At 61.2% G+C, this 57,671-nt stretch carries 53 protein-coding genes and 1 other RNA gene (2 of these 54 only partly in view); 27 read left to right on the forward strand and 27 right to left on the reverse strand.

Annotated features, from left to right (window positions below):
- Positions 1-481 carry the 3' portion of an alpha/beta hydrolase gene (locus PQR67_RS07225; RefSeq protein WP_408456341.1) on the forward strand. 446 nt of this gene lie to the left of the window's left edge, so 481 of the gene's 927 nt are visible here — the last part of the coding sequence; the start codon falls outside the window, past its left edge; it ends in the stop codon at positions 479-481.
- Positions 482-558: 77 nt separating this feature from the next.
- On the opposite strand, the gene PQR67_RS07230 is transcribed toward PQR67_RS07225, so the two are convergent.
- Complete coding sequence (locus PQR67_RS07230) at positions 559-1,359, reverse strand: enoyl-CoA hydratase (RefSeq protein WP_408456344.1); 801 nt, start codon at positions 1,357-1,359, stop codon at positions 559-561.
- Positions 1,360-1,435: 76 nt separating this feature from the next.
- Positions 1,436-2,359, reverse strand: coding sequence for a histone deacetylase family protein (locus PQR67_RS07235; RefSeq protein ID WP_408456347.1), 924 nt, complete (start codon positions 2,357-2,359; stop codon positions 1,436-1,438).
- A 281-nt stretch (positions 2,360-2,640) separates the two neighbouring features.
- On the opposite strand from PQR67_RS07235, the gene mltB reads away from it, so the two are divergent.
- On the forward strand, positions 2,641-3,786 hold the full coding sequence (gene mltB / locus PQR67_RS07240; RefSeq protein ID WP_408456350.1) for a lytic murein transglycosylase B: 1,146 nt from the start codon (positions 2,641-2,643) through the stop codon (positions 3,784-3,786).
- A gap of 159 nt (positions 3,787-3,945) precedes the next feature.
- On the opposite strand, the gene cysM is transcribed toward mltB, so the two are convergent.
- The 15 genes from cysM to serC form a co-directional block, all read right to left on the reverse strand.
- Positions 3,946-4,848 (reverse strand): cysteine synthase CysM, encoded by a 903-nt coding sequence (gene cysM, locus PQR67_RS07245; protein ID WP_408456353.1) that lies wholly within the window; start codon positions 4,846-4,848, stop codon positions 3,946-3,948.
- Between the two features lie 287 nt (positions 4,849-5,135).
- Positions 5,136-5,534: a ComEA family DNA-binding protein gene (locus PQR67_RS07250; RefSeq protein ID WP_408456356.1), complete on the reverse strand. Its 399-nt coding sequence runs from the start codon at positions 5,532-5,534 to the stop codon at positions 5,136-5,138.
- Between the two features lie 77 nt (positions 5,535-5,611).
- Positions 5,612-6,604: an ADP-glyceromanno-heptose 6-epimerase gene (gene rfaD / locus PQR67_RS07255; protein ID WP_408456358.1), complete on the reverse strand. Its 993-nt coding sequence runs from the start codon at positions 6,602-6,604 to the stop codon at positions 5,612-5,614.
- Positions 6,605-6,742: 138 nt separating this feature from the next.
- Entirely contained in the window at positions 6,743-7,747 is a 1,005-nt protein-coding gene (gene rfaE1 / locus PQR67_RS07260; RefSeq protein ID WP_408456361.1) for a D-glycero-beta-D-manno-heptose-7-phosphate kinase, read from the reverse strand.
- Positions 7,701-9,116 carry a UDP-glucose dehydrogenase family protein gene (locus PQR67_RS07265; protein WP_408456364.1) on the reverse strand — a complete coding sequence of 472 codons (1,416 nt, stop codon included), beginning with the start codon at positions 9,114-9,116 and terminating at the stop codon, positions 7,701-7,703. The genes rfaE1 and PQR67_RS07265 overlap by 47 nt, the downstream gene beginning before the upstream one ends.
- A 126-nt stretch (positions 9,117-9,242) precedes the next feature.
- Positions 9,243-10,418: a lipopolysaccharide assembly protein LapB gene (gene lapB / locus PQR67_RS07270; RefSeq protein WP_408456367.1), complete on the reverse strand. Its 1,176-nt coding sequence runs from the start codon at positions 10,416-10,418 to the stop codon at positions 9,243-9,245.
- Between the two features lie 69 nt (positions 10,419-10,487).
- The gene (locus PQR67_RS07275) at positions 10,488-10,781 is read right to left on the reverse strand and encodes a LapA family protein (RefSeq protein ID WP_074282569.1); all 294 of its coding nucleotides are present in this window, start codon (positions 10,779-10,781) and stop codon (positions 10,488-10,490) included.
- A gap of 256 nt (positions 10,782-11,037) precedes the next feature.
- Positions 11,038-11,364 (reverse strand): integration host factor subunit beta, encoded by a 327-nt coding sequence (locus PQR67_RS07280; RefSeq protein ID WP_028200079.1) that lies wholly within the window; start codon positions 11,362-11,364, stop codon positions 11,038-11,040.
- Between the two features lie 140 nt (positions 11,365-11,504).
- Positions 11,505-13,238 carry a 30S ribosomal protein S1 gene (gene rpsA / locus PQR67_RS07285; protein WP_408456370.1) on the reverse strand — a complete coding sequence of 578 codons (1,734 nt, stop codon included), beginning with the start codon at positions 13,236-13,238 and terminating at the stop codon, positions 11,505-11,507.
- A gap of 159 nt (positions 13,239-13,397) precedes the next feature.
- Positions 13,398-14,084: a (d)CMP kinase gene (gene cmk, locus PQR67_RS07290; protein WP_408456373.1), complete on the reverse strand. Its 687-nt coding sequence runs from the start codon at positions 14,082-14,084 to the stop codon at positions 13,398-13,400.
- A gap of 35 nt (positions 14,085-14,119) precedes the next feature.
- Positions 14,120-15,424 (reverse strand): 3-phosphoshikimate 1-carboxyvinyltransferase, encoded by a 1,305-nt coding sequence (gene aroA / locus PQR67_RS07295; protein ID WP_408456376.1) that lies wholly within the window; start codon positions 15,422-15,424, stop codon positions 14,120-14,122.
- 18 nt (positions 15,425-15,442) lie between these two features.
- Complete coding sequence (locus PQR67_RS07300; RefSeq protein ID WP_408456379.1) at positions 15,443-16,387, reverse strand: prephenate dehydrogenase; 945 nt, start codon at positions 16,385-16,387, stop codon at positions 15,443-15,445.
- 51 nt (positions 16,388-16,438) lie between these two features.
- The gene (gene hisC, locus PQR67_RS07305) at positions 16,439-17,551 is read right to left on the reverse strand and encodes a histidinol-phosphate transaminase (RefSeq protein WP_408456382.1); all 1,113 of its coding nucleotides are present in this window, start codon (positions 17,549-17,551) and stop codon (positions 16,439-16,441) included.
- Positions 17,552-17,632: 81 nt separating this feature from the next.
- Entirely contained in the window at positions 17,633-18,715 is a 1,083-nt protein-coding gene (gene pheA, locus PQR67_RS07310) for a prephenate dehydratase (RefSeq protein ID WP_408456385.1), read from the reverse strand.
- Positions 18,716-18,793: 78 nt separating this feature from the next.
- Complete coding sequence (serC, locus tag PQR67_RS07315; protein WP_408456559.1) at positions 18,794-19,840, reverse strand: 3-phosphoserine/phosphohydroxythreonine transaminase; 1,047 nt, start codon at positions 19,838-19,840, stop codon at positions 18,794-18,796.
- On the opposite strand from serC, the gene PQR67_RS07320 reads away from it, so the two are divergent.
- Complete coding sequence (locus PQR67_RS07320) at positions 19,730-20,023, forward strand: hypothetical protein (RefSeq protein ID WP_408456567.1); 294 nt, start codon at positions 19,730-19,732, stop codon at positions 20,021-20,023. The two genes, serC and PQR67_RS07320, sit on opposite strands and share 111 nt — an antisense overlap.
- Positions 20,024-20,200: 177 nt before the next feature.
- Here PQR67_RS07320 and PQR67_RS07325 read toward each other — a convergent pair whose 3' ends face one another.
- Entirely contained in the window at positions 20,201-20,803 is a 603-nt protein-coding gene (locus PQR67_RS07325) for a DUF2059 domain-containing protein (protein WP_408456387.1), read from the reverse strand.
- Positions 20,804-20,926: 123 nt separating this feature from the next.
- Positions 20,927-23,563 (reverse strand): DNA gyrase subunit A, encoded by a 2,637-nt coding sequence (gene gyrA, locus PQR67_RS07330; RefSeq protein WP_459251977.1) that lies wholly within the window; start codon positions 23,561-23,563, stop codon positions 20,927-20,929.
- A gap of 498 nt (positions 23,564-24,061) precedes the next feature.
- On the opposite strand from gyrA, the gene ompA reads away from it, so the two are divergent.
- The 8 genes from ompA to PQR67_RS07370 all read left to right on the forward strand — a co-directional run bounded on the left by ompA (position 24,062) and on the right by PQR67_RS07370 (position 32,552).
- On the forward strand, positions 24,062-24,709 hold the full coding sequence (gene ompA / locus PQR67_RS07335) for an outer membrane protein OmpA (protein WP_063496925.1): 648 nt from the start codon (positions 24,062-24,064) through the stop codon (positions 24,707-24,709).
- A 222-nt stretch (positions 24,710-24,931) separates the two neighbouring features.
- Positions 24,932-25,630, forward strand: coding sequence for a bifunctional 2-polyprenyl-6-hydroxyphenol methylase/3-demethylubiquinol 3-O-methyltransferase UbiG (ubiG, locus tag PQR67_RS07340; RefSeq protein WP_408456393.1), 699 nt, complete (start codon positions 24,932-24,934; stop codon positions 25,628-25,630).
- A 33-nt stretch (positions 25,631-25,663) separates the two neighbouring features.
- On the forward strand, positions 25,664-26,377 hold the full coding sequence (locus tag PQR67_RS07345) for an HAD family hydrolase (protein WP_408456396.1): 714 nt from the start codon (positions 25,664-25,666) through the stop codon (positions 26,375-26,377).
- Between the two features lie 156 nt (positions 26,378-26,533).
- Positions 26,534-26,903, forward strand: a transfer-messenger RNA (tmRNA) gene (gene ssrA / locus PQR67_RS07350).
- Positions 26,904-27,110: 207 nt separating this feature from the next.
- On the forward strand, positions 27,111-28,355 hold the full coding sequence (locus tag PQR67_RS07355; RefSeq protein ID WP_408456398.1) for a tyrosine-type recombinase/integrase: 1,245 nt from the start codon (positions 27,111-27,113) through the stop codon (positions 28,353-28,355).
- 137 nt (positions 28,356-28,492) lie between these two features.
- The gene (locus PQR67_RS07360; protein ID WP_408456401.1) at positions 28,493-29,776 is read left to right on the forward strand and encodes a hypothetical protein; all 1,284 of its coding nucleotides are present in this window, start codon (positions 28,493-28,495) and stop codon (positions 29,774-29,776) included.
- Between the two features lie 339 nt (positions 29,777-30,115).
- Positions 30,116-31,549, forward strand: coding sequence for an SEFIR domain-containing protein (locus PQR67_RS07365; RefSeq protein ID WP_408456404.1), 1,434 nt, complete (start codon positions 30,116-30,118; stop codon positions 31,547-31,549).
- 259 nt (positions 31,550-31,808) lie between these two features.
- A complete protein-coding gene (locus PQR67_RS07370) occupies positions 31,809-32,552 on the forward strand; it encodes a hypothetical protein (protein WP_408456407.1) in 744 nt (247 codons plus the stop codon).
- Between the two features lie 1,346 nt (positions 32,553-33,898).
- Here PQR67_RS07370 and PQR67_RS07375 read toward each other — a convergent pair.
- Positions 33,899-34,171 carry a hypothetical protein gene (locus PQR67_RS07375; RefSeq protein ID WP_408456409.1) on the reverse strand — a complete coding sequence of 91 codons (273 nt, stop codon included), beginning with the start codon at positions 34,169-34,171 and terminating at the stop codon, positions 33,899-33,901.
- 171 nt (positions 34,172-34,342) lie between these two features.
- On the opposite strand from PQR67_RS07375, the gene PQR67_RS07380 reads away from it, so the two are divergent.
- From PQR67_RS07380 to PQR67_RS07420, 9 genes are all read left to right on the forward strand, one after another.
- Positions 34,343-34,552 (forward strand): helix-turn-helix transcriptional regulator, encoded by a 210-nt coding sequence (locus PQR67_RS07380; RefSeq protein WP_200660241.1) that lies wholly within the window; start codon positions 34,343-34,345, stop codon positions 34,550-34,552.
- 417 nt (positions 34,553-34,969) lie between these two features.
- Positions 34,970-35,149, forward strand: a complete 180-nt coding sequence (locus tag PQR67_RS07385) for a hypothetical protein (RefSeq protein ID WP_408456412.1) — start codon at positions 34,970-34,972, stop codon at positions 35,147-35,149.
- A gap of 9 nt (positions 35,150-35,158) precedes the next feature.
- Complete coding sequence (locus PQR67_RS07390; RefSeq protein WP_408456414.1) at positions 35,159-37,870, forward strand: DUF927 domain-containing protein; 2,712 nt, start codon at positions 35,159-35,161, stop codon at positions 37,868-37,870.
- A 109-nt stretch (positions 37,871-37,979) separates the two neighbouring features.
- Positions 37,980-38,426, forward strand: a complete 447-nt coding sequence (locus tag PQR67_RS07395) for a hypothetical protein (RefSeq protein WP_408456417.1) — start codon at positions 37,980-37,982, stop codon at positions 38,424-38,426.
- 312 nt (positions 38,427-38,738) lie between these two features.
- Positions 38,739-38,942 carry a hypothetical protein gene (locus PQR67_RS07400; RefSeq protein ID WP_408456419.1) on the forward strand — a complete coding sequence of 68 codons (204 nt, stop codon included), beginning with the start codon at positions 38,739-38,741 and terminating at the stop codon, positions 38,940-38,942.
- Between the two features lie 31 nt (positions 38,943-38,973).
- Entirely contained in the window at positions 38,974-39,165 is a 192-nt protein-coding gene (locus tag PQR67_RS07405; protein ID WP_200660234.1) for a hypothetical protein, read from the forward strand.
- Between the two features lie 74 nt (positions 39,166-39,239).
- Positions 39,240-39,989, forward strand: coding sequence for a hypothetical protein (locus tag PQR67_RS07410; protein WP_408456422.1), 750 nt, complete (start codon positions 39,240-39,242; stop codon positions 39,987-39,989).
- A gap of 121 nt (positions 39,990-40,110) precedes the next feature.
- Positions 40,111-40,347, forward strand: a complete 237-nt coding sequence (locus PQR67_RS07415; protein ID WP_408456425.1) for an Ogr/Delta-like zinc finger protein — start codon at positions 40,111-40,113, stop codon at positions 40,345-40,347.
- Between the two features lie 370 nt (positions 40,348-40,717).
- A complete protein-coding gene (locus PQR67_RS07420; protein ID WP_408456562.1) occupies positions 40,718-41,086 on the forward strand; it encodes a COG4315 family predicted lipoprotein in 369 nt (122 codons plus the stop codon).
- Positions 41,087-41,237: 151 nt separating this feature from the next.
- On the opposite strand, the gene PQR67_RS07425 is transcribed toward PQR67_RS07420, so the two are convergent.
- Together PQR67_RS07425 and PQR67_RS07430 are read right to left on the reverse strand one after the other, a co-directional pair.
- Entirely contained in the window at positions 41,238-41,504 is a 267-nt protein-coding gene (locus PQR67_RS07425; protein WP_408456427.1) for a hypothetical protein, read from the reverse strand.
- Between the two features lie 109 nt (positions 41,505-41,613).
- Positions 41,614-42,693 carry a substrate-binding domain-containing protein gene (locus tag PQR67_RS07430; protein ID WP_408456430.1) on the reverse strand — a complete coding sequence of 360 codons (1,080 nt, stop codon included), beginning with the start codon at positions 42,691-42,693 and terminating at the stop codon, positions 41,614-41,616.
- 134 nt (positions 42,694-42,827) lie between these two features.
- Here PQR67_RS07430 and PQR67_RS07435 point away from each other — a divergent pair, with 134 nt between their 5' ends.
- Genes PQR67_RS07435 through PQR67_RS07450 form a run of 4 tightly spaced genes read left to right on the forward strand, consistent with a single transcriptional unit; the run spans position 42,828 to position 48,128 of the window.
- Positions 42,828-43,313, forward strand: coding sequence for an NAD(P)H-dependent oxidoreductase subunit E (locus PQR67_RS07435; protein ID WP_408456433.1), 486 nt, complete (start codon positions 42,828-42,830; stop codon positions 43,311-43,313).
- The gene (locus PQR67_RS07440; RefSeq protein WP_408456436.1) at positions 43,310-44,881 is read left to right on the forward strand and encodes a formate dehydrogenase beta subunit; all 1,572 of its coding nucleotides are present in this window, start codon (positions 43,310-43,312) and stop codon (positions 44,879-44,881) included. The genes PQR67_RS07435 and PQR67_RS07440 overlap by 4 nt, the downstream gene beginning before the upstream one ends.
- A 14-nt stretch (positions 44,882-44,895) precedes the next feature.
- The gene (fdhF, locus tag PQR67_RS07445) at positions 44,896-47,868 is read left to right on the forward strand and encodes a formate dehydrogenase subunit alpha (protein WP_408456439.1); all 2,973 of its coding nucleotides are present in this window, start codon (positions 44,896-44,898) and stop codon (positions 47,866-47,868) included.
- An 8-nt stretch (positions 47,869-47,876) separates the two neighbouring features.
- A complete protein-coding gene (locus PQR67_RS07450) occupies positions 47,877-48,128 on the forward strand; it encodes a formate dehydrogenase subunit delta (RefSeq protein ID WP_408456442.1) in 252 nt (83 codons plus the stop codon).
- 126 nt (positions 48,129-48,254) lie between these two features.
- On the opposite strand, the gene PQR67_RS07455 is transcribed toward PQR67_RS07450, so the two are convergent.
- From PQR67_RS07455 to PQR67_RS07465, 3 genes are all read right to left on the reverse strand, one after another.
- Positions 48,255-49,979, reverse strand: a complete 1,725-nt coding sequence (locus tag PQR67_RS07455) for an FAD-dependent monooxygenase (RefSeq protein ID WP_408456445.1) — start codon at positions 49,977-49,979, stop codon at positions 48,255-48,257.
- A gap of 68 nt (positions 49,980-50,047) precedes the next feature.
- Complete coding sequence (locus tag PQR67_RS07460) at positions 50,048-51,319, reverse strand: cation diffusion facilitator family transporter (RefSeq protein WP_408456447.1); 1,272 nt, start codon at positions 51,317-51,319, stop codon at positions 50,048-50,050.
- Positions 51,316-51,663: an ArsR/SmtB family transcription factor gene (locus PQR67_RS07465; RefSeq protein ID WP_408456450.1), complete on the reverse strand. Its 348-nt coding sequence runs from the start codon at positions 51,661-51,663 to the stop codon at positions 51,316-51,318. The genes PQR67_RS07460 and PQR67_RS07465 overlap by 4 nt, the downstream gene beginning before the upstream one ends.
- 139 nt (positions 51,664-51,802) lie before the next feature.
- Here PQR67_RS07465 and PQR67_RS07470 point away from each other — a divergent pair, with 139 nt between their 5' ends.
- Entirely contained in the window at positions 51,803-53,650 is a 1,848-nt protein-coding gene (locus PQR67_RS07470) for a tetratricopeptide repeat protein (RefSeq protein WP_408456453.1), read from the forward strand.
- 114 nt (positions 53,651-53,764) lie between these two features.
- On the opposite strand, the gene PQR67_RS07475 is transcribed toward PQR67_RS07470, so the two are convergent.
- The gene (locus tag PQR67_RS07475) at positions 53,765-55,066 is read right to left on the reverse strand and encodes an MFS transporter (protein ID WP_408456456.1); all 1,302 of its coding nucleotides are present in this window, start codon (positions 55,064-55,066) and stop codon (positions 53,765-53,767) included.
- 303 nt (positions 55,067-55,369) lie between these two features.
- Here PQR67_RS07475 and PQR67_RS07480 point away from each other — a divergent pair, with 303 nt between their 5' ends.
- On the forward strand, positions 55,370-55,894 hold the full coding sequence (locus PQR67_RS07480; protein WP_408456459.1) for a GNAT family N-acetyltransferase: 525 nt from the start codon (positions 55,370-55,372) through the stop codon (positions 55,892-55,894).
- Between the two features lie 278 nt (positions 55,895-56,172).
- On the forward strand, positions 56,173-57,366 hold the full coding sequence (locus tag PQR67_RS07485; RefSeq protein ID WP_408456461.1) for a hypothetical protein: 1,194 nt from the start codon (positions 56,173-56,175) through the stop codon (positions 57,364-57,366).
- A gap of 77 nt (positions 57,367-57,443) precedes the next feature.
- Here PQR67_RS07485 and PQR67_RS07490 read toward each other — a convergent pair whose 3' ends face one another.
- Positions 57,444-57,671: the end of a DUF2968 domain-containing protein gene (locus PQR67_RS07490; RefSeq protein ID WP_408456464.1), read on the reverse strand. 489 nt of this gene lie beyond the right edge of the window; only the last 228 of its 717 coding nucleotides appear in the window; the start codon falls outside the window, past its right edge; its stop codon occupies positions 57,444-57,446.

Below are 57,671 nucleotides of genomic sequence, written 5' to 3' on the forward strand. Positions count from 1 at the left end.
CGGGCGTCGGCTGAACGGCCTGATCCTGTCGAGCCCCGCGCTCGCGCCGGGCCGCGACGTGCCGCGCTGGATGCTGAAGGTGAGCCAGGTGATCAGCCGCATCTGGCCGACTTTCCCGGCGATGAAAATCGACGCGGCTTTGCTGTCGCGGCTTCAGCCCGTGGTGAACGCCAATCGCAACGATCCGCTGGTTCATCACGGCGCGATTCCCGCCCGTACCGGCGCGGAGTTGTTGCTGGCGATGACGCGCATCGAACGCGGCCGTGCTGGACTACGCGTGCCGCTGCTGGTGTATCACGGTACCGCCGACAAGCTCACCGAACCCGAAGGCAGCCGCGATTTTGGCGCGCATGCGGGTTCGCCCGACAAAACGCTCACGATGTTCGAAGACAGCTATCACGAAACGATGAACGATCTCGACCGGGATCGGGTAATCGGCGCGCTGATCGACTGGATCGAGAAAAGGCTACCCAAAACCTGAGCGCCGCACGGTGTGCAGAAGTTCGGGCTTAAGCACGCACGCGTGCTAAACGCGGCACGCGGCCAGGAACGGCCCGGCTAGCGCTTCCAGTCCGGCGGGCGCTTCTCGATAAAGGCCTGCACGCCTTCGAGCGCGGTGTCGTCCATCATGTTGCAGGCCATGGTCTGGCCGGCTAGCTGATACGCCGCTTCAATGCCCATTTCGAGCTGGCGATAGAACAGACCTTTGCCGGCGCTCACCGCTTCGACAGGTTTCGCGCAGATGCTCTTCGCGAGCCGCGCGACCTCGGCGTCGAGCGCATCGGCCGGCACCACGCGATTCACAAGGCCCTGCTGCCTCGCCTGCAAGGCGTCGATGAAATCGCCGGTGAGCAGCATTTCGAGCGCCGCCTTACGGGACAGATTGCGTGACAGCGGCACTGAAGGCGTCGCGCAAAACAGACCCAGATTGACACCCGAGACAGCAAAGCGCCCGGTATCGGCGGCGACGGCCAGATCGCACATGGCGACCAGTTGACACCCGGCCGCCGTAGCGATGCCATGGACGCGAGCAATCACCGGTTGCGGCATCCGCTGGATGGTCAACATCAGTTTCGTGCAACGCGCGAACAAGGCCTGGTAATAATCCAGCGACGGCGCCGCGCGCATTTCCTTCAGATCGTGCCCGGCACAAAAGGCGCGGCCGGCGCCGGCGATCACGACCACCCGCGCATTGGACTGCGCCAGCGCCGTCAGCGTCGAGTACAACGCGTCAAGCAGGGCTTCGGACAGCGCGTTGAAGGCATCCGGCCGGTTCATCGTCAAGCGGACGACGCCCGGCACGCCGTACGCGTCGTGTTCGATGTCGACCAGCGAAGCACTGCGCGCATCGGCATTCATGGCTCGCTCCTCGTTGAATTCATACGGTTCGCGACATTCGGGCAACGCCTGCGGCGCGGCGGCGGCGGATCAGATATCAGATTCCGGCTAGCGCGCGTACGTGCGCGACCACGCTGCGCCCGAGCGCGGACAGGTTGTACCCGCCTTCAAGACAGCTGACGATCCGTCCACCCGCGTAGCGCTTTGCGATCTCGCGCACCTGGTCGGTGATCCACGCGTAGTCGTCTTCGACGAGACCCATGTTGCCGAGATCGTCCTCGCGATGCGCGTCGAAGCCGGCCGAGATAAAGATCATCTCCGGTTTGAATTCATGCAGGCGCGGCAGCCACATCATGTCGACCGCCTCGCGCACCGCCATGCCTTTCGAGCGTGCCGGCATCGGCACGTTGCACATGTTGGGCGCCTGATTGTCGGCGCCGGTGAACGGATAGAAAGGATGCTGGAAGATGCTGCACATCAGCACACGCGAATCGCCCGAAAAGGCTGCTTCGGTGCCATTGCCGTGATGGACGTCGAAGTCGACGATCGCCACGCGCTGCATACCGTGCACGTCGAGCGCATGACGCGCGGCGATCGCCACGTTATTGAAAAAGCAGAAACCCATCGCGCGTGCCGGCTCCGCATGGTGGCCAGGCGGGCGCACGCTGCAGAACGCGTTGTCGTAGCGGCCTTCGATCACGGCGTCGGTCGCGGCCACCGCGGCACCGGCCGCGCGCAACGCGGCCTGCAAGGTGTGCGGGTTCATCGACGTGTCGGGATCGATTTCCGCGAGACCCTCGGTGGGCGAACGGCTGCGGATGTAGTCGACGTGGGCTTGCGTATGCACACGCAACAGCGCGGCTTCTTCGGCGAGCGGCGGCGATTCGCGCTCGATCAGCGAGTCGATGCGGCTCGCGATCAATTGATCTTCGATTGCCTGCAGGCGCGCCGGGCATTCTGGATGCCATTGCCCCATATCGTGCAGCAAACAATCGGCGTGGGAATAAAAGCCTGTTGCCATGATTCTCGTTTGCGGCGCGGCGCTTTCAAAGCGCGCGCGGCGTGTCTCCGTCCAGGGCGCGCGCACCTGGCGCACCAACATTTACGAAGTTACCACACGATGCGACTGTGACGCGCTGGGCACAGTTTTGCGGAGGGCGTCGGGTATACTGCCCCGATCCGTTTTCCCCTGTCTCTTTCGCACTGCGCCTCCAGCTCACTATGACCGTCAAGCTTGCTCTGTCTGCACGAAACCGGCTACGCACGAAGACCGCGGCCGCCGCACTGTCCGTCGCATCGTGCATGTTCATGGCAACCAGTCCGGCGATGGCGCAAAGCGCCACGAAGAAGCCGCAACTGCTGGCGCAAGGCCAACCGCAACCAGCGGTGCCGCAAGGGCAAACCTTCGAAGAAGAAATCATTCCGCAGCGCTACGCGAACAATCCAAATGTGGACGCGTTCATCAGCGACATGACGGCGCGCTATGACTTCGACGAGGCCGCCTTGCACGCTCTTTTCGCGCGCGTGAGCTATTCGGCCACGGCGGTCAAACTTGTCACGCCGTCGCCCTCGCCGTCGATCAAGAACTGGCGCGTGTATCAGTCGCGCTTTCTCGACCCGGTGCGCATCAACGCCGGCGTGCGCTTCTGGCGCGCCAACCAGGCCACGCTGCAGCGCGCTTACGAAGAGTTCGGCGTGCCGCCGGAAGTGATCGTCGGCATCATCGGCGTGGAGACGATCTACGGCCGCTTCATGGGCAACTTCCGCGTGCTCGACGCGTTGACCACGCTCACCTTCGACTATCCAAACACCGCGAATCGCGCGGATCGCCAGGCGACCTTCCGCAAGAATCTCGAAGACTACCTGGTGTGGACACGCGATTCGCAAATCGATCCGACCACCGTGCTCGGCTCCTACACCGGCGCGATCGGGATTCCGCAATTCCTGCCGAGCAGCATCGTGGAATACGCGGTGAGCTACGACGGCAACAAACAGATCGATCTGCGCACGAGTCAGGCGGATGCGATCGGCAGTGTGGCGAATTATCTGCGCCAGAACGGCTGGGAAAACGGCCGGCCGGTTGTGTGGAAGATCGGCACGGATGCCGGCAGCCTCGGCGTGGCGCAAGCGGCCGCCGACGGCAAGCCGGAGCCGCATTGGCCGCTGGACCAATTGCTGCGTGCCGGACTGCTGCTGAACGAACCGGGCGTCGATATCGCGGCGGAAGCCGGCACGCCGGTGACGGTGGTCGATCTGCCGTCGCCGGGGCGTGGCACCGAGTACATGCTGGGCTTGAAGAACTTCTACGTGCTGACGCGCTATAACCGCAGTTTCTTCTACGCACTCGCGGTTTATCAACTGGGCCAGCGGGTCAAGGCGCAGATGGAAGCAAGCGACGCCGCGAACGCCAGCAGCAACGCCGCGGCGCCGGGCGCAGCTTCGCAATGAGCTGAACGGCGATTGTCGAACACCGGGTTGTCAGACACGCCCCTCGTAACAACCGCTAGCAAGCGACACAAAAAAGCGCCGGTTAAACCGGCGCTTTTTCTTTTGGCTAACTCGGTTTGAGCGCCACACCGCGCGAAGTACCGATGCGCCGAAGCGCAATCAGGCCGGGAACACACCCGTCGACAGATACCGGTCTCCCCGATCGCAGACGATAAACACGATCGTCGCGTTCTCGACCTGGCGCGCGATGCGCAACGCCACCTCACAAGCCCCACCCGACGAGATGCCGGCGAAGACCCCTTCAACCGATGCCATGCGCCGCGCCATCGCTTCAGCAGCGGCCTGGCTCACGTTCTCGACACGGTCCACGCGGCTGCGATCGAAAATCTTCGGCAAATAGGCTTCCGGCCATTTGCGGATGCCCGGAATGCGCGAACCCTCTTCCGGCTGCGCGCCGATAATCTCGATCGCCGGATTCTGTTCCTTCAGATAGGTGGACACGCCCATGATCGTGCCGGTCGTACCCATCGACGAGACGAAGTGCGTGATGCGTCCTTCGGTGTCGCGCCAGATTTCCGGACCCGTGCCTTCGATGTGCGCGGCCGGATTATCCGGATTTGCGAACTGATCGAGGATGATGCCCTTGCCTTCGCGCTGCATCTGTTCAGCCAGATCGCGCGCGTATTCCATGCCGCCCGTCACGGGCGTGAGCACGATCTGCGCACCATAGGCGGCCATGCTCTGACGACGCTCCACCGACAGGTCTTCCGGCATGATCAGCACCATCTTGTAGCCGCGGATCGCCGCCGCCATGGCCAACGCGATGCCCGTGTTGCCGCTGGTCGATTCGATCAGCGTGTCGCCCGGCTTGATGCGCCCGCGTGCTTCCGCCTTCTTGATCATCGACAGCGCCGGGCGGTCCTTCACCGAACCCGCGGGATTGTTGCCTTCGAGCTTTGCAAGGACCACGTTATTGCGGCTGCGAATCTCGTCGTCAGCAAGCCGGACGAGTTGCACGAGCGGCGTATTACCGATAGTGTCTTCAATCGTTTTGTAAGCCATTTGGGTTCTGGTGCTGTCCATGCGCGGGGTCTTCAATCTATTGATTCTAAACCACCGTACGCGCGGCTGCCGCGCGGCCCTTCTGCGCGTATGGATGCAAGCGCTGAGCGCCAGGCGTGTCAAACACAAAAAGCCCGCGGCTGAGAACCGCGGGAGCCAGTCATCTGCATGACAGCTGAAGGAGTGTTTTGACCCACTCCGACCATGAAGGGGAACGACGGTAACTGACGAGACGCGGGACCGGGCGCGCTGAGGTGACCCGCCTCGCGCGCCCGGCCCGCGTCAGGTTATTTCTTCACCGCCACAGCGGCGTTCTTTGAAGTTGCGGCCGCGCCAGTCGAATTAGCCGGGTTGGCACCATTGCCCGCAGCGGCCGCGCCTTTGCTCTGTGCAGACGCCGCAGCCTGCGGGTTAGCACCCGCGCCAGCCGGACCGACAGCGAGACCCTCCGCCTGCAGGCGCTCGACGGTATGCCCGCCCATGCCTTTGACGCGCTTGCCGAGATCGGCCGGGTCCTTGAACGGACCATGCGCTGAACGCTCTTCGAGAATGGCTTTCGCTTTGGCAGGACCGATGCCCTTGACGCCGCGCAGCGCATCCTCGTTAGCCGTGTTGACGTCGACCGCCGCATACGCGTGGCCGAAAGCGGCGAGCATGGCCGCGGTAACCAGAATTTTTCGAAACATATGGAATCTCCCTCGTACAACCGGTTGGCGACCATCACCAACCGGGAGATTCCAGTTTAAAGAGGTATCCGAAAGATTTACACCTGGCCGAATAGCCAACGTACGTATCGGTCGACACCTTCCTGCACGCTCAGGAACGGCGCATCGTAGCCGGTAGCACGCAGTTTCGTCAGGTCGGCTTGCGTGAAGCACTGGTATTTGCCACGCAACGCATCGGGGAACGGAATGTATTCGATCAGCCCGCGCTGCACCTGCTCGGCAAGCGACAACGGCGGCTCGTTGTTCAATGCACGCAGCGTGTTGACCACTGTGCTCGCAATGTCGTTGAACGGCTGGGCACGCCCGCTGCCCAGGTTGAAGATGCCCGACTTGTCCGGATTGTCGAAGAAAAACAGGTTCACCTTGACCACGTCTTCGACGGAGACGAAATCGCGCGTCTGTTCGCCCGCGGCATAACCGTTGTATTCGCCGAACAGCTTGACCTTGCCTTCCGCGCGGAACTGGTTGAAGTTGTGAAACGCCACCGACGCCATGCGCGCCTTATGCGTCTCACGCGGCCCATACACGTTGAAATAACGGAAGCCGGCAATCTGACTCTTCGCGGTGGGCAACACGCGGCGAATCACCTGGTCAAACAGAAACTTCGAATAACCGTACACGTTCAGCGGCTGCTCGACTTCACGCTCCTCGACAAAGCGGCTCGAGCCGCCATACGTTGCCGCCGACGAGGCATACAGAAACTGGATGTTCTGCGCGAGACAGACGTCGAGCACTTCACGGCTATAGCGGAAGTTGTTGTCCATCATGTAGCGGCCGTCGGTTTCCATCGTGTCCGAGCAGGCGCCTTCATGGAAAATCGCGCGCACCTTGCCGAAGTCGCCCCGCTTGAAGCGCTCGACAAATTCGGTCTTGTCGAGATAATCGTCGATCTCGCAGTCGACCAGATTCTTGAACTTGTCCGCGCGCGTGAGGTTATCAACCGCGATGATGCGTTGTTCGCCGCGCTCATTGAGCGCCTTCACGAGATTGCTGCCGATCAGGCCGGCCGCGCCGGTGACGATGAGGGTCATGATGATCCTGCGGTAATGAGCTTTGCATAGGACCGGAGTCGGCGCCGACTCCAATCGACACGTTCAGTTGACGCCCTGCGGGTTCTTCCTTGCGGCGCTGAAACCGAAGCGCGCAACGCCAGAAACCCGCCGGCCGCGTCAATGAAAGAGTTCGTCGTAGTTGACCGTGGCAGTGCCGAGTTTGCCGACCACGATACCGGCCGCGCGATTCGCAAGTCCGACCGCCTCGACCAGTGTCAGACCCGCGCCGAGCATGGCGGCGAGCGTGGCGATCACGGTGTCGCCCGCGCCCGACACATCATACACTTCGCGCGCAACGGCCGAAGCGTACAGGATGCCGTCGTCGGAGAAGAGCGTCATGCCCTCTTCCGAACGCGTCAGCAGCAACGCCTTGAACTCGAGATCGGCGCGCAGTCTGGTCACGCGTGCGATCAGATCTTCTTCGGACTTCCACTGCCCGACCACCTCGCGCAACTCGGCGCGATTCGGCGTGATCAGCGTGGCGCCGCGATAGCGCTCCCAGTCGTCGCCCTTCGGGTCGACCAGCACCGGCTTGCCCGCCGCATGCGCCTTCGCGATCATCTGCGTGACGTGCGTGAGACCGCCCTTCGCGTAATCGGACATCAGGATCACGTCGTGCGACGGCAACAGGTCGTCAAAACGCGCGAGACTCGCGAGCAGCACTTCGTGCGCCGGCGAATTTTCGAAGTCGACGCGCAGCAACTGCTGCTGACGCGACAGCACCCGCAGCTTGATGGTGGTAAGCAAATCCGGATCGCGTTCCAGGTGCGGCTCCACCCCGCTTTCCCCGAGTAGTTGCACGATGCGCTCGCCGGGTTCGTCCTGGCCGACCACGCATAGCAGCCCCGCCTGCGCACCGAGCGCAACCGCATTGCGCGCCACGTTCGCCGCGCCGCCGAGCCGATCTTCCTGGCGCTGCACATGCACGACCGGCACCGGCGCTTCCGGCGAAATACGGTTCACGTCGCCGAACCAGTAGCGATCGAGCATCACGTCACCGACCACCAGGACACGCGCCGCGCCGAGGCGTTCGCGCGGCACTACGGTCAGTGCCGCGGGTACGGACTGAGCAGCCTCATGCATTGCTGGGGACACCGGCCGGAAGTTCAGAGGGCTGGGCATAAGGTCGTCCAATCGAGTGATAGTCGATGCCGAGCTCGGTCATTGCGTCCGGCTCGTACAGATTGCGGCCGTCGAAAATCAGTGGCAGCTTCAGCACTGATTTCAGATGCACGAAATCCGGGCTCTTGAATTCCTTCCATTCGGTGACGACCACCAGCGCGTCGGCGCCGGTGAGCGTTTCCTCCTGGGTGCCGGTGAACGTGAGACGCGCGAGTTGATCCGGTGCATCGTGCAAATCGAGCGCAAACACGCGGCGCGCTTCGGCCACCGCCACCGGATCGTACGCGCGAACCTGAGCGCCACGCGCCAGCAATTCAGCGATCACACGGCGGCTCGGCGCCTCGCGCATGTCGTCGGTATTCGGCTTGAACGCGAGGCCCCACACCGCGAACGTACGGCCGCTCAGGTCTTCACCGAGCTTGCTCGTAATCTTGCGCACCAGCACGTCCTTCTGCTTATAGTTCACTTCCTCGACCGCTTCGAGGATGCGCAGATTGTGGCCGGTTTCCGCCGCGGTGCGGATCAGCGCCTGCACGTCCTTCGGGAAACACGAGCCACCGTAGCCAGCGCCGGCATACAGAAAGTGGTAGCCGATGCGCGGGTCCGAGCCGATGCCGCGACGCACTGCTTCGATATCCGCGCCGACCCGGTCCGCCAGATTCGACATCTCGTTCATGAACGAGATGCGCGTGGCGAGCATCGCATTGGCTGCGTACTTCGTGAATTCAGCCGAGCGCACGTCCATGTATAGCGTGCGGTCGTGATTGCGGTTGAACGGCGCGTACAAACGCTTCATCAGTTCGCGCGCGCGCAAGCCGGCTTCGTCTTCGTCGCTGCCGAGCACAATGCGATCGGGGCGCATGAAATCGTCGACGGCCGCGCCTTCCTTCAGAAATTCGGGGTTCGACACCACCGAGAAGCGGTGCTGCTCGCTATTGGCGAGCCCGCGCCGGGCCAATTCCTCTTCGACCACCGCGCGTACGCGTTGCGCTGTGCCGACTGGCACCGTCGATTTGTCGACAATCACCTTGAAGCCGTTCATCGTGCGGCCAATATTGCGCGCCGCCTCGAGCACATATTGCAGGTCGGCCGAACCGTCTTCGTCAGGCGGCGTGCCGACAGCGATGAACTGCACCTCGCCGTGCGCTACGCTCGCTTCGATATCCGTCGAAAACGTGATGCGGCGCGCACGGCGCGTGCGGGCGATGATCTCCAGCAAACCCGGTTCGTGGATCGGCACGCCGCCGTTGTTGAGGATCTCGATCTTGCGCGGATCGACGTCGAGACAGAAGACGTCATGGCCGATTTCAGCGAGGCACGCGCCGGTGACGAGGCCAACATAGCCCGTGCCAATAATAGTGATTTTCATACGCTTTCCGGTAGAGGGTTCCGGTGAGGGTTTCTCGTAGTGAACAAGGCCGTCATGATCTCGCCCGGCCTAACCCGCCCGACGGTCCGCCGTCGTTGCGGCGCGGCTATACGATTGCATTCGCGATCAGTTCGACGCCGTGATCGGTTCAACGCGACGCGGCGCATAGGTTTCCCAACCGCTGCAACCCGGGCACTGCCAGTAGAACAGCCGCGCCCTGAAACCACAATTCTGGCACGTATACCGTGGCAGATTTTTGGTGCGCTGGCGAATCAGCGTGCGCATCAATCCGAGTTCGCTGCGCCGTGGCTCTTCAGCGGCGGCCTCCTGAGCCTCCAGAAGACGCGTCATGCCCGCCAGATTCGGTGATTTCTGCATCTGCGAGCGCGCCAGCGCATGCGCGGCGTCGGCTCCACGTACCGCGGCAATGTGCTGATAGGCCACGTCGAGCAGATCGCTCGACGGATAGCGGTCGACCCACGTGGTGAGCAGATCGGCGCCATCCTGCGGACGGCCGAGCGCCTCATAGGCCTTCATCAGCTTCTCCGCGACGAGTGGCAGATAGGCGGAATTCTGTTCCTCGACACGCCGCCATTGCCCAATGGCTGCTTCTTGCGAACCGGCCGACGCATCGACATCACCGAACAGGATCGTGGCGCGTACGTTGGTCGGGTTTGCCTTCAGCGCAAAACCCAGCTGACGGCGTGCCTCGTCCGCATTTTTCTGCTGCAGCGCTTCCTGGGCGAGCTCGCAATGGAACTGGCCGATTTCCTTGTCGAGCGACTCGGCGCCCATGGTTTCCAGATGACGCGCGGTATCAATCGACTTAACCCAGTCTTTCTCGATCTGGTAGATGGTTAGCAGCGCGCGCTGCGCACCCAGCGCGTAATTGCCGGTCTCGAGCGAACGGAAAGTCTCCTCGGCGCGATCGAGCAACCCGGCCTTCAGAAAGTCCTGCCCCAGTTCGTACAGCGCGTGATCGCGCTCGGTGACGGGCAGATCGGTACGGCTCAGCAGGTTCTGATGCACGCGAATCGCGCGGTCCGTCTCACCGCGGCGGCGAAACAAGTTCCCGAGCGCAAAGTGCAACTCGATCGTTTCCGGGTCGAGCTTGACGACTTCGATAAAGGCGTCGATCGCCTGGTCAGGCTGCTCATTGAGCAGGAAATTCAACCCGCGGAAGTACGAACGCGGCAAGTTGGCGCTTTCGGACAGCAGCGTCTTGAGGTCGTAGCGTGCGGCCATCCAGCCGAACGCAAAAGCGACGGGTATGACAAGCAGCCACCAGAAGTCTAGATCCATGCGATTAATGCAAATATGCGGGACGGCGGAAACGGAAAGCCGCGCTTCAGAGGCGCGGCAGAAAACAACTTAGATCAGCGGCGGCATGGGCGGTTGTTCGACCACGACCGGGGCTTCGCGCGCCACACGCAACTCGCGCTTGAGCCGGCCATTCTCCATGCGCAGGCGCACCATGGCCGGCATCGACGACACCAATCCGGCCAGCAGCCCGACCACGAAGAACGCGAGGCCGATCAGAATCAAAGGCGCCGACCACGCGTAGCCAGCGAGGAAATTCAACGTAGCAGGTTGTGTATTGGAGAGCGCGAGCACCAGCAGGAGCACGAACACCAGCACACGGATCAGCCAGACGATAAATTTCATGAATATGTCTCTTGACGGCAGTTGCGGGGTGACGCCGGCTTGATGACGCGTCGCGCCACGGTGTTGCCCGCGCCGAAGTGACCCGTATTGTAATTGAAGCCCTCGCGGCTGGGCAGGAACTGGCTGATAGAGGAGTGACGCAGGGGAAACCGCGGACGAAAAAAAAGCGCCCGAAGGCGCTTTTTCTGGTCTTTTGCCGTCTGGCTTTGGCCGCTGACGCTACCAATGCCATGCTGCGAACCGCACAGCGAAGCATTTACAGGTCGTCGTCATCCGGCTCATCGGCCTTCAACGGCTCGCCCGAACGTCGGTCTACCCGCTCGCGCAATTCCTTGCCCGGCTTGAAGTGCGGTACATACTTCTCAGGTACCAGCACCTTCTCGCCTGACTTCGGATTACGCCCGACGCGGGACGGACGACGATTAAGGCCAAAGCTGCCGAAGCCGCGAATTTCAATCCGATGACCGTTGGCAAGCGCCTCCGACATCGCATCAAGCATCGTCTTCACCGCAAAATCCGCATCTTTAAGTACAAGCTGCGGAAATCGCGTAGCCAGTTGGGCGACCAATTCCGATTTGGTCATACTGCAGCAGACCTCTCAAGAAAACGCCGGGCCGCCTCCATGTTGTCGCCCCGAAGGAAGTCCCCTTGGGGGATGCCCCGAACGAAGTCCCCTCGGATGCCCCTGGCGCGCGAAGCGCCAGGTTTGGAGGCGTTCCTCAATTACTGGTTCTGACCGTCGAGCTTGGCCTTCAGCAGCGCGCCGAGGTTCGTCGTGCCGGTAGCAGCCGAGCTCGAGTCCGACGAAGCCAGGCCGCGGATCGCTTCCTGTTGCTCAGCCGAATCCTTGGCCTTGATCGACAGGTTGATACCACGCGACTTGCGATCGATGTTGATGATCATCGCGTTGACCTTGTCGCCGTCCTTCAGCACGTTGCGAGCATCTTCCACGCGGTCTTGCGACAGTTCCGAAGCACGCAGGTAGCCTTCGACTTCCGCCGACAGCGTAACCACAGCACCCTTCGCATCTACCGTTTTGACCACGCCGTCGACGATCGAACCCTTGTCGTTCATCGCAACGAAGTTGCTGAACGGGTCGCCTTCGAGCTGCTTGATACCCAGCGAAATGCGTTCCTTCTCGACGTCGATGCCGAGAACGATCGCTTCCACTTCGTCGCCCTTCTTGTACTTGCGAACCGCTTCTTCGCCCGTTTCCGACCACGACAGGTCCGACAGGTGAACCAGACCGTCGATGCCGCCCGGCAGACCGATGAAGACGCCGAAGTCGGTGATCGACTTGATTGCGCCTTGCAGCTTGTCGCCCTTCTTGAAGTTGCGGCTGAAGTCGTCCCACGGGTTCGGCTTGCATTGCTTCATGCCGAGGCTGATACGGCGGCGGTCTTCGTCGATTTCGAGAACCATGACTTCGACTTCGTCACCCAGCTGAACAACCTTCGACGGTGCAACGTTCTTGTTCGTCCAGTCCATTTCCGACACGTGAACCAGGCCTTCGATGCCCGATTCGACTTCGACGAATGCGCCGTAGTCGGTGATGTTGGTGACCTTACCGAACAGGCGCGTGCCCGACGGGTAACGGCGGGAAATGCCTTCCCACGGATCGTCGCCCAGTTGCTTGATACCCAGCGAAACGCGGTTCTTCTCTTGATCGAACTTGAGGATCTTCGCGGTAACTTCCTGGCCAACAGACAGAACTTCGCTCGGGTGACGCACACGACGCCATGCGATGTCGGTGATGTGCAGCAGGCCGTCGATACCGCCGAGGTCCACGAACGCGCCGTAATCGGTGATGTTCTTCACCACGCCTTCCACGATCGCGCCTTCCTTCAGCGTTTCGAGCAGCTTTGCGCGCTCTTCGCCCTGGGTTGCTTCGATCACGGCACGGCGCGACAGCACGACGTTGTTACGCTTGCGGTCGAGCTTGATGACGCGGAATTCCAGCGTCTTGCCTTCGTACGGGGTCGTGTCCTTGACCGGACGCGTGTCAACCAGCGAACCCGGCAGGAACGCGCGGATGCCGTTGACCATGACGGTCATGCCGCCCTTGACCTTACCCGTGATCGTGCCGGTCACGAGTTCGTTGTTGTCGAGAGCCTTTTCCAGCGACAGCCACGAAGCCAGGCGCTTCGCCTTGTCGCGCGACAGGATCGTGTCGCCATAGCCGTTTTCCAGCGCGTCGATCGCGACGGAAACGAAGTCGCCCGCCTGCACTTCTACCTCGCCCGCGTCGTTCAGGAACTCTTCGAGCGGGATGTAGGCTTCGGACTTGAGACCAGCGTTGACGACCACGAAGTTGTGGTCAACACGCACGACTTCGGCGGAGATCACTTCGCCGGCGCGCATGTCTTGCTTGGTCAGCGACTCTTCGAACAGAGCCGCAAAAGATTCGGTATTCGGGTTGGAAGTTTGCAGGTCGGACATAAAAATCAAAATTTGCATGGTTCTCGCGGTGCCCGGCTGACCGGATGGTCAGCAATGACGGCTGTGTGCGAATGCCACGCGGGGTTAAGGGGTTAAAACACGCTCCACGACATACGCGGAGCACCTACTGACAACGCTTACTTCTACTGCGCCCACTGCCCAGACACCAATCAGACATCAGGCATGCGGGACCCATGCTTCATACCACTGCACCACCTGTTCGACCGCCTGGTCGATGGACAGCGCCGAGGTATCAAGCAGCTTTGCATCCGCTGCGGGCTTGAGCGGCGCGGCCGCGCGTTGACTGTCACGCTCGTCGCGCTCACGCAAATCCCGGAGCAAGTCATCTATATTAGCAGAAAATCCTTTTTGGATCAATTGCTTATGCCGGCGCGCCGCGCGAGCCTCGACGCTGGCGGTCATGAACACCTTCAAGACGGCGTCCTGGAAGATCACCGTACCCATATCGCGGCCGTCGGCAACCAACCCCGGTTCCTTGCGAAAAGCCCGCTGACGGGCCACCAGCGCGGTTCTCACGGGTGCGTGCACGGCGATCGCCGAGGCGCGGCTGCCAACTTCCTCGGCGCGAATGTCGGCGGATACGTCGGCGCCATCGAGCTGCGCCAGCCCCTCGCGGAACGTGATATGCAGATCGTCGATCAGTTTTACAAGCGCGTCGGCGTCATCCGGCATGATGTTGTAACGCATGCTGGCGAGCGCGGCGAGCCGGTACAGCGCGCCGCTATCCAGCAAGTGGAAGCCGAGATTCGCGGCAACCAGCGCGGCCACGGTGCCTTTGCCCGAGGCGCTGGGGCCGTCGATCGTAATGACGGGCGTTTGGTGAAAGGGACGGATCGGTTTCATCGAAAAAGTCGCACGTCAGTCGATTCAGGAGCGAATCAGGGTTGAGCGAGCGCGGTGAAGCGCTCGAAATAATCGGGGAACGTCTTGCCGACACACTTTGGGTCGTTGATCCGGATCGGCACGCCGCCCAGGCTCACGAGCGAGAAGCACATCGCCATGCGGTGGTCGTCGTAAGTGTCGATCGAGGCGTTCGGAATCAGTTTTTCGGGCGGCGTGACGACGAGGAAATCCTCGCCTTCCTGCACCTTCGCGCCGACCTTACGCAACTCGGTGGCCATGGCGGCGATCCGGTCGGTTTCCTTCACGCGCCAGCTCGCGATATTGCGCAGCGTGGTCGTGCCGTCCGCGAAAAGTGCGGCGACGGCGATTGTCATCGCGGCGTCGGGAATCAGGTTGAAGTCCATGTCGATCGGGTCGAGCTTGCCGTGGTCGTTGCCGACACCGCGCACTTCGATCCAGTCGTCACCCATCTGCAGGTTCGCGCCCATCTTGATCAGCGCATCGGCAAAGCCGACGTCGCCCTGGATGCTGGACCGGCCCACGCCTTCCACCCGCAACGGGCCGCCGCCGAGCGCGCCGGCCGCGAGAAAATACGACGCCGACGACGCGTCGCCTTCCACCATGATGGTGCCGGGCGATTGATAACGCTGCCCCGCCGGCACGACGAAGCGATGCCATTCATGGCGCTCGACCTTGATGCCGAAGCGCTCCATCAGTTTCATCGTGATCTCGATATACGGCTTCGAGATCAGCTCGCCGTCCACCTGCACGATGCTCACGCCGCTTTCCGTGCGCAACAGCGGCAACGTCATCAAGAGCGAGGTCAGGAACTGGCTCGACACGTCGCCACGTACGCGGATCGGCGCGTCAGCCGTGATTTGCGCCGGACGAATCCGCAGCGGCGGATAGCCTTCGTTCTCTTCGTAGTCGACCCTCGCGCCGATCTGCCGCAAACCGTCGACCAGATCGCCGATCGGCCGCTCGTGCATACGGGGCACGCCGTGAATACGATAATCGCCGCCATTCACGGCGAGCGCGGCGGTCAGCGGGCGCACCGCCGTGCCGGCGTTGCCGAGAAACAGATCAGCCGTGCGGGCCGTGAACGCGCCGCGCGTACCGGTCACGACGCAGGTGTCGCCGTCGCGCTTCAGGCGCACACCGAGCTTTTCGAGCGCGTCGAGCATGACGCGGGTGTCGTCGGAGTCGAGCAGATTCGTGATTGTCGTCTCGCCTTCAGCGAGCGCCGCGAGTAGCAGCACACGATTCGAAATGCTTTTCGAGCCGGGCAAACGAACCGTGCCGGACGCACGAGAAAATGGTCCGAGATCGAGGAATTCCATGATTGAGTCCAATTCCGGTTATTTCGAAGCGTCGCCGGGTGCCGTCCCGGCAGTGCGCTGTTCCTGCCATTCGCTGCGCGCGACGCGCGAGCGCGCGAACACGGCTTCGAGCGCGGCGCCGTCGGCCGCTTCAATTGCCGCGCGCAAGCGTGCGAGCACCGCCGTGTACGCATCGAGTTCGTCGAGCAACGCGGCGCGATTCGCCACGCACACATCGCGCCACATTTCCGGACTCGACGCAGCGATGCGCGTGAAGTCGCGGAAACCGCCAGCGGCGAATGAAAATTTCAGCGCGGCATCGGGCGAGTTGAGAATCTGCTCGACCAGCGCGAACGACAACACGTGCGGCAAATGGCTCACCGATGCGAGTACGCGATCATGCTGCTCGGGCGTCATATCCCGCACGCAGGCACCGGTCGCGCGCCACATCGCGGCAACACGTTCGACTGCTGCCGGCGCATTCTCCGGTAGCGGGCACAACACAACATTGCGATTCACGTACAGATCGGGCAACGCCGCATCCGGGCCGCTCGCTTCGCGGCCCGCAATCGGATGCCCCGGCACGAACTGGCCGATGCGCGCGCCGAGCGCCGCGCGTGCGGATGCCACGACGTCGGACTTGGTGCTGCCGGCATCGGTGACGATCGTGCCTGCATCGAGAAACGGCGCAATGCGCTCAAGCAGCGATTGTGTCTGCGCAACTGGCGCGGCGAGCAGCACGATATCCGCGCCGGCGAGTGCGGCGCGCAACGCGACGTCATCGGTCAAGGCCGCGGATTGGTCGATCACACCCAATTCCAGCGCCCGTGCCGTGGATGCCGACGAACGCCCGACGCCGATCACCGTGCCCGACGCCTCATCCCGCTCATCCCGTTCACGCAGTGCGCGCGCGAGCGATCCGCCGATCAGGCCGACACCGAAAATCACCAGCTTGTTAAAAGAAAACGCGGCCACGTCGATCACAGAAAAAGCGCGCCATCCGTAAAGTGCGGCGCGCGGGTCAAGGTCAACCGCTTACGCGGCGGTAAGCGTCTTTTCGAGCGCCGCGAGGAACGCCTCGTTTTCTTGCGGCAGGCCGATCGTGATGCGCAACCATTGCGGCAAACCGTAGTTGCCGACCGGACGAACGATCACGCCCTGCTTCAGCAACGCGAGGTTGACGCGGTTACCGGCTGCGTCGTCGTTGCCGACGCGCACCAGCACGAAATTGCCGTCCGACGGCACATATTCGAGGCCGAGTTTGTCGAACGCCTCGGTCAGGCGGCGGTAGCCTTGCGCATTCAAGGCCGCGCTCTTTTCCAGAAACGCCTTGTCGTTCAGCGCCGCGATCGCCGCGGCTTGCGCCAGCGTGTTCACATTGAACGGCTGACGCAGGCGGTTCAGCAGATCGGTCAGCTCAGGCTGAGCAATCGCGAAGCCGACCCGCAAACCCGCCAGGCCGAACGCCTTCGAGAACGTGCGCGACACCAGCAGATTCGGATACCGGCGCACCCATGCGATCGAGTCATAGCGCTTTTCTTCGGGCAGGTACTCGGTGTACGCCTCGTCGAGCACGACGACCACGTGACGCGGCACCTTGCCGAGAAACGCTTCGAGCTTCGCGCCTTCGATGAACGTGCCGGTCGGGTTGTTCGGGTTGGCGACGAAAATCAGGCGGGTGTCGTCGGTGATCGCGGCGAGCATTGCGTCGAGATCGTGACCGTATTTCACTGCCGGCACGACGATCGCACGCGCACCCACGCCTTGCGTGGCGAGCGCATACACCGCGAACGAGTATTGCGCGTAGACGATCGACTGCCCGTTCTCGACGAACGCGTGCGCGGCGATTTCGAGAATGTCGTTGCTGCCGTTGCCGAGCGTGACCCAGTCGGCCGGTACGCCGTAGCGCTCGCTCAGCGCACTCTTCAGCTCGAACGCATTCGCGTCCGGATAGCGGCCGAGTTCGCTGGCCGCTTGCGCCATGGCGCGTTGCGCCGACTCCGGCATGCCCAGCGGATTTTCGTTCGACGCAAGTTTCACGATGGTCGCTTCGTCGAGTCCGAACTCGCGGGCCACTTCCGAAATCGGCTTGCCGGCGATGTAAGGCGCAATTGCGCGCACATAGGAAGGACCGAAGGACGTTGTCATGAAAATCTCCGAACGACTAATTAGTAGTAGATGAATACGCGACAGGCGCACTCGAACGGCATGAGCGCGCCTCGACAAACATTAGCGGGCGCGCGGATATGAGCCGAGTATCTTCAGGAACGCAGCTTTCTGGCCGAGTTCGGTCAGCGCGGCAGCGACCGCCGGCTCGTCACGATGGCCTTCGACGTCGATATAGAAGTAATACTCCCACGTGCCGACGCGCGCCGGGCGCGACTCGAAACGGGTCATGGATACGCTATGGCGCGCCAAAGGCTCCAACAACTTGAACACGGCGCCCGGTTCGTTCGCCACCGAAACGATCAGCGACGTCTGGTCGTGCCCGCTGATGCCGGTGCGCTCCTTGCCGATCATCACGAAACGCGTGCGGTTGTGCGGATCGTCCTGGATCAGCGCGTATGCGACCTGCAGACCGTAATGCGTCGCGGCGCGGTCGCCGGCGATGGCCGCAACGGTTGGGTCTTCCGCCGCCATGCGCGCGGCTTCGGCATTACTCGACACCGCCTGGCGCTCGAGATGCGGCGCGTTGGTCGCGAGCCAGCGCTGGCACTGGGCGAGCGCCTGCGCGTGCGCACACACCCGCGTCACGCCAGTCAGGCCGCCATTCAGCGTCAGGAGATTGTGGTGAATCGGCAAGGCCAGTTCGCCGCCGATCGTGAGCTGGGTTTGCAGCAGCAAATCGAGCGTGCGCGACACCGCGCCTTCAGTCGAATTCTCGACCGGCACAACGCCGAATTCGGCTGCGCCGGCTTCGACCGAGCGAAATACTTCGTCGATCGACGGGCACGGCAAACCTTCGATCGACTGACCGAAGTATTCGTGCATCGCCTGTTCGCTATACGTGCCGACCGGGCCGAGATATGCGGCCTTGATGGTCTTTTCGAGCGCGCGGCTCGCGGCCATGATCTCGCGCCAGATCGCGCTGATATGCTCACTGGCCAGCGGCCCGTTGCTCATATCCTGCAAACGCGAGATCACCTGCTGCTCGCGCTCGGGGCGGAACACCGGCGCGTTGAAATGCTTCTTCACCTCGCCCACTTCGAGCGCCACCGCGGCGCGCTGATTGAGGAGCGCGATCAACTGCGCGTCGAGCGCGTCGATGCGTTCGCGAAGGGGCTTGAGTCGGGTATTGAGTTCGTCGTCCATGCGTGAAAACGGCCCTGCCGGTAGCTGCTGCACAAATGCGTGCTGGAAAGGATACGCGTGTCTGAATATCAAACAGATTCAGGCGCTGCGCTGTTCGAATTCCTTCATGTATTCGACAAGCGCTTTGACGCCTTCGAGCGGGACAGCGTTGTAAATCGACGCCCGCATGCCGCCGACGGACTTGTGGCCCTTTAGCTGCACCATTCCCCGCGCTTTCGCGCCGGCCAGGAAATCTTCGTTGCGCGACTCGTCGGCGAGGAAAAACGGTACGTTCATCCGCGAGCGCGAGCCACGTTCGACCTTGTTCAGATAGAAGCTGCTCGAATCGATCGCGTCGTACAGCAGCTTCGATTTTTCGAGGTTACGCGCTTCCATCGCGGTAAGGCCGCCCTGCTTCTTCAACCACTTGAACACCAGCCCGGCGATGTAAATCGCGTACGTGGGCGGCGTGTTGTACATCGAGTTGTTCTCGGCGACGGTTTTCCATTCAAACGCCGACGGGCAGATCGCTTGCGCGCGGTCCAGCATGTCTTCGCGCACGATCACGACCGTCACGCCCGCCATGCCGATATTCTTCTGCGCGCCACCGAACAGCACGCTGTATTTGGCGATGTCCATCGGGCGCGACAGGATGTGCGAGGAGGCATCCGCCACCAGCGGAATATCGCCGAGGTCAGGAATCTCGAACGTCTCGACACCGTGAATGGTCTCGTTGGTGCACAGATGCACGTACGCGGGATCGTCCGACAGTTGCCATTCCGAGCGCGCCGGCGCACGCGTAAAGCCTTCGGCCGTCTGACCGCTTGCCGCGAGATGCACCGCGCCGTACTTTTGCGCTTCCTTGAACGACTTCTGCGACCACGAACCGGTCACGACAAAATCCGCGCGCGCTTTCGTGCCCATCAGATTCATCGGCACGATGGCGTTTTCGCCCAGACCGCCACCTTGCAGGAACAGGATGCGGTGGCTGGCGGGCACGTTGAGCAGGTCGCGCAGATCGACGAGCGCTTCCTCATGGATCGACATGAATTCTTTGCCGCGGTGGCTCATTTCCATCACGCTCATGCCACTACCGTGCCAATCGAGCATCTCGTCGGCTGCCTGACGCAGCACTTCTTCGGGCATGGCAGCTGGGCCGGCGGAGAAATTAAAGACGCGCATCGTGAGATCCTGGAAGCTGGCGCGAAAAACGAACAGATCGCGCAAAAATCGGCGAAGTTGGCAGCCACAAATACCGCCACCGCAAAATCAGCGCCGCGAACTCGACAACGCGAGTTTGACGGCGCGTGTTTGGCAACACGCCGCTGACAACATTTTCGCGCCCAAAAAGAAAATGGCCGTCTGCGCGTGTGCGCAAACGGCCATTATCGCATTGTCACCGCCAACCCGCCAAACCCGGCGCGCCGCTCAGCACGCCACACGGCATGTCAAACGGCGGCTGGCGCGATGTCGGCGCTGCCTTTCGATCTTTGGGCTAAAGCTGACTTACTTAGCCGGCTTGACCGAAGCGACTTCCTTGTCAGCCTGGTCGCGCGTTGCCTTGATCGATTGCGGCATGTACTTTTGCATCAAGCCATTCACGACGTCGCGGCCAACCTGGTCTTGCACCTGGATGAACTTGCGGCCGGTCGGGCTCTTGTAGAACGCGGTCAGATCCTTGATTTCCGACGTGCTGTAGTACTTCGCGTAAGCGTCGTACTGAGCTTGCATTGCGTCTTGACGGAACGAGTCCGTTGCGAACACCTGGCCTGCGCCGTCAACCAGCTTCGGCACTGCGTTCTTTTGCAGCGTCGGGACGGAAGCCTGCTTTTGCTTGTCCGTCATCGTCTTGTTTTCGCTCAGGGCGTCCGACAGGATAGCCGGGACCAGTTGCTTGGCTTGCATCTGGGCGCTGTTGCCAATTGCGCCAACGAGCTTCTGTGCGTCGATTGCGTCCAGCAGGTCTTTGATTGCAGCCTGCTTGGCCGGATCAACCGGTGCAGCGGCAGCAGCCTGAGCCGCCGGGGCCGGGCTCTGAAGCGCTTGAGCCATAGCGAAGGTCGGCACGAGAGCAGCCAGCAACATCAGTTGTTTGAATCGTTTTTGCATCATTACTCCCTAAGAGAAATTAACTTGAACTGCAAGCTGCGCGGGATGCGTATCGGCCCGACACGCCATTGTTCCCTGCGCAGCTTTCAACCAATAACTGAGACTGAAAGCTGCCGACGTGAATCAGGCCGCACCACCGTCTTCACCGCCATTGTCGCCTTCGGCAGGACCTTCGGTGTCGCCTTCCACATCGATATCCGCTTCCGCCTCAGCAACCTGTTGCAGACCTGAAAGCTTGGTCCCTTCGTCAAGGCTGATGAGTGTAACACCTTGGGTTGCGCGCCCCATTTCCCGAATTTCCGATACACGCGTGCGAATCAGCACGCCCGTATTGGTGATCAGCATGATCTGCGCTTCCTGATCCACCAGCGTGGCGGCGACGACCTTGCCGTTACGCTCCGAGGTCTGGATTGCGATCATTCCCTTCGTGCCGCGGCCGTGGCGCGTGTACTCGATGATCGGCGTGCGCTTGCCGTAGCCGTTTTCGGTTGCGGTGAGCACCGACTGCTGCTCGTCGCCGGCCACCAGCAAGGCGATCACGCTCTGGCCGTCTTCGAGTTGCATGCCGCGCACGCCACGCGCCTCACGTCCCATCGGACGAACGTCGTTCTCGTCGAAACGCACTGCCTTGCCGGAATCCGAGAACAGCATCACGTCATGCTGGCCGTCTGTGATGGCGGCGCCGATCAGGTAGTCGCCGTCATCCAGACCGACCGCAATAATACCTTTACGCAACACGCGGCCAAAGGCTTCCAACGGCGTCTTTTTTACAGTTCCTAACGCGGTGCCCATAAAGACGAATTTGTCAGCCGAGAATTCCTTTACCGGCAAGACAACCGTAATCTTCTCGCCGTCCTGAAGCGGGAAGATATTGACGATCGGACGGCCGCGCGAGTTCCGCGAGCCTTGCGGCACTTCGTAGACCTTTACGCTGTAGACACGGCCACGATTCGAGAAGCACAGAATGTGATCGTGCGTGTTCGCAATGAACAGCGTGTCGATCCAGTCGTCTTCTTTCATCGCCGTGGCCTGTTTGCCGCGACCACCGCGCTTCTGCGCGCTATATTCGGACAACGGCTGCGATTTCACGTAGCCGGCGTGCGACATGGTCACCACCATCTCTTGCGGCGTGATCAGGTCTTCGGTGTTCAGCTCGGTTGCGTTCAGCTCGATCTTCGAGCGGCGTGCGTCGCCGAATTCGGCCTTGATCGACGTCAGTTCGCCGACGATGATCGCCGTAATGCGCTCCGGGCGGGCCAGAATGTCTAGCAGGTCGGCGATTTGCGCCATCACTTCGCGGTACTCGCCAATGATCTTGTCTTGCTCCAGACCCGTCAGGCGTTGCAGACGCATCTGCAAGATTTCCTGAGCCTGGGTGTCGGACAAGCGGTAGAGCCCGTCGGACTGCATACCGAAGGACGGGTTCAAACCGTCGGGGCGGTAAGCCTCGCGGCCACCCGCCGACGCGTTTTCCGTTTCGGCACGCGCCAACATTTCGCGGACCAGCGACGAATCCCACGGGCGCGCCATCAATTCCTGCTTGGCGATGGGCGGAGTCGGCGCTGCCTTGATGATTGCGATGAAGTCGTCGATGTTGGCGAGCGCAACCGCCAGACCTTCGAGCACATGACCACGTTCACGGGCTTTGCGCAGTTCGTATACAGTGCGCCGCGTCAGCACTTCCCGGCGGTGCGACAGGAAGCACGACAGCATTTCCTTCAGGTTCAGCAGCTTCGGCTGGCCGTCGACCAGCGCGACCATGTTCATGCCGAAGGTGTCCTGAAGCTGGGTCGCCTTATACAGATTGTTGAGCACGACTTCCGGTACTTCGCCGCGCTTCAACTCGATCACGACGCGCATGCCGCTCTTGTCGGATTCGTCGCGGATGTCGGAGATGCCTTCGAGCTTCTTCTCGTTGACCAGTTCGGCGATACGCTCCAGAAGTGAGCGCTTGTTCACCTGGTACGGCAACTCGTCGACAATGATCGACATGCGCTGACCGCGGTCGATTTCCTCGAAGTGCGTGAGCGCGCGCATCAGCACTCGGCCGCGGCCGGTGCGATAGCCGTCGCGCACGCCGGCCACACCGTAGATGATGCCGGCGGTCGGGAAGTCAGGCGCCGGGATGATCTCGATCAGTTCGTCGATCGTGGCTTCCGGGTTTTTCAGCAGATGCTGACATGCGTCCACAACCTCATTGAGATTGTGCGGCGGGATGTTGGTCGCCATGCCGACCGCGATACCGGACGAGCCATTGATCAGCAGATTGGGAATACGCGCCGGCAGGATAGCCGGTTCGTTTTCACTGCCGTCATAGTTCGGCGTGAAATCGACCGTTTCCTTGTCGATATCGGCCAGCAGTTCGTGGCCGATCTTTGCCATGCGGATTTCGGTGTACCGCATGGCCGCGGCGTTGTCGCCGTCGACCGAACCGAAGTTGCCCTGACCGTCAACCAGCATATAGCGCAGCGAGAAGTTCTGCGCCATCCGGACAATTGTGTCGTAGACAGCCGTGTCGCCGTGCGGGTGATATTTACCGATGACGTCGCCGACAATACGCGCCGACTTCTTGTAAGCCCGGTTCCAGTCGTTATTCAGTTCGTGCATCGCGTACAGCACGCGCCGGTGCACCGGCTTCAGGCCATCGCGAACATCGGGAAGCGCACGCCCCACGATCACGCTCATCGCGTAATCGAGATACGAACGGCGCATTTCCTCCTCTAGGGAGATTGGCAGAGTCTCTTTGGCGAATTGATCCATTATCCGTATCTTTTACGTGCCAAGGCGACGGCATGAAGCTCGCTTGAAGCCCAACTCGCCGCGCCTTCGCGTAAGCATTGCAGGCGCAACGCATCACGCGATTCTAACATGCCGCGCATCCGCCCCCGGCGGGGGTACGTATACCTATTAGCAGGCGAACGGGAACGGCGCCTGAACGCCCCCTGATCAAGCCGGGGCAGGCTCGATTTGTGCGTGGGGCAATCCGCCGCTCAGCCATGACTGGCGGTGCCTCCAGCGGATTGCTTCTGTTGCGCATGCACCACAATTGGAGGGCGATTTGATCGGGGGCAGATTTTTTTATCGTTGGAAGGGAACGATATGGCAAAATGCCAACGCACAAAGAGTTAGACACTGCTCGAAGTCTACACAGCACGTTTTTTGTTCTACACCGATGTTATACTTCGAGCAATGTATGACTTGTCTTCGTCAACAGGCTCGCAGTAAACCTGCGGTAATCTCAATTTCGAGAGGAGAAATATGAATAAACTTTCAAAGCTCGCGTTCATTGCAGCTACCGCAGTTATGGCTGCATCCGCCATGGCACAATCGGTGCCGGCGTCGCGACAAGCCACGAACGACAACTGGGTGAATGGTACCGGCGAATACGTGTGGATGAACGGCACGAACGAGCTTTGCTGGCGCGATGCATTCTGGACGCCGGCAACGGCCAACGCTAAGTGCGATGGCGCCCTGGTTGCTCAGGCTCCGACCCCGCCGGCTCCGGTCGCACCTGCACCGGCTATTACGAGCCAAAAGATTACGTATCAAGCTGACGCTCTGTTCGACTTCGACAAGGCTATCCTGAAGCCGGCTGGCAAGGAAAAGCTGGACGATCTGGCATCGAAGGTCGGCGCGCTGAACCTGGAAGTCATCGTTGCAACGGGTTACACGGACCGTATCGGTTCGGACAAGTACAACGACCGTCTGTCGCTGCGCCGCGCTCAAGCTGTGAAGTCGTACCTCGTCAGCAAGGGCATCGAATCCAACCGTATCTATACGGAAGGCAAGGGCAAGCGCAACCCGGTCACGACCGGTTGCAACCAGAAGAACCACAAGCAACTCGTCGCCTGCCTCGCACCGGATCGTCGCGTGGAAGTCGAAGTTGTCGGTACTTCGAAGCAGTAAGCTACAAAATTACCGCAGTATCAAAGCCCCGCTTCGGCGGGGCTTTTTTTATGCCACTGCTGCGGATGCTGCTCGTCTTCTCCTCCGAGCATCATCCGCCCGCTTGGCAGAACAGCACTAGCCAGCCGTTGCGCGGCATTTTGCCGCCCCGCCACTCGGCCTATATACTCAGGGTTTATCCTCGAGCGCCCGCTCAACGCTCTCATCGAGGCAGCTTCCGCTATGACCAACGCCGATCCCCACGAACTGCAGAAATTCAGCGACCTTGCGCATCGTTGGTGGGACCCGAACGCCGAATTCAAACCGCTGCATGAACTCAATCCGATTCGCTTGGGCTGGATCGACGCGCACGCGCATCTCGCCGGTAAGACCGTGCTGGATATCGGCTGCGGCGGCGGCATTCTGTCGGAGTCGATGGCGGGCTTGGGGGCGCACGTGAAAGGAATCGACCTGTCGAGCCAGGCGCTCGGCGTGGCGGATCTTCACAGCCTTGAAAGCGGTGTAACCGTCAGTTACGAAGAAATCGCCGCTGAAGCGCTCGCCGCCCGCGAACCGGGTACTTACGACGTCGTCACCTGCATGGAAATGCTGGAGCATGTGCCCGAACCGGCTGCCATCGTCGAGGCATGCAAGACGCTGGTGAAACCGGGCGGCTGGGTGTTTTTCTCCACATTGAACCGCAACGTGAAGTCATATCTGTTCGCGGTGATCGGCGCCGAATATATCGCGCGGATGCTGCCCAAGGGTACCCACGACTACGCGCGCTTCATCCGTCCATCGGAATTGGCGGGCTTCGTGCGCGCCGCCGGCCTGCGCACGGCCGACATCAAGGGTATCGTTTACAACCCGCTCAGCAAGCATTTCACGCTGTCCGACGACACGAGCGTGAACTACATGCTCGCCTGCCGCCGCGACGTCTGATCCGTCCCGACCTGCCCGGACTCAATCCACTCAATGAGCGATCCCACGCCCCTGCCCCAACGCGAAGACAACGACGACGCACTCGGTCTTTGCCAGGCTGTCCTGTTCGACCTCGACGGTACGCTCGCCGATACCGCACCCGATCTGGCGGCCGCCGTCAACAAAATGCGCCATGATCGCAGCCTCGAGATGGTGCCGCTCGAGGACCTGCGGCCGCTCGCGTCGGCGGGCGCGCGCGGACTGATTGGCGGGGCGTTCGGCATCGGCCCTGACAACCACGAGTTCGCGTCGATGCGCGAGGAGTTTCTCGCCAACTACGAAGCAGACTTGTGTATCGAAACCACGCTGTTTCCTGGCATCCCCGAATTGCTCGACGATCTCGATGCGCGGGGCGTGCGTTGGGGCATCGTGACGAACAAGGTGGCAAGGCTCACCGAGCCGTTGATCGCACAACTCGGCCTCGAAGAGCGTGCGGGCTGCGTAGTAAGCGGCGACACGACGCCGCATTCGAAGCCGCACCCCGCGCCCTTGTTGCACGCTGCGCGCGAATTGGGTGTGGTGCCGGAACGCATCATCTACGTCGGCGACGACCTGCGCGACGTACAGGCGGGTTTCGCGGCAGGCATGAAGACCATCGCGGCCGCCTACGGCTACTGCGGCAACGACATTCCGCCGACGAAATGGCATGCGCAGCATGTGGTGCAATCGCCCGCTGAATTGCAGAACCTGCTGCGCGACATAGGCTGAGCGCATAGACGAACCCGGCGGACGCTGCACATGCAGCACGAAGTTGCCTCGCCGCGGCGCTACGGAACAGTAAGACAACAAAGCAATCAGTCAGGACGTGGCTGTCAAACTATTGTAAAATCTACGTTGGCCCAGATATTTTGGGCAACGAACCGCGGGGGCGACCTGGTTTCGACAGGGGTTGCGAAGCGGCTAGGGCATACCGAGGACCCGTCACCTCGTTAATCAATGGGAAAAACGTAACTGCAAACGACGAAACGTTCGCACTGGCAGCCTAAGGGCCGCCGTCCTCTGCCTAGTTCACTGACGGGCTAGAGTCGCAAGACCGGTAGCAATACCGACAGAGGTCATATACGTCAGTTAAGTCTTGGCGGCGTCACGACGCCAAGGTCGAAAATCTAGTGAATCGCCGTCACGCAGCGTGTTCGTCCGCGTCGTGGTGGTTAAATCAAATGACAGAACTAAGTATGTAGAACTAGTCGTAGAGTGCTTCTGGACGCGGGTTCGATTCCCGCCGCCTCCACCAGAACACCTTTTTCAAGTAGTTTCAAGCAAGTTCAAGCCGTCCCGAAACCCGCGTGCAGCCTAGCTCTCGCGGGTTTTTTCTTTCCAGAAGCCATTTCAAGCCGTATCGTGGGGTTGCACCACATACCGTCAGTTTTGGCGGCACTTCTGGCGGTACTTGGTAAAATCTGGCTGTTTCGCCGAAAAAGTACCGCCAAACTCAAAAACAATGTACAAAATCAAAGACATACAGTGCAAAAAGGCTGCGCCAAAGGAAAAAGCGTACAAAATCGCCGATTGGGGCGGCCTGTATTTGCTCGTGAAGACTGACGGGGGCAAGTACTGGCGTTGGGACTATCGGTTCTGCGGCATTCGCAAAACCATGGCTTTGGGGACATATCCGACCGTGACACTTGAAGCTGCACGAGTCGCGCATAGGGATGCCCGCGCGATACTGGCGGATGGTAGCGACCCGATGGCAGAGCGAAAACACGGCAAGCTGGTGTCCCGGCTGGCAGCTATCAACACGTTCGAAGAAATCGGTCGGGAATGGTTTGAGCGGCAGCGTGATACGTGGGTGGATAGCCACGGCGATCGCATCATCCGCCGCCTGGAGCGCGACATTTTCCCGTTCATCGGCAACCGGCCAATCATCTCGGTCACGACGCCAGAAATACTGGCCGTGCTGCGACGTATAGAAGACCGAGGGGCAATCGAGACCGCGCACCGTGCGAAAAGCGACTGCTCGCAAATATTCAGATATGGGATCGAAACCGCGCGTGCCGAGCGGGACCCGACCGAAAATTTCAGCCGCGGCGCACTCAAAATTCCTCTAGTCAGGCACCATGCCGCCATCACGGACCCGAAGGAGTTCGGCGGACTCCTCCGCGCCATTGCTGAGTACAGAGGTTCCGCCATCACGCGTGCTGCCTTAAGTCTGGCGCCATTGGTATTCCAGCGCCCCGGCGAACTCCGCAAGGCGCGATGGGAAGAATTCGACCTGGAAGTGGCGCGATGGGAAATTCCGTCAGATCGGATGAAACGGCCCAAGGCCGAGAAACAGCTTGGTAGCGCGCACATCGTGCCACTGTCGCGACAGGCCGTAGTGATTCTGAGGGACCTGCATACCCAGACGGGTCCCGAAGGCTACCTCTTCCCTTCCCCGCGCACCCGCACTCGACCTATGAGCGACAACGGCATTTTGTCGGCGCTAAGGCGCATGGGATATGGTAAAGATGAGATGACCGGACATGGTTTTCGGGCCTCGGTCAGAACGCTGGCAGTGGAACGTCTTCGAATTCCAGCCGAATACGTAGATCACCAGCTCGCTCACGCAGTCAAGGACGTCCATGGGCGCGCCTACAATCGGACACAATGGCTCGATGAGCGAACTGAAATGATGCAGCGATGGGCGGATTACTGCGACAAGTTAGCGACAGGCGAAGCTGCTATTTCTATGGAACGATCGACATAGACTTGCCGCCTAATTTGCGTTACGCCTGTGACGTCCGACTCGGCCGCTTCAAAACGCCCCCCGGCCAACTCTGGTCATTCGACATCCTTCCACGAATTGCTGACAATAACGTCTCCTTCAGGGCTAGGTGACGAGATATGAGATTTTCCATTGAGATTCGCGATACCGAAGTGGCGGACCTCCTACAAGCCCTGATGCAGATCACAGGGATCGAGGCTTGGGAGCGTCGCTTCAAATGGCTCCAGCGGGAACTCAGCGAAAATCCCCTGATGGAAAACTGGCTGCGGGAAAGGTGCGCAATTGAGTGGGAAATGCGCGAGACTCTGTCGGACTTGTCGCTGAAGCCGAATCAACCGTTCAGACTGCAGACCCAGTCACAATACGAGCTGGTGGCCTTTGCCGCAGGTACTGTACGGTGCCACGAGCACCTCAGCGAGAGCGGTCGGCGAAGACTGCGTGGCGTGCTGCTGGATGGCCTGAAAGAGGACAAGGGGCTGCTTTCAATTCAGCATGAAATTACAACCGCAGTCCACCTTATTCACCGAGGTTTCGACGTCGAATTTCAGGACATGGAATATGGTGGAGGCGTTGACTTTGTCGCTAGGAAGGACGATGTCGAGATCGAGGTCGAGTGCAAGATGTTCTCGGCTGACCTCGGTCGAAAGATCCACCGGCGCCGAAGCGCAACGCTCTACAAGCAGTTAGCGGCGATATTGGTCGAAACATACAATTCTGCTACAAAGGGACTGATCGTGGCGGTCACGATACCGGATCGCCTGACCCCGGCGCCCGCGCAGCATCGTGAAATCGAAGCTGCGGTTAGAAAGGGGCTGCTTCAGGGTGAAGCATTGACGCAAACCGAGCACTGCACGGTTCGGATCTGGGATTTTCTAATCAACGATAGCCCGTTCAGCAAAGCTCCAGGGGAAATTTCACGGGATGAGGTTGATCAGTTTGTGCGGGCGCGCACGGGTCGATCAAATGTCAACCTGATGATCCTGTTTTCGCCGGGCCAGCGTGCCGTGATTCTATCCCTCGCAAGTCAGAAGCAAGATGAAGTACTCGACGGGATGAGGCGTCAGTTGCGCGAAGCGGCGAAGGGCCAGTTCACCGGGACGCGCCCCGCTATGCTTGCTGTCCAACTACACGCGCTTACATCAGATCAATTGATCAGTCTGGGGCAATTGGATAGCTCCTCCCGGTCCGCTGCCACTGGTCTGCAAATCATGACATCCGACTTCCTGCAAAGGCCGTCGAGCGCACACATCCATACGGTCGTCTATCGTTCGCATGGCGTAATCGACAACAGCGGCGGGGGCGGCACGACAAGCGCGGCTGGGCCTTCGTACCTGATCAAAAACCGCAACCACCCTTCGTACGCAGATCCCCGTTTCGGGATCTTCAGTGTTGAGGCATATTGACGATTGGCGATGTCCGAATTCGTTGAACGACCGATATCAAGAATTACAAATGTCCGTTGCGGGTCAAACTGAGGCGGCCATCATCCAACTGGATTCAGCCATGAAGCGTCATCCGCCTGTACGATCAATCGGACGTTCGAACTCGGCTCAGACTTGTTTCCCCTAATCGATTGCTAGTGAACGCACACCTCCAATTGTTCGCCCCGGCAAGCCGAACGCGCGGTCGTCGGAGAGCGCTTTGACTGAAGCGGCAACGACCTGTAGCAGAAATAGCCACCGACTAGTCTTCTGATTAGAATGCTTCTTGCCAATCATGGCAGGTCAAATTGAGATCATCGAATGTCGAACACATCGCCTCCCAAGCTTTTTATCTCTTACAGTTGGACCACGTCCGCACATGAGCGTTGGGTGATTGAGCTTGCGGAGCGTCTGGTGGATGACAATATCGAGGTAATACTAGACAAGTGGGACTTGCGAGAAGGCCACGACGCTCACGCCTTTATGGAGCGGATGGTTACCGACCCGGATATCAAAAAAGTCGCGATGATCTGCGATGTTGCTTACGCGAATAAAGCCGATAAGCGGGGTGGTGGCGTAGGGACGGAAACTCAGATTATCACTGGCGAGATCTATAGCAACACCGCGCAAGACAAGTTCGTCGCAGTAATTGCAGAAAAGGATGCGGATGGACATGCAGCCGTTCCTGCCTACTACAAAAGCCGTATCCACATTGACCTGACGGATGCTGACCGCTACGAGCAGGAATACGAGCGCCTAGTCCGGTGGGTATATGACAAGTCGCTTTATGTGAAGCCATCACTTGGAAAGACACCGGACTTTCTCACGGACACCGCAGCAAGGACGTTGGGTAATAGATCGGCAATGAAGCGTGCTCTAGATCATTTGCGCGAGGGGAAACCCACCGCGACGGCGGCGTTGGTAGACTATCTATCGAGCGTGGCCGTCGAGTTCGGGGAGTTGCGAATCGTTAAAGACGCCACCACAGAGTTTGACGAACAGGTAATTAGATCTATCGAGTCGTTCCGAGCCACGCGAGACGATGTGCTGGCTGTAATTCAAGCAGTCGCTCGGTATCAACCAACCGAAGAAAATCTACTGAAAATTCATAGATTCTTCGAAGAGCTGCTCGGTTACTACGGACCACCTTCGAACGTAAATAGTTACTCCGATTGGGATTTCGATAATTTTATCTTCGTCACGCACGAGCTTTTTCTACACACAATCGCGATCTTTATCGATGGCGAACATTTTGAACAAGCGCGAACCTTGATTGCAACTGAATTCTACGTTGCGAATAGCCGTGTATTTGGAGGTAATCCAATGGTTTCCGCTGCTGCGATCAACTCGGGCACGGGATCGCTGGATAGGCGAAATGAACGGCTGAAGCTGCAGCGGACTTCGCTCCGGGGTGACTTACTGCATGACCGATGTAAATCTGCCTTTACTCGCTTCGAGTCGCTGGCGCAAGCTGATGTCCTGCTTTTCATGCACTTCAAACGGGCTGGCGCTTATTGGTGGCCGTACACGGTGATTTATCTTGGACCTGGGCGAGCACCCATGCCTGTTTTTGCCCGTGCGAGTTCGACAAAGTTCTTCAACAAGCTACGGGTGCTGTTCGGTCTTGATACGGGCGAACAGATGCGCGCTTGGATCGAGCGCTTGGCGGCCGACGACCGCTTGCCTCAGGCTGGTTACACTCGTCTCCCCGTTGAATGGTTGACCGCCGCCGACACGATCGCGACAAAGGAGTGAGTATCCGGAGCCGTAGCTCCGAACGGTCCTGGGGCCGCGCTGTCGTGCGCACGTTCGTACGTCACTTCCACCTTGAAACCGGTCGTTCAGACAGAAGCCCACCCCGTCAAATCATTGGCCAAAGCGGTCGCTCTCGGAATCGTTGCAGAGGTTGCTGCGAGCGACCGCCTCCGGAAACAGGAACGCGCCCGCGTAGTTGATCGCCAGGGCTGGGCCGTACAATCACTGAAGTAGGTTCCTGCTCAAAGAAGGGGGTCCGATGGATACGGGGTTGAAGCGAGCCGCAGACGCGTTTAAGACCGTCGATTGGGTTGTGCCGGCATACTTCACCGTCGGCGCGATTGATATGTTAGCGAGCGCAATAGAGAGTGCGGCGTCTCCTGAACAGCGGCAGACCATCCTGCGCGACGTTCTTCCGAGGCTCTACAACGACGACTATTTAGCCGCAACGCTGATGGCGCGGTACAGCTCGACAATCTATGTGCGCGACTTCCGGATGCCAATCGCCGAGTCTATCGAAGCGGCAGTGATCGGGCTACCGCATGCGGCAGTGTCAACACTCACTCCAGTGCTAGAGGGTGTACTTCGCAAGATCGCGGCTGAGCGCAAGGGTCCAGAGGAAAATGGGAAGAAGTTCTTCATAATCCCCGAACTAGACGAACTAATCGCTAACGAGGAGCGTTCACCTCACCGGTACGGGGAGCGCATCGTCATGCTCGAATCACTACGAGATTTTTTTGCTGAGCGGCTTTACGCCCAAACGAAAAATTATGGTGGACTGGACCAGCTAAACCGGCACGGCATTCTGCATGGTCTATTTGATGGATATGGCGATAGCGTCAACTTCTATCGTCTGATATCGCTGCTGGACCTGTTGTGCTTCGCGCTAGTCCTGTCGCATGGTGGATCGGCATTTGCGTCGGAAGACACTCCTGAATCGCGCAAGCTCGCGAGCTACTATCAGGCAGCGCGAGAGCACTCATTGCAGCGCCCTTCCGTGTGATGTATTCGCAACGTGCGTGAGATTACAACATGACGCGGCAGACAAACATGCAGCATCGTCGTCCCGTTGCGTCTTGCCCGCGTTTCAAGTGAACATCGCTGCTTCTTAGAACTCTACATAAAATCGCAGAGAGCATCTTTGCGGCCATGCAGGCGGGCTCACGAAGCCGCGAGAACCGTGCCAACTTTTGCTGGAGGGACAATGCCGGTTGCCCACTTCTATAATCGATCACTTTTCCCTTTCTTGGGAATCGCGGTGCCAGACTCTCTAGTGGAGTTGGGTGTCTTCATCGGTGACCGAGCCCAGCACATGTCGGATGCGTACGACAGATTCTTTCTGGATCACTGCGAGAATATCGCGCGGCGCCTAGCTGACATCGCGCTGTATAAACGAGCAATCGACGACGAACTTGCATCTACTGGAAACCCTTTCCGATCGGCGATCGTTTATACAGACCTACCTGGTTGCCTATCTGGGTGCGGTCAAATCCTTGCTTGATGCAGTCGCTATCTGCCTTGATTCGCTCTATAGCCTTCGTCTGAAGCCAATCGATCGCGATCTTTGTCGAGACCGGCTGCACAAGATGCTATCTAAGGTAGATGTCCTTGCTGCAGATCGATACAACGTTCACCAAGACTTCTACGAGGACGTGCGGGTTTGGAGAAATGCCGCCCAGCACCAAGTTGCGCCCGTCGTCGTCGTGTGTGGGCCGACTTCAGCGCGAGCAGGACGTGCGCCAGATGAAATACCGAGAAACGAGGTCAACGTTAGGCTTGTCAATAAACCGGGGCTTCTCCCTTCGCACCTAATCCGGCCGTCGAACGGTATTCACTGGGTTGAGCCGAATGCTTTCTTCACCTCATGGCGTAATTCAGTCGAGCAGATAGTTACGTCGATCTGCCGCGACATCATGGCGCACTGCCCGCCCCGTGAGCATTAGACCAGAAGCGCTCAACGCCATCGCTGCCCCATCCCGGGCCGCTCCGGGTGCTCCGATCTGACAGAGCGAATGGCCGTTGTACCTTCGAAAGTTCGGTTGAGGGGGCACCGGGTCTGATCGACAGAACTGGATCGATGACGGTCACCCGACATGGGCGCGATTTATTTCGTCAAAATCAGTCATGCGCGCATCAAACTGCATCAGTTTGCCACTGCAAAACATCTTCCGAATGTCTCACAGCAAGGCCTTCGGGGCGAATCGCACTTTGCATCAAATTCAACGACCCAAGCGAAGCCCGCAGGCGGGGTGGGGACTGCACGGCAACGAGTAGTGACTACATCTCATCGCCGCAACAGTGCCACCGCTTTGCGGTACGGCCCCGCGAATTCGTTCGCGCAGACTGCGACTACCGCGGCTTGATCAGGTGCTTGGGATCTGTATCTGCGTGCGTCTTATTAGGCCGAAGCGTCGGAGCCTGTACTTCAAGCGCCGGCAGCGGCTTCCAGTACGACGTCCAAAATCCTGCCCGTTCGATCATGGGGCCGCCATCGACGCGCACCTCTGCATCCTGAGTCTCTTGTAAGCGGAAGACCTGGCCGCTATCCGTCAGCGCATACAACCGATGGTCATGATCCTCGCCATTTCCCGTTGGCCCGGTAGCTATTTGCACGATCTTCATGCGTGTGTTCCTTCTTTTTGTGTTGGAAAGACCAGTCTACCGTGCGCGCGTCTTCACTTGTAGTCAGTCCGGACACAAATGCGACCGGTTGGATAAAAGGCTATGCGACGGCAAGATGACTTCACATGCCAACGCATGAAATTGCTTGGAATTTCAGAGAGGAAATCACAGATGCGCGAGACCAAAGAATCGCTGTCGATCCCGGAAACCGGGTTCCTGCGTCAACCGCAGGTATTGAAGTTCGTGCCGTTTTCAGCGACGACCTTATGGCGGCGCTGCAAGGCCGGTGCATTTCCGCAACCGGTCAAGCTATCGGCAGGCATCTCCGCATGGCGCGCAGAGGAAGTGCGCGCATGGATCGCGCAGCAAGGGACCGCGTGAAACGCGAGTCGCACAGACGAAAAAAAGCCGCACACGAAGTGCGGCCCAGAATTCATTCGAAATAGAACTGCCGTGAAGAACAGCCATCGTATCACCCACCAACTGACAATTCCAGGCGCGCAGGCGCTCCAGCGAGGCATTGCACCGGGCTACCTGTCGGTCTATACTCAGGTCGTCGCTGAAACAACAGTGACCGGGTTTGGCGACCTGTATAGCAGTAGGCGGACAACCGCCTCAGCGCGGTTTTTTTACGTCCGCACGCCTTTGCGCGCCTCTTTCTATGGGCGGGCCTTGGTGGGGAGACCTTCGGGTCTGCCGGTTTCCTATTGCGCCGGTTCGCCAACCCTGCCTTGTGCCCGCTCACCCCATTTGGCGATGGGAAGTGGGATTCGATCCGCTGCAATAGGAGGCCATCTCATGCGCCCTATCTCCGCTCGTCCCGAGCAATCGCCCCTTTCCGTTGAACTGCTTTTGATCGTCCGCAACGCACTGCGTGCTGCGGTGCTTGCTCCGACCGATACGGCCGCACTCGACGTATCCGCCGCCGCGCTACTGGCCGTTGCCGAGCGCGTAGAGCAATCACCCCTCAACGCGTGAGAGCGAACGATGACAGCTCACACAGAAAGGGAACGCGCAGCGCTCGCCCTGTCGGCAATTCCCGCCGACGTACCACGCGATACCTGGTGGAAAATCGCCGCGGCGCTCAAGCACGAATTCGGCGAGGACGGCTTTGCGCTGTTCGACGCATGGAGCCGCACGACAGAGCGTTATGACGAAGCCGCTGCACGCGATACGTGGCGCTCGCTCAAGGCATCGGGCGGCATCCGCATCGGCAGCCTGTACGAAATCGCGAAGAGCCACGGCTTCGACCCAAAACAGCATCACGTCGCAACGCCAACGACGGCCGAACGGACACGCCACGCAAGGGAGCAGCGCGAGCGCGCCGAACAGGACGCCCGCGCGCAGGCCGACGAGGCACAACAGCGCACGCGAGCCGCCGATCGTGCATCCACGCTATGGGAGAGCGCAGCCGCAGCTTCCGACGATCATCCGTACCTGCAAGGCAAGACAGTGCGCGCCCACGGCCTGCGTCTGTATCGCGGCAACCTGCGCATCGGCGGCATGGCTTGCGACGGCGCGCTGATGGTCCCGCTACGCGCGGCGAGCGGCGACCTCACGTCACTCGAATTCATCGTTGCGAACGGCGAGAAACGCTTTCTAAGTGGTGGAGCGAAGGCCGGTTCGTTCTGCCTGATCGGCGACGATTGCACGCGTATCGTAATCGCCGAAGGGTATGCAACAGGTGCCTCTGCGTTCGAAGCAACCAGTTATGCCGTGGCGGTCGCATTCGACGCGGGCAATCTACGCCGTGTCGCCAGTGCGCTGCGCGAGCAGCACCCTAAAGCGGTACTGGTGTTTGCAGTCGATAACGATGCCAAAGCCAACGGCAGCAATCCGGGCTTCAAGGCGGCGACCGATGCGGCGCACGCTGTCGGTGGCACGCTCGCCGTACCGCCGTCTGGGATGGACCTGAACGACTTGCACCAGAGAGACGGCCTGATAGCCGTCAAGGACCTGATCAATGCTGCCTTGCCTCAGGTGTGGCCGAACATGGAGCAGCGCCCCTGCTGGTGCGTTTATGGTGACTGGCAGGAAGTTGACGGAGTAAAGCGCAAGCCGGGCGTATGGCATCACAACTTCAAGCAGCGTGACGACCAGGAGCCGGTCATGGTGGACGAGTGGATCTGTTCGCCGCTGTACGTCGATGCGACGACTTCGAACCGTGAAGATGAAAATTACGGCTTCCTGCTGCGCTACGTGTCGCGGCGCGGCATCTCGAAGAAGTGGGCAATGCCGGCCGAAATGCTTGCTGGCGACGGCGCCGAAGCGCTGGGTATTTTGCTGTCGGGCGGTGTCGAAATCTCGCAACACAAGAAGCGTGAAGTGCTGCGCTACATCGCAAGCCAGCATCCGAAGCGCCATATGCGCGCGGCGACACTGACCGGCTGGCACGACGGTGCATTCGTCCTGCCGGATGAAGTGATCGGCGCCGACGATGTGTGGTTTCAGGCTGCTGGCCGCACAGCGCCATACGGCATGGCCGGAACGCTTGCAGGCTGGAAAAGTGGCGTTGCGGCATTGGCCGAGGGCAATCCCCTCCTGATGCTCGCGATATCGGCCGCGTTCGCAGGCGTGCTTCTCGAACCACTATGTATTGACGGCGCCGGTCTGCATATCTACGGCGATTCGAGTACCGGCAAGACCACGGCGCTTGTAGCTGGCATTTCCGTGTGGGGCGGTCAGTCATTTCGCCGTCAATGGCGTGCGACAGCGAACGGGCTGGAAGGCGCGGGCACCATGCACACAGACACGCTGCTCGCGCTCGATGAAATCGGTGAGTGCGCGCCGCGCGACCTCTACGAAGCCGCGTATGCACTTGCCAACGGGACCGGCAAGAGCCGCGCGAACAAACACGGCGAGGCACGTAAGGCCGCTCAATGGCGCGTGTTCGTGCTATCGACGGGAGAAACGACGATTGCAGCGCGCATCGAGTCGGGCGGGATCGAGGCAAAGGCCGGACAAGGTTTGCGGATTCTCGACATGCCTGTGTCTGGTCGCTACGGCCTGTTTGATGATCTGCGCGGGGTAGATTCGGGTGCGCGCCTGTCAGACGCACTGCGTGACGCTGCCGCAAAGCACTACGGCCACGCGGGCCGGATGTTCGCGCGCCAGTTGGCCGCCGAGCGCACGGCGGGCGTCGAATTGTCCGAACGACTTGCCAGTCTGCTCGCGCACTTTGATGCTCCAGACGGTCAGGAACGCCGGGCTGCCCGCGTGCTTGCCGTTGCGGCGCTCGCTGGCGAACTGGCGCTCGAATTCGGCATCGTCGGCTGGAAAGCTGGCGAGCCAACGCAAGCGGCTGTACGGGCGTTCCGGTCATGGCAGGATCAACGTGGCACGCACGGACGCAGTGCTGAACACGTCGGCATTGTGCGTGCCGTGTCCGATTTCATCGACCGATGCGGCGATGCCCGATTCTCCGATATCGACGTGACGGGTGCGCCGTTCATGCCGATCCGCGATCGCGCCGGTTACTGGCGAATCGAAGGCGGCCACCGCCTGTACCTGTTCACGTCGGCAGGCATCAAGGAAGCCATCAAGGGCTATGACCTGAATCGCGCATTGTCAGCACTCGATGCGGCCGGAGCGATTGCAAGGAAACAGGACGGCCAGCGCTCGGTGCCAATCCGCGCACCCGATGGCCGGCTAACCCGACTGTACGCCATCGACCCCGAAAAACTGGATGTAGACGGCTAACCGGCCGGCCTGCGGCCTTGCGCCGCAGGCAAGCTGGAAAGACCTCAGCACTGCGTCGTAGCTAATTGCTTAATCAGATATGCAGTCCTAACTGGAAATCAGAGAAATCTTGACCACCGCTTTCAAGCTCAAACAAACATTCATCGGCGCAGCGCATGCGTATTTCGATGCGCGCTCGAAACTCGAACAGGCCGAACGCATCCTCGACGCGACAAAGCAGGCATGGATGGACGAACTGGGTCGGCTCGCACGCCTGCGTGACGGCCGTCCGCGCCGTGACGCGATCGCCAGGCGGCTGCGCCATCTACGTGCGCAGCGAAGAAAGAGCCGAGCAGCGGGGACCGGCAACATGGCCGCCACGTCAGTTAGCCAACTAGCGCGAAAACCCGATCCAGAAGGAAGACCGGGAAGCACCTCCTGTTTCGGGCTACCGCACAATCGTCCTGAAAAAAGTAAAGGGTCGCGCGCCCTTAAATCGGAAGTAACAGGAGTAACAGGAGTAACACCCATTGAATCAATGACCTGCATCGATTCAGTGGGAGTAACACAGGAGTAACAGAGGAGTAACAGCAAGCCGTAACTCACCTGCCTGTTACTCCTGTTACTCCAGTGCTACTGCAGGAGTAACACGGCAAGCACTTGATTTTTAAGGATGTTACTGCTGTTACTCCAGTTACTCCTCAAAAAACCAGAAATGAAGTCGCGCTTCGTGACTACTTCGTTCTTCTGGAACGCATCAACCGCCGCGCCGTGAACCCGGAGGCATTCAATCGTGGCTGTCTGAATGGGAAAAACGACGTGGCATGAAACACCATGAGACTCAGTAGTGCTTATTGAATATCACTGAAACGAAGTGGAGAGGTAGCAAATGAAAACCCATGCGTCAACTCAAACGCAACCGGCTGGCGAACTGGCTGCGGCACAGCAGGAAATCGTCATCTTGCGACTGCAGGAGCGGAAGGTTCGCGCGACGCTTCGCGAACTGGTCGAACGCCTGCCGTCAGAGCAGAAAACGCTTTATGCCCGCCTGATGATCCGGGCGGGCCTGTCCGGGTGGCTCAGCGTCCGCTGACCGCTCTTTACCACTACCCATGGAGAACAACATGACAACCGTCATCACCCTCAAACATGCACTCGCTGTCGCTGAGGATGAATACACCGCCGCGAGTGCAAAGCTGGAAGCCGCACAGCGCGCTTACAACATCGAACATCACCGGCTGCACGGCCGCGTGCCCTATGCGCAGGCCGGATTGCAATCCACGGACACCGATCGCGAGGTCAAGACCGATTGCTAACGCAACGGCAACAAACGAAGCACCGGAGCGGGCCACTCCACAAACAGAACGACTTTCAGAAAGGAAAAACAAACATGTCGGATATCAAGCAAAAACTCAACGATGCAAACTCGACCTTTGCACACACAGTCGAAGCGCTGCAACACGCTCGGCGCGGCTACGAAACGGACGCGGGCCGAACGCTCGCTGAAACGACGACGAACTGCGCCACGCTACGCAGGCAGATTGGTGAGCAGACACAGGCGGCCGAAGATGCCAGAAACGCATTGAAAACGGCGCTGCGTGTCTCGAACGCGGCAGTAACGTCCGAATCGAAAGCCGCGCTGGCAGCCCGGCGTAACGCCGACGATCTGCTGGACCAATACAGTGAAATGCTTGTCGAGGCCGATTTCCAACTGCTCGAGGCCACTGTTTCGGCAAATGACGCTGCAGCAAAGTACGAACACGCCTACCGCGAAGCCAAAACCGCACAGGCGGCGGCCATCGCCTATACGGCCCTCGATCAATGCGGCGAGGTCATCGCCCGGGCCATCGCTGCAGGCGGCCGCGAAATCATTAAGGAGGAACTCAACCGGCTAGTCGAGATGTTCGAGTCAGCAGACGCGCAAGAGGAAAGTAACCAACTCGCTCCGCCCGATCTGGGAGCCCTTGCTAGTAGCGACCGCCTTGGCCCGGTCGTCAAGTGGCAAATCCGGGAGGTAATGCAAGGCAAGATCGACGCATCAAATCTGCCTGTTACCCCGACGCTCGGGACGTTTACCGAAGGACTGACGCACGCCTTGGCAACGGTGCGTGAGCGCATGAGCAGCGTGGTTCGAGCGTAGGTCGGCCTCACAGGATCGCCGCCTAGTCTTCCGGCGACCTGAATCCAGCCCTACCCCGTCATTACCTGCCCGCTTCTGCTGATGTGGACCTCATCGCGAGGCGGGCAACACCTGGAGTGTCATGCGAATTTCTATCACCTGCCCCATCTGCGCCGCGGGAGCCCGCGCCCGAACGAGCCGCAAACTGTCCGATACGCTGCGGGAAATCCGATATCGTTGCGAAAACGACGACTGCGGGCATATCTACATCGCGCATCTTGAGGTGGTGTATACCGTCGTACCTTCTGCCCTAGAGAATCCTGCCGTCCAGATTCCCCTGTCACCGCACCACCAGGCGAACCGTGCGCAAAAGGGATAAGCAGGACGTCGGCTTGCAATGAATCGGGCTACAGGAAACGAAGGTGTCGGTACTTTTGACGGTACCTCTCATGGAGCTAACCTCCCGACCCTTTATTGAAGGGCCTCGGCGGGAGTATTCGATTCCCGCCGCCCCACCAGAACACCGTTTCAAGCTTGACTCAAAGCCCGCAATCAGCCTGCTGTTTGCGGGCTTTTTGTTGGCCGCGGATAAAACAGAAGGCCCGCTCATTGAGCGGGCCTTTTCGCTGGCGGGCAGCAAAGCCACGCGAACCCGGGGGAATAAACAACTCGGCGAATCGTTTATTTCCCACGCACGCCCGTACACCGCATCCCACACGCGCCCAACGTCCAAATCAGGAGCCAACATCATGCGCAAGACTCTCTGCTGCCTCTCCACGCTGACACTCCTCGCCCTGCAACAGACCGCTTTTGCCGAAGCGCCGAAGATCGTCGACGGCCGCTTCGTCAACGCGGACGGCATGACGCTCTATACCTTCGACAAAGACACGACACCTGGCACCAGCGCCTGCACCGGCGGCTGCATGAGCAACTGGCCGGCGGCCATGGCGAGCCCGTCGGACAAACCGTCGGGCGACTGGAACCTGATCCCTTCGGCGGACGGCAAACAGCAATGGGCCTACAAAGGTCATCCGCTGTATCGCTACGCGGCAGACAAGCAGGCGGGCGACATGAAAGGCGACGGCTTCAAGGACATGTGGCACACAGCGAAGCCTTAATCCATCGACGCCGCTAAATGACGAAACCAGCGACGCAACGCGCCAACAAGACACCTGAAACGAAAACGCCGGCAGCATGCCGGCGTCTCAACTCAACACAAGAGCAGAACCCAAAAACGAACCACGCAAACAAAAAAACTAGCTCGCGTGCTTATTCGTCTTTAGGACACTGCAAATTACACCCGTTCGGATCGCCGTTGTCGCCGCGCTTGCGCATGGCTGACTTTTTGTTGGACTGGTATTTGTCCGAGGGCGCCGACGCCGCGAACGGCATCTGCGGATGTTCGGCAAGACGGAACTGATCTTGCAGGATACCGCCCGGCACACCCGGCGAATTCTGGGCGAAGGCAACCGACGTGGTAGCGAGGAGCACACTAGCCGTCGCTGCTGCAGCACATGCGTGAAGAAGAACTTTCATATCGATCCAGCGCGGCACAGCGCGCGGTTATGGCGTAAGCGGAAGGTTAGAGATTATCCCAAACAAACGCCCCTCGCAGCGGGGCCGGCACCAATTTGTTTACAGTTGCTTACAGCGCGGTTGGGCCAAGGCCGGCATCGAGATCGAGTAGCTTGCCGCAGTCGCGCGGATCGTAGCCTTCGAGCTGGTCGACGTTGTGCCGAAACGCGGCGCCGCGCAGCAGGCCGATCACGGTCGCAAGCGGCGTGCGCTCCAGCCGGGCGCGGTCGCAAGCGAAGTAATAGTCTTCGTCGACGATCGGAATGAAGTCGAGCCCGAAGTGATGGGCCGCCGGCTCGACGCCGAAACCCACGTCCGCCATGCCGCTTGCCACGAACGCCGCGATCGCCGAATGCGTGAGTTCCGCCGAAGCATAGCCGTTGACCCGGTCCGGATCGACTCCGACTTTGCGTAGCGCGAGGTCGAGCAACATGCGCGTGCCGGAACCGGGCTGACGATTGACGAAGCGAATGTCGTCGCGCGCGAGATCGCTCAAGCCGCCGATTCCCTTCGGATTTCCCTTGCCGAGAAAGAGGCCCTGCTTGCGCTTCGTCAGGTGTACCAGCACGTGACGCTGCGGATCGAGCCAGCGCCGATACGTGTTGGCACATGCCGCGCGAAATTCGCCCAACGGTAAGTGGAAGCCGGCCAGATCGCATTCGCCACGGGCGAGCGCGCTAACCGCATCCGCGCTGTCGCGGTATTTGATGTCGACCGGCAGATCATTCGCGACCAATGCCGTCACCAGGGCCGCGACGGCGTAACCGTGCGACGCGTAGATCCGCACGTCGTCGGCGGGTGGCACGAGCCAGCGGTTCAGATCGCTGGCGACTTCGCTCGCGAGCGCCTGCATGTTGCCGTCGAGCCGCTCGCCGCACAGACGCTGCGCGCGCAACACGGCCTGCCCGAGTTCGGACAGCACCGAGCCGCGCCCCCGTTCCTTCGCGATCAGCGGGCCACCCAAACGCTCCTCGATGCTGCGCAACAAACCCCACGCGTGACGGTAGGACAAACCCTTAAGCGTCGCTGCCTGCGCGATGCTGCCGGACTCGTCCACCAGCGCGAGCAGCGGCACCACGTCCGACAGGCTGGCCTCGCGGCCATCCGGGCTCTTCACGACCAGCTGCGCCTGACACTCGATCCTGATCATATATGCTCAACTCTTTCCTATTGCACGAGGCTTACGACCCGCCTATTGTTCCGCTATCCCATATCGAATAAACAAAGCATAAGTGCACACATTATGAATGACAAGTGCATATATGACTTTGGAGGAGCCCCCACTTGGACGATTCCATCGCCGTCGCGCCGGAGCAGCTCGTGCAGCGTCACGCGCAGCCGGGCATGTCGCTGCTGGCGGTACTGCACGCCATTCAGGACGAACTCGGCTATGTGCCCCCCGACACAGTCGCGCCTCTCGCGCGTGCCATGAACCTGTCGCGCGCGGAAGTGCACGGCGTCATCACCTACTACCACCATTTCCGCACGCAACCCGCGGCCCCCGTCACGGTGCAACTGTGCCGCGCCGAGGCATGCCGCAGCATGGGCACGGAGGCGCTCGCACAGCATATCGAGGCGCACACCGGCTGTCGTTTTGATGCGGAGTACGCGCACGGCGCCACGGTCGAGCTGGAATCGGTGTATTGCCTCGGCCAATGCGCCCTGTCGCCGGCGCTGATACTCAACGGCACCTTGCACGCCAAGGTCACGCCGCAAAAGTTCGACGCGGTGTTCGCTGCCGCCAGCAAGTGCGTGGAGGTCGCGGCATGACCCGTATCTATGTTCCCTGTGATTCCTCAGCATTGGCACTTGGCGCGGATGCGCTGGCTCAAGCGATCGAAGCTGAAGCCACACGCCGCGGCATCGCAATCCAACTGGTTCGCAACGGTTCGCGCGGCTTGCTATGGCTCGAACCGCTCGTCGAGGTTGCGACGGCCGAAGGCCGCGTCGGCTATGCGAATGTCGAAGCGAGCGACGTTGCAGCGCTATTCGACGCTGGTTTTATCGAAGGCGGCGACCACGCCAGCCGCGTCGGACTGGTTGATGAAATACCTTATCTGAAGAAGCAGCAGCGTCTGACCTTCGCGCGCATCGGCATCACCGATCCGCTTTCCATCGACGACTACGTCGCGCACGGCGGCCTCGAAGGTCTCAAGCAAGCCTTGAACACCGACGGCGATGCCGCCTGTGAAGCGCTGATCGAATCCGGCCTGCGCGGCCGCGGCGGCGCGGCCTTCCCCGCCGGCATCAAATGGCGCACGGTGCGCGGCGCCAAAGCGACGCAAAAATACATCGTCTGCAATGCGGACGAAGGCGACTCCGGCACCTTCTCCGACCGCCTGGTGATGGAAAGCGACCCGTACGTGCTGATCGAAGGGATGATCATTGCGGGCGTCGTGACCGGCGCGACAGTCGGCTACATCTACGTACGCAGCGAATATCCGCACTCGATCGCGACGCTCGAAGCCGCGATCGCCAAGGCACGCGCCGCCGACTGGCTCGGCGACAGCGTGCTCGGCTCGGCGGCGCATCGCTTCGAACTGTTCGTGGCGAAAGGCGCGGGGGCTTATGTGTGTGGCGAGGAAACCGCGCTGCTCGAATCGCTCGAAGGCAAACGCGGCATCGTACGAGCCAAGCCGCCCGTGCCGGCGCTAGTCGGCCTCCATGGCCAGCCGACTGTGATCAACAACGTGATCACGCTCGCAACGGTGCCGATCATCTTCGCGCGCGGCGCGGCGTTCTATAAAGACTTCGGCATGGGCCGCTCGCGCGGCACGCTGCCGTTCCAGCTCGCCGGCAACGTGAAGCAAGGCGGCCTGGTCGAACTGGCGTTCGGTGTCACGCTGCGTGAACTGCTGGTCGACTACGGCGGCGGCACGGCGAGCGGACGCCCGGCACGCGCGGTGCAAGTCGGCGGCCCGCTCGGCACGTATTTGCCGGAAAGTCAGTGGGATATTCCCATGGACTACGAAGCGTACGCGGCAGTCGGCGCGGTGGTCGGCCACGGCGGCATCGTCGTGCATGACGACACCTCGAATCTCGCCGAACTCGCGCAGTACGCGATGCACTTCTGCGCGCTGGAATCGTGCGGTAAATGCACACCGTGCCGGATCGGCTCGACGCGCGGCGTCGAAGTGATCGCAAGGATCCGCAATGGCGATACGTCCACGCGGCAAGTGCAGTTGCTGCGCGACCTGTGCGACACGATGGTGTCCGGTTCGCTCTGCGCGATGGGCGGCATGACGCCGTTCCCGGTGCTGTCCGCGCTCGATCATTTCCCCGAAGACTTCGGTCTCGATAACGTGCACGACCACGCGCCCAAAGCGGCTGCGGCCTGATTCAGGAGCCTCATATGTCCGATGTGCTCAACTCTCCCGCCGGCGCCCCGCAGGAAGTCCCCGTGGGTGGCGGCTGCGGCTCTGGCAACTGCGCCTGCAAATCGCAGGCGCAACAGCGCGCCGCGCGCTCGCCGTTTGACGATACCGATTACGGCACGCCGCTGCGTCACGCCGATGTCGACATCACGCTGGAAATCGACGGTCAGGCGGTGACCGTGCCGGCGGGCACGTCCGTCATGCGTGCCGCCGCCGAGGCCGGCGTCAACGTGCCGAAACTCTGCGCGACCGATTCGCTCGAACCGTTCGGCTCATGCCGTTTATGCCTGGTCGAAATCGAGGGTAAGCGCGGCTATCCGGCTTCGTGCACGACGCCTGTCGAAGCCGGCATGAAGGTCCGCACGCAAACCGATCGTCTGCAGTCGCTGCGCCGTAACGTGATGGAGTTGTACATCTCCGATCACCCGCTCGACTGCCTGACCTGCCCCGCCAACGGCGACTGCGAATTGCAGGACATGGCAGGTGTCACTGGGTTGCGCGAAGTGCGTTACGGCTTCGATGGCGCGAACCATCTGAAGGACAAGAAGGACGAATCGAATCCGTACTTCACGTACGACCCGTCGAAGTGCATCGTCTGCAATCGTTGCGTACGCGCGTGTGAAGAAACTCAAGGCACGTTTGCGCTGACGATCACCGGACGCGGTTTCGAATCGCGCGTCGCGGCAAGCGAAAACAAACCGTTCATGGAATCGGAATGCGTGTCGTGCGGCGCGTGCGTCGCCGCGTGCCCGACCGCGACCTTGCAGGAGAAGACTGTCATCATGCTCGGTCAGGCCGAGCATTCGGTGGTCACGACGTGCGCCTACTGCGGTGTCGGCTGCTCGTTCAAGGCAGAGATGAAGGGCAACGAGGTCGTGCGGATGGTGCCGCACAAGAACGGTCAGGCCAACGAAGGGCACGCCTGTGTGAAGGGCCGCTTCGCATGGGGTTACGCAACCCACAAGGACCGCATCACCAAGCCGATGATCCGCGCGAAGATCACCGATCCGTGGCGCGAAGTCAGTTGGGAAGAGGCGCTCACTTACGCGGCATCGGAATTCCGCCGGATTCAGGCGAAGCACGGCCGCGATTCGATTGGCGGCATTACCTCGTCGCGTTGTACGAACGAAGAAACGTATCTGGTGCAAAAGCTCGTGCGCGCCGCGTTCGGCAACAATAACGTCGACACCTGCGCGCGCGTGTGTCATTCGCCGACCGGCTATGGCCTGAAGGCGACGCTCGGCGAATCCGCCGGCACGCAAACCTTCGCCTCGGTCGACAAAGCCGACGTGATCATGGTGATCGGCGCGAATCCGACCGACGGCCATCCGGTGTTCGGCTCGCGCCTGAAGCGCCGCGTACGCGAAGGCGCGAAGCTGATTGTGGTCGACCCGCGCCGCATCGATATCGTCGATACGCCGCACGTGAAGGCATCGCATCATTTGCAATTGCGTCCGGGCACCAACGTCGCGGTGGTCAATGCCCTCGCGCATGTGATCGTGACCGAAGGGCTGCTAAACGAAGCGTTCGTCGCCGAGCGCTGCGAAACGCGCGCGTTCGAGCAGTGGCGCGATTTCGTCGCGTTGCCTGAGAACGCGCCGGAAGCAACCGAGGAACTCACCGGCGTGCCCGCCGCATCGATTCGCGAAGCGGCCCGCATCTATGCCACCGGCGGCAATGCGGCGATCTATTACGGCCTCGGCGTCACCGAACACGCGCAAGGCTCGACGATGGTGATGGGCATCGCGAATCTGGCGATGGCGACCGGCAATATCGGCCGCGAAGGTGTCGGCGTGAACCCGCTACGCGGTCAGAACAACGTGCAGGGTTCGTGCGACATGGGCTCATTCCCGCACGAACTGCCGGGCTATCGACACATCGGCGATTCGATCACGCGCGCGCTGTTCGAAGAAGCCTGGAACGTGACGCTGCAGCCCGAGCCGGGGCTGCGGATTCCGAACATGTTCGACGCCGCGGTGCACGGTACCTTCATGGGCCTGTACTGCCAGGGCGAAGATATCGTGCAGTCCGATCCGAACACGCATCACGTATCGGCGGCACTGTCGTCGATGGAATGCATCGTCGTGCAGGATATTTTCCTCAATGAAACCGCGAAGTACGCGCATGTGCTGCTGCCGGGTTCGTCGTTCCTCGAAAAGGACGGCACCTTCACGAACGCGGAGCGCCGCATCTCGCGCGTACGCAAGGTGATGCCGCCGGTGCCGGGTTACGCCGACTGGGAAGTCACGGTGTTGCTGTCACGCGCGCTCGGTTATGAAATGGGCTATACGCATCCGTCGCAGATCATGGATGAGATCGCGCGTCTCACGCCGACCTTCCACGGCGTGTCATACAAGAAACTCGACGAACTCGGCAGCATCCAGTGGCCGTGCAACGAGAACGCGCCCGACGGTACGCCGACCATGCACATCGACACCTTCGTGCGCGGCAAGGGCAAGTTCGTGATTACGAAGTTCATCGCCACGCCGGAAAAGGTCACACGCAAGTTCCCGCTGCTGCTGACAACGGGCCGTATCCTCTCGCAGTACAACGTCGGCGCGCAGACACGCCGCACCGAAAACTCGCGCTGGCATGACGAAGACCGTCTCGAGATCCATCCGCACGACGCGGAAGAACGAGGCATCAGGAATGACGATTGGGTGGGTATCGAATCGCGCGCGGGACAAACGGTGTTGCGCGCGAAAGTGACCGAGCGTATGCAGCCGGGCGTCGTCTACACGACGTTCCACTTCCCCGAATCGGGCGCGAACGTGATCACCACCGATAGCTCGGACTGGGCGACCAATTGTCCCGAGTACAAAGTGACTGCGGTGCAGGTGATGCCGGTCGAACAGCCGTCGCAATGGCAAAAAGATTATTCGCGCTTCAATACCGAGCAGCTCGATCTGCTGAAGCAGCGCGAATTGGCCAACGCAACGTCGGGTAAGTGAGGCAAGCCATGGACAATCAGAATCTGATCGACATGGCGAACCGGATCGGCGACTTTTTCGATTCGATGCCGGATCGCGAAGAAGCGCTCGACGGCATCGCCGATCATATCCGCCGCTTCTGGGAGCCGCGCATGCGGCGCGCGTTGCTGGCCACGCTCGATGAGCCGGATGCGAACGGCGTCGAGATGTCGGGCATCGTCAGGGAAGCGCTGGTCAAACATCGTAACGGGTTGACGCCGGCTGCACTTTCCACGGTATAGACGACGCCCGTCGCTTAGCGCCTGCCGTGCGCGAGACGGCCCATGTCACATGGGCCGTCTCACGCGGACGCTTTACGCGCCACTCAGACAGTCACTTCATCAGGCAAACCCACGGGCAGACTCGCCTCATAGCGCCGCCTGCTCCGGTATCACCCCACCCACGGCGAACCACGCTTCGCAATGCCGCAACAAGCCGTTCAGATCGGAACCGGTGCGACCGCGCGCGCAGATGTAGCCGTCCGGCCGCACCAGATAGAACGACGGCCGCGTGCGTCCGTAGGATTCGGAGAGCGCCGGAGCGCCCTCGCCGCTCGTATCGGTCACCCGCCAGATGCGTACCGCGCCCGGCAATAATCGTTCGACTTCGGCAGTCATTCGCGCCAGTTCCGGGTCCGGCGGCGGCGCGCGCTTCGCGGCGGGATCGAGCGGCGTGTCGTCGACGGGCGAGGGAGGAACCAGCAGGAACAGCGAGAAGAAAGCGGGATCGTGCAGATCGAAAATACACCCGACACCCGGCGCGCGACCAAGCGGCCCATCCACCACATGCACCAGCGCATCCGGGGCGCGCTCGCCGGCACGCGGACCGCCGTCGAGTACCCGCTCGAGGGTCAGCGAACTGCGCCGATACTGGATCGACAACTCGCTGATGGTCATCCGCGCCGCGTCGCGCAGCGGACCGAGCGCCGCCAGCACCGGCATCACGCGCTCGCGCAGCAGCTTCAGCGGTCCATGATCGGCTTCGGCCATATGCGTCATGAAGCCGGTTTGCCGCAGCACGTCGCGCTCGATGGGATGCCGTTCGTGATGATACGTATCGAGCAGGCGATCAGACGCCCCGCCTTGCAGGACGCGCGCCAGCTTCCAGCCGAGATTGAACGCTTCCTGAATGCCCGTGTTCATGCCCTGCGCGCCGGCCGGGCTGTGCACGTGAGCCGCATCCCCCGCGAGGAAAATGCGGCCAACACGCAGCCTGTCCACCATCCGGCTGTTCAGATGGAAATGCGACGACCACGCCAGATCCGAGACGTCGACGCGTTCCCGCACGCGCCTCGCGATCAACGCCTTGCATTCGGCAAGCGACGGCGGCGCAACCGGGTTGAGCGGCGCTTCACCGAGCACGGCGGGCGTGGCCGGCGCCTGGACCGTAGCCGGTTCGGCTGGATGATCCGCAATCAGACGATGACGGCCATGACCCATCGGAAACAGTGCGACGAGACCTTCGCCTGAAGCAAAGATGTGGAATTCGTCTTCGGGCCAATCGGTTTCGGCGTGCAGATCGGCAAGCAGGAACGTCTGCTCGAAGGTGTTGCCCTCAAAGCTCAAGCCGAGCCGGTGACGGATCGTGCTATGCGCGCCGTCTGCGGCGATCATGTATGACGGGCGGATCGTCTCCGTGTGACCATCCACGTGTCGCAAGCTCGCCTGCATGCTGGCGGAACCTTGCGAGAACATGGTCAGTTCGACGCCCCGCTCGACCGTGACGCCAAGCGTCGCGAGATGTTCCGTCAGCAAACGCTCGGTCACGGATTGATCGAGAAACAGCAGATACGGATAGCGGGTGTGCAGCGGATCGAAATCGAGGCGCGCGAGACGCATGCCATTGGAAAAAAGATTGGCGATGCGCGCGCGATGACCCAGTTCGAGAAACGGTTCGATCAGCCGGTGCTGTTCAAACAGTTCGAGCGTGCGCGCCTGAATGCCGATGGCCCGCGAGTACGGGTTCGGCTGCAACGCCTTGTCGACCAGACGCACGGGGATGTGGGCACGCGCCAGACTCAGCGCCGCGGCGAGCCCGGTCGGACCCGCGCCGACGATCAGCACCGGCGACGCATCATGTGCGGCAGCATCCATGCGGACCTCCTGAAACAACAGGACGTCCTAGTGTACGCCGCCGAAAATCCGCTTAACGGTGCGCTGCATCAATCGCGCGGATGACCCATCGCACAATGATGCTCCGTGGTGCCGAGATCGACTTGCAGCGTGGCGTGCTGCATCGAAAAACGCTCACGCAGCGCGATCACGATGCCGTCGATCGACTCGTCGCCGGGATGGCCTGCCGGCATCACCAGGTGGGCGCTGAGCGCATTGCCGGTGGTCGACAACGCCCATACATGCAGATCGTGCACGTCGGTGACACCCGGCTGTCCGGCGAGATAGTCGCGAATGGGCTGCAGATCGACGCCCGGCGGCACGGCGTCGAGCGCCATGCGCACCGAATCGCGCAGCAGGCCCCACGTGCCGTAGACCACCACCGCGACCACGAGCAGGCTCATCACCGGGTCGAGCCACGTCCAGTTGGTATAGAGAATCACGAGGCCGCTGATCGCGACCGCGGCGGAAATGCCGGCGTCGGCGGCCATATGCAGGAAAGCGCCGCGAATATTCAGGTCTTCTTTCTGGCCGCGCATGAAGAGCCACGCCGAGAAGCCGTTCACGATCACGCCGACCGTCGCGACGACGAACACCACCAGCCCCGCGACCGGTGCCGGGTTCATCAGGCGCCCGATCGCCTCGGCCACGATCACGCCGCACGCGAACAGCAATAGGCCCGCATTGGCGAGCGACGCGAGGATCGACGAACTGCCGTAGCCGAATGTATAGCGTGCCGACGGACGGCGCGTGGCGAGCCAGGCGGCGCCCCAGGCGAGCAACAGGCCGAGGACGTCGGAGAGATTGTGACCGGCGTCGGCGAGCAGCGCGGTGGAATGGGCGATCACGCCGTAGATGGCTTGAATCACCACGATCACCAGGTTCAATGCGACAGCGAGCGCGAAGGCACGGCCGTGGCCTGCGGCGGGTGCATGGGCGTGGCTGTGGCCGGCGTGGCTACCCTGGCTACCCTGGCTATGGGCACCGCGGCTGTCGGCGCCGTGGCTATGGCCAGCGTGGTTATCGTGACTGTGGTCGTCGTGGTCGTCGTGGTTGTGGTCGTCGTGGCTGTGCGCGCCTTCGGCGTCGTGGCTACGTGGATGGTCTGCACCGTGGTCCCGCGCGCCGTGCTCATGAGCATCGTCCGCAGCGGCACGCGCCGCACTGCCGCGATGCGCGTCCTGACCATCGGCCGCGCGCTCCTCGCCCTCGACCCGCGCGTCGTCGCCACCGATCCCGTCGGATTCTCCATCGAGCCACACCGGCGCGTGGTCATCCTCGCGTTCTTCAGCGGCCCGGTTCGGCGTGGTGGTTTTCTTCATGATGGATCCAGAGGAAATTCGCCAGCAGGCTCAGCCACATGCTCGAGCATCCCGGTCAGCATCGCGCTGATATGACGGTCGGCGGCGAGATAGAACACCTGCTTGCCCTGCCGCTCCGCGCGCACGATCCGCGCCGCGCGCAGCAGCCGCAGATGGTGGCTCACCAGCGACGGCGACAAGCCCAGCCCCTCAGCAATCGCGCCGACCGCGCGCCGCTCCTCGACGCACGCGAGCACGATGCGCAGGCGCGTCGGGTCGCCGAGCAGGCGAAACAGGTCGGCTAGCGGCCCGATCGTCTCCACCGGACGATCTTCGAAACGGACCGGCAACGTAGCGGAAGCCATGGCAGGCGTCATGATTGATGTACATATGAACAGGTATTCATATGTTATAGATATCAGGACAACAGGTCAAATCGGAGGGCGACCCGGCGAGTGTGGGAAAATGCGGCGTCCGCCCCACCCGAAATCCCATCCCTGCGTCATGCAACAAGTATTTGACCGCGCTTTCGCGGCGCATCGTGACGGCCGCCTCGACGACGCCGAACGCGGTTACCGCGCGACGCTCGACGGCAATCCCGTGCACGTCGATGCGTTGCACCTGCTGGGCGTTCTGCGCCACCAGCAGGGCCAGCACGCCGAAGCCGCCGAGCTCGTGCGGCGCGCGGTGAACCTGCGCCCGGAAGACGCCGCGCTGCAACTGAATCTCGGCAACGCGCTGAAAGCGCTCGGCCAGATCGACGACGCCATCGAACAGTTCCGCAATGCGCTCACGCTGGCGCCGTCTTTCCCGATGGCGCACTACAACCTGGGCAATGCGTACGCGTCGGTGGGCCGCCACGAAGACGCCGCCGACGCCTTCGAAAAATCATTGCGCCTGCAACCGAACGATGCCTCGTCGCATAACAATCTCGGCAACGCATTGCATGCGCTCGGCCGTCATCCGGAAGCGATCGCGTCGTTCCAGCGCGCGCTCGAACTGCGCCCGGGGCATGCTGGCGCGCTCAACAACATGGGCATGTCGCTGAACGCGCTCGAGCGCGCGGACGAGGCGATCCGGCACTTTCAGGCGGCGCTGGCAGCCGAACCGCGCTTCGTCGCCGCCCACTTCAATCTCGCCAATACGCTCGACGCCACCGGCCGCCACGGGGAAGCGGTCGCCTCTTTCCAGGCGGCGCTCGCCTTGCAGCCGAACCTGCCGCCCACCATCTTCGGGCTAGGCAATGCGCTTGCGTCGCTGGGACGCCATGCGCAGGCGTTGCCGTATCTCGAGCGCGCAGTCGGTCTCGATCCGCAATTCGCGCTCGCATGGCTGAGTCTCGGCACCGCCCATCAAGCGCTAGGCGCGCACGCCGCGGCCGTGCGGGCTTTCGATCAGGCGCTGCGCTTGCGCCCCGATCTCGCGTCCGCGCACATGAATCGCGCGCTGGCGTGGCTCGCATTGCGCGATTTCGCACGCGGGCTGCCGGAATACGAATGGCGGCTGCAAACCACCGCGCAGCCGGTCATTCAGACATTGCCGCGCTGGCACGGCGAGCCGATCGAACAACGCACGCTCCTCGTTCATGCCGAGCAGGGTTTCGGCGATACGTTGCAATTCGTGCGCTTCGTGCCGCTGGCCGCGCAGCGGGCGGCGCGCGTGGTGCTCGAAGTGCAGCCTCAACTGCTGCCGCTGTTAGCACCCGCCGCACACGCCTGGCGCGTGACGCTGATCGCCCAGGGCGCACCACGTCCAGCGGCGGATCTGCAATGCCCGCTGCTAAGCTTGCCGCTCGCGCTCGGCACCAGCTACGACACGATTCCCGCCCGCGCGCCTTACCTCAGCGCACCGCCGGCTTACGGTCGCAAATGGCGCGGCTCGCTCGGCGGCCACGCAAAGCGCAAAATCGGCATTGCGTGGTCAGGGCGTATCCAGCAAAACGAAACCCGTTCGATGCCGATCGCCGCGCTCGCGCCGCTATTCGCGCTCGAAGGCATCGACTGGATCGTGCTGCAACCTGAACTGAGCGCCGAGGAGCGCGCGGCGCTCGACACGCATCCGCGCGCGGCGTCGATTCATCGCCTGGACAAACGGATCGGCGATTTTGCGGATACCGCGGCGATCATCGAGCGGCTTGACGCGGTGGTGTCGATCGATACGTCGATCGCTCACCTCGCCGGCGCGCTAAAAAAGCCGCTGTGGCTGATGCTGCCGTTCGCGGCGGATTGGCGCTGGTTCGTCGGCGAGACGCGCAGCCCGTGGTATCCGGGCGCCACGCTGCTGCGCCAGCCGCAACCCGGCGCGTGGGGCGATGTGGTGGAGGCGGTGGCGAACGAATTGCGCCACGGCTAACTGAGCCTTACTTAGCGAAATCGGTTGCCGATGCGACGCCCAAGAAAAAACCCCGCGCTCCTGAGAGCGCGGGGTTTTTGTTTGTCCGGTGAACGGTGAACCTTAAACTTACCCTTAAGCCGCTCGATACTGATTGCGCGCTTCCGGCGTGCGATACAGCACCAGCGTCGCGATCAGCCCGCAAATCGCCGCCGCGCCCAGGAACAGGCCAGGCGCCGCCTTGTTGCCGGTGGTGTGAATGAGCAGCGTCGAGATGGCCGGCGTGAAGCCGCCGATCGTCGTAGCCAGGCTGTAGGCGAGCGAGAAACCAGCGGTGCGCACTTCGACCGGCATCACTTCGGTCAGTGCCACCACCATCGCACCGTTATAGCTGCCGTACAGGAACGACAGCCACAGCTCGACCGCCAGCAGACGAACGAACGATGGCTCGGCAACCAGCCATTGCAGCGCCGGATAAGCGGTGACGATCGTCAGGATCGTGAAGGCGAGCAGCACCGGACGACGGCCGATACGATCCGACAGCGCGCCCGCGAGCGGCAACCAGATCAGGTTCGACAAACCGATACAGACGGTGACGACGAGCGTATCGATCGACGACAGCTTCAGCACTTCCTTGCCGAAGGTCGGCGTGTAAGCCGTGATCATGTAGAACGACACGGTGGTCATGATGACCATGCCCATCCCGCCCAGCACGATGCCCCAGTTAGCGACCATCGTCTTCATGATCTCGCCCATGCTCGGACGATGCTTGCGCGCCTTGAATTCCTCGGTTTCCTGCAACGAACGGCGGATGATGAACAGGAACGGCACGATCAGGCAGCCGATCAGGAACGGCACGCGCCAGCCCCAGGCGGTCATCTGGTCGGCCGGCAACCACTTGTTCAGGAACACGCCGATCAACGCGGCGAACACCACGGCAACCTGCTGGCTGCCCGACTGCCACGCGCAATAGAAGCCCTTGTTGCCCTTGGTCGCGATCTCCGACAGATAGACCGACACACCGCCCAGTTCGACCCCGGCGGAGAAGCCTTGCAGCAGCCGGCCAAATAGTACGAGTGCCGGGGCAAGTACGCCGATGGTCGCGTAGCCTGGAATCGCGGCGACCGTGAGGGTGCCGAGCGCCATCAGGCCGAGGGTGAGGATCAGGCCTTTGCGCCGGCCGTGATGGTCGATGTAGGCACCCAGCACGATCGCGCCCAGCGGACGCATCAGGAAGCCCGCGCCGAATACCGACAGCGACAGCATCAACGAGGCGAATTCGTTGCCGCTCGGAAAATAGGTCTTGGCAATCGCGGACGCGTAATAGCCGTAGACCATGAAGTCGTACATCTCAAGAAAGTTGCCGCTGACCACGCGGAAAACTGTCTTGACCTTGGATTCGCTCGATGAGGAAGCAGCGTGTGACGCAGTAGACATGACATTCTCTGGGTAACCCGTCGCCACGCAGACTGGTGGCGCTCAGGCAGTTGAAACGATCCACTGGGTTCGGCAAGCGGATGCCACGGGCAATTTGGAACGCGCCGGGGGCGCTGCATTTTCATGCTGAACACATTTACGCGGTATCAGGGTAAACGTTGTGAAATACCCAGAGCCCGCAACACGTAATGTTACCGTTCCTGGCACTGTCGCGTATTCCCTACATTTTCATTACAGATAAGATCCACTCACCGTTGCGACAAACTTTTTGCAGACAGGCCATTCCCGTTGACCACCCTCCCGATGCAAACCTCCCGCACACTTTCGCTGCGCCCTGCGACCCTCGCGGATGCAGCACTGATCGCCTCGATCCATAGCACCAGCTGGCAGGCCACCTATCGCGGCTTGCTGCCGGATGCCTTCCTCGACGGCGAGGTGACGGGCGAGCGCGCCGCCTATTGGGAGGCGCGCCTGCGCGCGCCGGGCAGCGAGCGCCGCATGGTCCTGATCGCCGAACTCGCGGACGAGCCGATTGGTTTCGTCTGCGTCGAACGGCAACCGGAGTCCGCGTGGGGCGTGCTGCTCGACAACCTGCATGCACTGCCAGGGCACCAGGGTATCGGCGCAGGCAAACTGTTGATGCGTGCAGCCGAAGACTGGGCTCGAGCACAGGGGGAGACGCAGTTGTACCTGTACGTGCTTGAGGGCAACACACCGGCGATCGGCTTTTATGAGCGACAAGGCTGGCAATTCGTCGGTGCCGAACCGGATCATATGGGCGGCGTGGACATTACTGCATTGCGCTACGTGTATCGGCTGGATCGATGACCGATGTGCGTCCGCTTTAATCGCCGTCCGGAACAAGGTCGATTCAGGATGAAGCAGCGAGTTTTTTCAGATCAATCCGATCGTTAGTTCAGCGACTTCCAGGCATCATCTTCCGCACCCCGATGGCTTCACAGTGACCGCTCATGCGGCGGCGTGCTCGACCCGAGTACGGCGTTTCCATATGGCGTTGCGTACAGCATTTTCGTACGCATCGCTCGAAGCCAGAGCCCATGAGCCGCCCGTCCGCGGCCCCCTTACGAGGCGCTGCGAAGAAACCGATGTCGACCACACTCCCCCTCACATTGATCGAAGGCTCCATGGCGTTGCCGAGCCTGTCGTCACAGTGCCGCCTGCTGCCCCCGCCATTCGGCCGCGACTGGGCGCTGGTACCGCCAGTGCACAGTTTGCGTGCGGAACTCAAGGCGCTCTATGCGGCCGTGCTACGCACCTTCTGCCTGAATGCTGAAACGATCCGCTCGCTCTGCCGCTGGGAACCGCTACGCAAACCGCCGGCTGCGTCCGCAGCGTTCCCCACGCCGGCCGCCTCGACAACCGTGCTCGATGCACCGCTTGACGGATCATTGCCAACGTCCGCCGAAGCCGCATCATTCTCTCCGGTTGGCGCACCGTCGGTTCCTGCCGCGCCGCGCGGCGGGTCGACGCACTGGGGCGCGCTAGCGGGCGGCGCCTGCGCACTCGGCGGCGCCGCGATGCTTGCGTGGATTACGTTCGGCCATCTGGCGCAGCGCCATACGAGTAGCGATGTCAAACCGGCAAAAAAGGTTCCGGTCCACCAGGAAGCGCAGTTGGCGAATCGTCGCTCGCCTGATACTGCTGTCACGCCGTACGCAGCGGCTGACAACCGTGTCGTGGCGCTTGAGCCGAACGCCGCGTCATTGCCCGCGCACTCGGCAGGCGCGCCTGGATCTGCACGGGCATCTGTACCCGCGTTGCCAGAAGAAATGCCGGGCGCAATTAACGCGGCTGCCCTGCGCGATTTCAAGGCAAGTCCCACCGCGGAAATCGTCACGCCGATCAATGCAACGCCGCCACGCCCCACAACCGGCAAAAAGATCTCTCGACGTCGGGAAAGGCTAAGCGAAGGCGTCCCGAGCGCACACGAAAGAAACGGCCGCGGTTCGCAGGCCTCCATCGCGACGCAGCGGTCACCGCAGTTGCCAGACATCTCGTCAATGAACTACGAAGCGCCGCAGATTGCGGTGCCGGCGAATGCACAACGAACATCGCCGAAACCATCGTCGGCGGGACCTTACTCGCCACTCGCGCCATCGCGGCTCGGCACCGGTGAATACGCGTCGATGACCCTATCCGCCGGCACCCACCTGCGTAATATCGCGCCCCCATCGCGCCCCGCTTCGTCGATCAATCCGCCTGGAACCAACGGGACAGAATGGATCAATCACATGTCGCAACGTCGCGTGACCGAGGTGCCCGATCAGTTCGACAGGTAAGCGCGCCACTATCCCGGAATCGCGGCACAAAAAAAGCCCGGCAGTTCGCTCTGCCGGGCTTTTTTGCGCTCATGCGCTTACTTCTGGGCTGGCAACCCGAATTCGGTTTGCCGCTGCAACTGCATCACTTCGCCCTGCACCTGACGCAACTGCGCCTGCGCCCTTTCCTTTTCCGCGTGCAACGCAGCCGCCTCGCCCTGGGTCTGCCGCTGATAGTCGTTGACCTTGGCCTGCTGCGTACGCGCAACCTCGAGATCGGCCTGTAACCGCTTGGCGCGATCCTCCGACAACGCGATGATGTTTTC

Source organism: Paraburkholderia fungorum, assembly GCF_046026025.1.
GTDB classification, from domain to species: Bacteria; Pseudomonadota; Gammaproteobacteria; order Burkholderiales; family Burkholderiaceae; genus Paraburkholderia; species Paraburkholderia fungorum_E.

Coding starts and splice junctions, on each gene's coding strand:
- PQR67_RS07230 (WP_408456344.1), bottom strand. CDS start 1,359: ATGAATGCCGATGCGCGCAGTGCTTCGCTGGTCGACATCGAACACGAC.
- PQR67_RS07235 (WP_408456347.1), bottom strand. CDS start 2,359: ATGGCAACAGGCTTTTATTCCCACGCCGATTGTTTGCTGCACGATATG.
- mltB (WP_408456350.1), top strand. CDS start 2,641: ATGTTCATGGCAACCAGTCCGGCGATGGCGCAAAGCGCCACGAAGAAG.
- cysM (WP_408456353.1), bottom strand. CDS start 4,848: ATGGCTTACAAAACGATTGAAGACACTATCGGTAATACGCCGCTCGTG.
- PQR67_RS07250 (WP_408456356.1), bottom strand. CDS start 5,534: ATGTTTCGAAAAATTCTGGTTACCGCGGCCATGCTCGCCGCTTTCGGC.
- rfaD (WP_408456358.1), bottom strand. CDS start 6,604: ATGACCCTCATCGTCACCGGCGCGGCCGGCCTGATCGGCAGCAATCTC.
- rfaE1 (WP_408456361.1), bottom strand. CDS start 7,747: ATGCCCAGCCCTCTGAACTTCCGGCCGGTGTCCCCAGCAATGCATGAG.
- PQR67_RS07265 (WP_408456364.1), bottom strand. CDS start 9,116: ATGAAAATCACTATTATTGGCACGGGCTATGTTGGCCTCGTCACCGGC.
- lapB (WP_408456367.1), bottom strand. CDS start 10,418: ATGGATCTAGACTTCTGGTGGCTGCTTGTCATACCCGTCGCTTTTGCG.
- PQR67_RS07275 (WP_074282569.1), bottom strand. CDS start 10,781: ATGAAATTTATCGTCTGGCTGATCCGTGTGCTGGTGTTCGTGCTCCTG.
- PQR67_RS07280 (WP_028200079.1), bottom strand. CDS start 11,364: ATGACCAAATCGGAATTGGTCGCCCAACTGGCTACGCGATTTCCGCAG.
- rpsA (WP_408456370.1), bottom strand. CDS start 13,238: ATGCAAATTTTGATTTTTATGTCCGACCTGCAAACTTCCAACCCGAAT.
- cmk (WP_408456373.1), bottom strand. CDS start 14,084: ATGAAACCGATCCGTCCCTTTCACCAAACGCCCGTCATTACGATCGAC.
- aroA (WP_408456376.1), bottom strand. CDS start 15,424: ATGGAATTCCTCGATCTCGGACCATTTTCTCGTGCGTCCGGCACGGTT.
- hisC (WP_408456382.1), bottom strand. CDS start 17,551: ATGACAACGTCCTTCGGTCCTTCCTATGTGCGCGCAATTGCGCCTTAC.
- pheA (WP_408456385.1), bottom strand. CDS start 18,715: ATGGACGACGAACTCAATACCCGACTCAAGCCCCTTCGCGAACGCATC.
- PQR67_RS07320 (WP_408456567.1), top strand. CDS start 19,730: ATGGATCGACATGAATTCTTTGCCGCGGTGGCTCATTTCCATCACGCT.
- serC (WP_408456559.1), bottom strand. CDS start 19,840: ATGCCCGAAGAAGTGCTGCGTCAGGCAGCCGACGAGATGCTCGATTGG.
- PQR67_RS07325 (WP_408456387.1), bottom strand. CDS start 20,803: ATGCAAAAACGATTCAAACAACTGATGTTGCTGGCTGCTCTCGTGCCG.
- gyrA (WP_459251977.1), bottom strand. CDS start 23,563: ATGGATCAATTCGCCAAAGAGACTCTGCCAATCTCCCTAGAGGAGGAA.
- ompA (WP_063496925.1), top strand. CDS start 24,062: ATGAATAAACTTTCAAAGCTCGCGTTCATTGCAGCTACCGCAGTTATG.
- ubiG (WP_408456393.1), top strand. CDS start 24,932: ATGACCAACGCCGATCCCCACGAACTGCAGAAATTCAGCGACCTTGCG.
- PQR67_RS07345 (WP_408456396.1), top strand. CDS start 25,664: ATGAGCGATCCCACGCCCCTGCCCCAACGCGAAGACAACGACGACGCA.
- PQR67_RS07355 (WP_408456398.1), top strand. CDS start 27,111: ATGTACAAAATCAAAGACATACAGTGCAAAAAGGCTGCGCCAAAGGAA.
- PQR67_RS07360 (WP_408456401.1), top strand. CDS start 28,493: ATGAGATTTTCCATTGAGATTCGCGATACCGAAGTGGCGGACCTCCTA.
- PQR67_RS07365 (WP_408456404.1), top strand. CDS start 30,116: ATGTCGAACACATCGCCTCCCAAGCTTTTTATCTCTTACAGTTGGACC.
- PQR67_RS07370 (WP_408456407.1), top strand. CDS start 31,809: ATGGATACGGGGTTGAAGCGAGCCGCAGACGCGTTTAAGACCGTCGAT.
- PQR67_RS07375 (WP_408456409.1), bottom strand. CDS start 34,171: ATGAAGATCGTGCAAATAGCTACCGGGCCAACGGGAAATGGCGAGGAT.
- PQR67_RS07380 (WP_200660241.1), top strand. CDS start 34,343: ATGCGCGAGACCAAAGAATCGCTGTCGATCCCGGAAACCGGGTTCCTG.
- PQR67_RS07385 (WP_408456412.1), top strand. CDS start 34,970: ATGCGCCCTATCTCCGCTCGTCCCGAGCAATCGCCCCTTTCCGTTGAA.
- PQR67_RS07390 (WP_408456414.1), top strand. CDS start 35,159: ATGACAGCTCACACAGAAAGGGAACGCGCAGCGCTCGCCCTGTCGGCA.
- PQR67_RS07400 (WP_408456419.1), top strand. CDS start 38,739: ATGAAAACCCATGCGTCAACTCAAACGCAACCGGCTGGCGAACTGGCT.
- PQR67_RS07405 (WP_200660234.1), top strand. CDS start 38,974: ATGACAACCGTCATCACCCTCAAACATGCACTCGCTGTCGCTGAGGAT.
- PQR67_RS07410 (WP_408456422.1), top strand. CDS start 39,240: ATGTCGGATATCAAGCAAAAACTCAACGATGCAAACTCGACCTTTGCA.
- PQR67_RS07415 (WP_408456425.1), top strand. CDS start 40,111: ATGCGAATTTCTATCACCTGCCCCATCTGCGCCGCGGGAGCCCGCGCC.
- PQR67_RS07420 (WP_408456562.1), top strand. CDS start 40,718: ATGCGCAAGACTCTCTGCTGCCTCTCCACGCTGACACTCCTCGCCCTG.
- PQR67_RS07425 (WP_408456427.1), bottom strand. CDS start 41,504: ATGAAAGTTCTTCTTCACGCATGTGCTGCAGCAGCGACGGCTAGTGTG.
- PQR67_RS07430 (WP_408456430.1), bottom strand. CDS start 42,693: ATGATCAGGATCGAGTGTCAGGCGCAGCTGGTCGTGAAGAGCCCGGAT.
- PQR67_RS07440 (WP_408456436.1), top strand. CDS start 43,310: ATGACCCGTATCTATGTTCCCTGTGATTCCTCAGCATTGGCACTTGGC.
- fdhF (WP_408456439.1), top strand. CDS start 44,896: ATGTCCGATGTGCTCAACTCTCCCGCCGGCGCCCCGCAGGAAGTCCCC.
- PQR67_RS07450 (WP_408456442.1), top strand. CDS start 47,877: ATGGACAATCAGAATCTGATCGACATGGCGAACCGGATCGGCGACTTT.
- PQR67_RS07455 (WP_408456445.1), bottom strand. CDS start 49,979: ATGGATGCTGCCGCACATGATGCGTCGCCGGTGCTGATCGTCGGCGCG.
- PQR67_RS07460 (WP_408456447.1), bottom strand. CDS start 51,319: ATGAAGAAAACCACCACGCCGAACCGGGCCGCTGAAGAACGCGAGGAT.
- PQR67_RS07465 (WP_408456450.1), bottom strand. CDS start 51,663: ATGGCTTCCGCTACGTTGCCGGTCCGTTTCGAAGATCGTCCGGTGGAG.
- PQR67_RS07470 (WP_408456453.1), top strand. CDS start 51,803: ATGCAACAAGTATTTGACCGCGCTTTCGCGGCGCATCGTGACGGCCGC.
- PQR67_RS07475 (WP_408456456.1), bottom strand. CDS start 55,066: ATGTCTACTGCGTCACACGCTGCTTCCTCATCGAGCGAATCCAAGGTC.
- PQR67_RS07480 (WP_408456459.1), top strand. CDS start 55,370: ATGCAAACCTCCCGCACACTTTCGCTGCGCCCTGCGACCCTCGCGGAT.
- PQR67_RS07485 (WP_408456461.1), top strand. CDS start 56,173: ATGTCGACCACACTCCCCCTCACATTGATCGAAGGCTCCATGGCGTTG.